This window comes from Leuconostoc sp. XM4 (assembly GCF_055698815.1).
The window spans coordinates 1,848,014-1,905,684 of sequence record NZ_CP134507.1; the positions used below are offsets into that span (position 1 = coordinate 1,848,014).

Below are 57,671 nucleotides of genomic sequence, written 5' to 3' on the forward strand. Positions count from 1 at the left end.
AATCTCCTAAGACCGTGAACTTAGCCAGTGGAAAACTAAACTTCAAGAAGGCAAGTTGGAATGGTGTATAATCTTGAATCTCATCAATAAACAAAAAGCGAATATCACGTTCACCATGCTTCCCTGTGATTAAGTCATAAAGATATAAATAAATTGTTGTATCAGCGAGGGACATTTGATGATTCTTTAAATTGCTAATCACTTGTTCAACATGTTCACGCCACTCATCATTTGAGATGCCATACGCAGATAAATCAATATATTTGTGAGCTTCACGTAGAAAATCCACAAATTGCGCATTAATATTTAAAAAGCGACTACGTCTAATTTGTTGTGCCAAAGGTTTTAAGGCACGCGTTACGATTTGTTTAGCCAAGAACTTTCTTTCAGCTTTTTCACTAGAAAACTCACGTTCTTGCTCACCCTGACCAAGTTGCGTACGTCGCGTAACAGCCGCAGCATCAACCTCTTCATTATCCCCCATGCGCACACGACCGGCACCCACTAGTTCATCATATTCCTGCTTTGACAGATTTTCAATTTCAAGATCAACCCAATCTTTACGCATTTCTGTGCCAAGACGACTGCTCAATATTCGCATCAACGTATCTCGCGTTGCTTCCAAACGTTGGCTGAGTTTGTAGTTCTCATTGTATTGATAATAAATTTCAGCAATACGCTCTTTGGGAATCAATGGTTCATCACGAAACACAATACTACGTAACTTCATTCCTCCACGATTTAAACTGTCAGCATATGCTGCGACAGCTTTGAACATCATTAAGCTACCTTTAGCAAGAGCAATTTTACTATCGGTCTTGTCAATTTCAAAGCGTTCTTGCAATGTTTCAACAGCAATTTTTGGTAAACGACGTGAAGCATATTGATAAAATGTCATCTGTACCATGTTTTGCTCGCCTAATTCGGGTAAAACTTGATCAATGTAGTCATTAAACAGTTGGTTTGGGCTAAACAAAATAACTTGTCCACTAGTTAGTTTTCCGCGGTAACGGTATAGCAAATAGGCAATACGTTGCAAAACAGCAGCTGTCTTACCTGATCCAGCTGCTCCTTGCACAAATAATAAATCGGCACTTGTATTACGAATGATTTTATTTTGTTCTTTTTGGATGGTGGTGACGATTGATTTCATCTTCGTTGACGACTCACCATTCAGCGCGTTCATCAACATTGCATCACCAATCGCCTCTTCCGTATCAAACAAGGTTACAATGATACCATCTTCAATTTGAAATTGGCGTTTCAGCGTTACATGCGCCTTTTGCGAGCCATCAGGTGTCAAATATTCAACATCCCCAATACCACCATCATAATAAATTGATGCTACTGGTGCGCGCCAATCATAGACATAATAGTTGTTCTCATTATCGCTAAAAGAGCCAAGCCCAATATAAATTGTCTCTGCTTCGCTACTTTCACTGACTGATTCACTAAAATCTATACGCGCAAAATAAGGTTTTTTAATTTGCTTTGTTAATGTTTCAAATCTTGCTTCTGCTCGTGTTTTTGAACTTTCACGTTCAGCAAGCATTTGTTGCTGCTGACGTACTGACATGGCTGTTTCGACAATACCAGAATAGGTGTCTGTTTTTAAACGTACATCTCCCCAGCTTTTTGATACATCATTAATATTCCGATTAGAACGCTTTATCTCAGCTTCGGTATCAATTAACGATTTTTTCATTTTCTTGAGGGTTTTGTTTAAATACTGCGTTTCAACTTGTTTAATTTTATCGTTCAAAATGCGTCTCACTCTCTTGATTTCAATGTAATAATTATACGCTTAGTAATTTCAAATGAACAGCAAAATGAATAATGAAAGTACGATACTATTCAAATAAAATAAAATATCGCATATAACTTCCGATAAAATAAAGTATAATTCAGTTGACAAACTAAATAATTAAGGATATGATTAACAAAAGTAGTTATCAAAGGTAATTACTTTTGTTAATCATATATTGGAGGAAGTATATGAAACCTATAAGCCACATCTTCTCAGAATTGTACGATAAAGTATTGTTGCAATACCAGCAACAGTCTGATAGCAACGAACGCTTTCCTAATCTGTCTTCAAATGATGAATATTACATTGATCTCCTATATACATTGGAAAATCCAACTGTAACTAGCTTTGCGGATAAGGCAAAAATATCCAAACCCGCTGCTACTCGAATCATTCATCGCTTTGTTGCAGAGAAATATTTAGTTAAACGACCATCAACAGTCGACAAACGGACATCATACTTAGAATTAAGTGCAGAAATGAAAATAAATTGCGAAAAAAATCGTCAATTATTTGATCAGGTTTTTCTAGATTCAATTTCTGTATTAACTCCTGAAGAACAAACAGTGTTACACAAGATTATGTTCAAGATTAACGAGAAAATATGAATCAAAAAAATATTGAACAGCGTAGTCTAGTCATTGGTTGTATATGGCTTTTTGCAATGGGGGTTGCAGCGCTTACAGCATATTTTTCAACACGACTAGAAGCATTATTTGTTGATGCATACTTTACTTTAATCACACTAACCACTGGCCTTTTATCTATTGTCATCTCAAAAATAAGTACACAAGTTAGCAAACGTTTTCCAAATGGTCTGTTCGTTTTGGAACCGCTGTATGCATTTTTTCAGTCATTATTGACAATTGTATTATTGTTGATTTCATTAATGACTGTCAGCTCAAAAGCCTATCAATACTTTGTCTATGGTCACGGGCAACTTTTAAATATTGCCCCTGTCATACCGTATGAGATTGTGATGGTTATTCTATCATTAACACTCTCATGGTTCTATCAATTACAAAACAAAAAAATCCACAATATCAGTACACTTCTATCAGCTGAAACAAAAGGAGCGATGATTGATGGTGTCATGTCAGCCGGAATTGGGGCCGCTGCATTTTTCATCCTATTCATTGATAAAAAGTCCCCATTAAGCTTTCTTTTATATACTGGAGATTCCTTTATTACAGTGATTATTGTTTTATTTATTATTAGAATCCCGTTGCGTATAATGAAAAATGCTTTGATTGAGATTAGCGGCGGCCTAACACAAGATCAAGGGATAAAATCATTCATTGAAAGAGCCATTCAAAGTCACCTAACAACCGATTTTTCAATTGATGATTGCAAAATCTATAAGGTTGGTATGTCTTTTAAAGCTTGTATATCTATTAGCAGTCGAACAGATATGGTCGATACCAAAAAATTGACAACCTATAAAAAGAACATCTTAAATGACCTCTCTCGTAAAATTTCTTTCATAAATATTATCTTTATCTATTCAAACATTGGGGAAAAAAGTTAATTTTCATTTATAAAAAGCTGCGGTTACGCAGTTTTTTGCATTCTATAAGAACCCTTTACATAACTTTGACGATATAACAATATCTATCAAATATACTAAAGTTATTAATTTGGAGGACAACATTATGCAATGGGCTGCTAGAACTACTAACGTGAAACTATCGAGTGAAAATCAAAGTACATTTGAGACCACAGACAGTGAAAAAAAAGTACTTACATTGCTACTAAGCATTGGATTCGTGACTTTATTGTTCGCTACATTTTTTGATAAAAATGTTACCTCTGCAGTAATGGACCAGAATTCTATATTTGGTAATATTTTCCAAAATTACGCTGATCAAGGCGCAGGAATTGTTTTATTCACTGCCTTTGAGATTATTGCCTGGACAATATGGCGACGCGTTCAGGGAAACATTTTGAAATATGTTATGACAGGTGGCGCTTTGATATTTGCCTTTAATCAAATGCTAGCGATATTGCAAGATATGTTGAGTTACACGTATTCCATGCTCAATAATTTATCAAAAGGAATTCCCATGGGCGTTGCAAACAATACTTCGGCAGTGGCAAACTATCCTGAACCGCTTCGTTGGAGCGCAGCCATTATCTTAACAATATTACTGTCATTTGTATTCTTTAATTGGCTTAAAGATAAAAACAACGCCGCTATTAGCTATCTACTCAATGCTGCTTTAATCGGAATTGCCGTTGTTTTCATCGCACAAACAACAATCGGCGATATGAAAGCATTGTGGGGACGCTTTCGACCCTACGAAATGACAACCATTTCCGGAAACACAATGAGTGAATTTACACCTTGGTATCATTTGAACGGTGTGAATGGTCATAACTCTTTTCCTTCTGGTCACACAATGTCCGGCTGGTTATTTTTATACTTAACTTTCTTTGTTCCTCGAGGAAATATTAGTTTGCAAAAGAAAATGACAATTTTTGGGATTGCAATGGGTATTCTTACCGGTCTTAGTCGCGTACGGATTGGTGCACATTGGCTAAGTGATGTTACTGTGTCAAGCATGTTAGTCGGTCTCATCATCTTCATGGCGAGTCGTTTATTAACAGCACATTTTGTTGAAACCAGCTCCTCGCTGAATTAAAATAATCGCTATTAAGAATCGCTATGAAAATAAATCACAGCAGTTCTTTTTATTTTCGCTCAAATAAAATTTTGTTATCCAATTGTGTACTCGTACTTAAATACCCAAGTATCATTGACTTGTCCGAATGAAGTAAAAGACGACCTAGTGACCTCATTAAAGCCATTTTTCTGATAAAAAACACTGTTGATTGCTGTATTAGTAATCAAACATAGATCTTTACCACCTCTTTTTTCAACCATATCAATAATTTGTGATATCGTTCTTGAGCCTATTTTCTGGCCTTGATATTTTGGTGAAACAACCAATGTATCTATGTACCAAAAATTTTCAAATTCTTCGGGCATGGCATCATCTGATTGAGATAGATTTTGCATGATACGTCCGGCTATTTTAGGAGAACATTTAAAAGGTAGTTGCCATCCACCAACCTTAACATACGTCCAAAAACTAATCTGGTGCTGTTGTGGTGCTTTCAAAATAAAGGAAGCAACTATCTCTGACCCTTCAACACAAACGAAACAATCTTCACGCCTAATATTTGCTAGCGTATTTAAATACAATAAAAAATATAGTGCTTGCTGTAATTGAGGCTTGTCAGTTGAGACATTAAATAGAGGATAATCATGGAAAGCATCATATGTCAATTTAGTAACATGATCCAAGTCTTCCAGCGTAGCTGTTCTAATAATCATTCTATTCTCCAATATTTTTAAAGTAAACTGTAGTTTATTATCTCATAAACCCAACAAAGTGTCGCCTTTAAAAATGAGATTATTGACAGAAACACACTTTAGCGTAATAATAGCATTAATTAAACAACGTTTATTAATTGAGGGGAATTTTAAAACTATGCAAAAAGATGAAAAAGTTGAAACCATGTTGGATCAAATGAGTGTCGCCTTTTCTGATGAGGATGTTAAAAATCAACCAGAACTACGAGAAATGATTTTCAATTACGCACAGGAGTTAACTAAAACGCAAAATACCGGCTTAGTGGCTACTAAAATGGTTAAATCTCTTGTTCAATACTATTGGATAACAAAAACTCAATTACCCGAAGCAGCAATCAAACTTCATCATCAAATCAAAAGAGATGCCACCGTGTACGACGGCATCGCGATGTCTGCCATGCTGTTACCTGTATGGTTCTAATTACTTGGGTCATTTATCGTTAGCTTAAAATACAAAAAGCTTCTATATAAATACTGACTGCTTGATCAGTTATGCATTTATACAGAGGCTTTTTTACGTTTTTAATTTTTTCATCAAAAAATAAATATTTAACCCCATTTTGTAACCAATTGTCCCCTTATTCGTTATATATATAACAGGAGAAAATAATGGAGATTAATCAATATGAAAACATAGTTCTAAATATTGCACAGGAAGTTGTTCGATTTTTAGTCAAAAAAGGCGCTAAGACACAGGATGCTGAAGATATTGCTCAAGACGTAATGGTTAAATTAATCGAAGCAAATATTGTTTTAGAAGAGAATAAACTACGGCCATGGATCTATAAAGTTGCGCTATCAAAATTTTATGACAAACATAGACGAAATAAAAGATATGATAACATCTTGCATGAACTATATACCCATACGGAAAAATCAAACACAGACTATACAAAGTTAAGTGATAATAAGTTACCTTACGAAGTACTCAATCAACTCAGTCATTATCAATTACAGCTCATTTATTTAAAATACGATGAACTGCGTAGTATTGAATTCATTGCTAAAAAACTTCATTTTAGCCAAGCTAAAATTAAAATTGATTTATTTAGAACGAGAACGCATCTCAAAAAATTATTGGAGAAATATAAAAATGAATGATAATCAAACATTTGAAAAATTAATCAAAAAAACCAAAACAAAAAATACACTCAAAGGCATACTTATTAGTTCTTTATCTACAATCATCGTGTTTCTTATCATTCTTGTCGGCGCAAATTTATTTGTATCCAATACTATGAGTAAGCAATTAAAATTACAAAATCAAAAACTAAATATCGAAAATATCGCTTTTTCACCAAATATATTCACAACTCGAGAACATACTACTGCCATCGCATGGACAAAATCAACAATAACTGAAACCCGGATTAAAAATATTGATGGCTATCATATCTACTATCCTGAAAAAACTTTACAATTTGGTCTATCTGGAACGCAGACTTTCTCCCGAGATGACGTTGATGTTTATAAAGCCAACCCTTCAATTATTGCTAAAAACACGAAAACACAAGAAAAAGAACCAATATTTTTTAGTCGTTCTGCTAAGTCAATATATAAAAATTCAAAAAAACTCACGTTATATACACCACCCACGCATGAAGCAAAAACATTATCTACAATGAAAAACACATTAGCAGAAGTGGCTTTAACATTCGATAAACCTTATTCTTATAGTGAAATAAAAAAAATGATTCCAGATAATGTCATGATTAATTATTATTGGGTAGGTTTCGGAAATAGTAATACATCAACAATAGCAAGCGCTGGCAATTATATCGGTTTGAATGCTAGCGATGATGGGAAAGGTTCTTTGCAGGAAGGTAGTACAAAAAAAAATACCTACACTGGCTACAAGGGATTGAAACAAGCGTTAACTGACTCAATATCCTTACAATTGGCGTCGCATATTTCCGAAAAAAACTATATCTCATCAATTAAATCACAACTATCTTCAAACTTAAGCACCGCGAAATTCAGTGGTGTTATTGTCACTGGTAAAACTGATAATCTGAAAAGTCTAGATGATTTGAATTTCGTTTTTGCAAGCAATGTCGGATTAACAACACCAATTGTTCCTTATGAAACCCCATTGAAATAGATTACCTTAAATAATAAAAAGCACACAATTCTTTATTAAAAATTGCGTACTTTTATTAAAAATACATTAAGTAGCTATATAATAACTAAAAAGATGTAATAAATGTCAAAGTACCAAGCACAACTCCTGCTGTATTAGGAATAATCAATATATAATCCCTCTTAGGGTCATTAGTTAATCCATAAACAACCCAAAGCAAACAAGAAAAAGCTGCTACAATAGGCTGCCATGGCTGCCCTTTGTCACCGGATAAGTTTGCTATTATCTGTGGAATATAGGCTATAAAAACCATTGTTCCAATTAACGCTCCGATAGATCCAACAAAATTATGTATTCTATTTTTCATGTATTAGTATAACTCCTTGATATATTATACCATTGATTAAAAAAAATTAGTAATTAACAATATTTTGTAATGAAACCTAACCAAAAAACATCTTTCACAATGAAAGATGTTTTTTATGATTATTGTAATAATTGTTCGTCCGATTCAATGTGCTTTACTTTACCAGTAGAGTTGCGTGGTACATCAGGGTCGAAGAATATTTTTGTTGGTTGTTCTGGTTTAGATAAAATTTGTGTAGCATAGTTTTCAATTTATGCAGGATTCCTTTATCAAGAGTAACAATTATTAGGGACACTTCCGCGACTAATCATTGCCCAACCCGCCCAATAACACATATAAATAGTCATCCTCGTCTTATGGCAATTTTAATTTATATTGTTACTACTAAAAAACAATTACAATAAATTGAATCAGCTCAATAATTCTTGCAACTGTCTCTTACTAACTATCTGTTATCTAGAAAACTACACCTAGCCCGATTAATACTCTGTAGATGGAAATTCAAAAAAATTATTTAAGTGCTTGAATAATATCAGGAATCGTACCACCAAGAATTGCTAATATCGGTATAGCTGCCCACCAATAAGCCGCTGCAAACTCCCAGAAATTCATGTGCTCGCTTCTTCTACGAATATATTTCCCCTTACGTGGATCAAATACAAATTCACTTTTATCTATTTTATCCTCGATATTGTCCTCTGTTGGTTCAATGCCTAAAACAATCGTATCAAGCGAGCAATCAAATATTTCAGCCAACTTAATTAAGTTGCTCATATCTGGGGTTGCATCTCCAGACTCCCAACGAGAAACAGCTTGACGCGATATGTACAATTTTCCAGCAACATCTTCTTGAGACATGTCCAAATTAGTGCGTAATTTTTTTAACTGTATCTCCATAATTTACTCTCCTAAGTGTATTTAATACCTTAATTATTCAACAGAATCTTGTAAAACGATAGCAATTAAATCAGTGAAAATAGCAATCTGCAACATAAAAATGCGCAAACACAGATTGCGTAAGATACATATTATAGCTCGATAACAAGCATTAAGTAGGTTGCGCTTATTTTTTCAGGACTTTTGCCCAAAAGCCTTTCGATTTCTCTTTTTGCAATTCATTTTTTAAGTTATCAATTTCTGATACAAACTCAGAAGTGTCTGAAACTTCAAGATATTGCTGTTCTTTTACGTCAATTTTATGTTGTAAGTCAAGAGATAGCGTTTGTTGCTGGTCGAGTAATTTATGAAGTTGTTTAATTTGTTCATCTTTTGTCTTGAGTTGTTCTGACAAAGTCTTGACACTTTCTGAAACAGCATCAGAATGATTATTATCAACATTTTCAGGCATTGACTCGAGATTTTTTAGTTCTTCATGTGTAAATTCACGCTGACTAGGATTGATGTTCCAAGCCTTTGCTCTCCTATAATACGTAGCTTTACTAATATCAAGTTTCTTAAGAATACTTGTTAGTGTTTTGAATTCTACTTTTTCACTCTCAGCCATTGTCTGATACCTTTCTGATAAACATTGAATACTAACAGTATACCTTTATCTTGAAAAATAGGAAACAGAAAACAAAAAAGTCACTTTAATAAAAAGCTTTAAAAAACTATCTACTTAAAAGTTCTAAACGCCGTTGTTCGAAAATGGATTAATTGAGTTGCGCGGTCCAAAATTTTTCTTGTCATACTTTAAATACTGATCCTCACTACCTATATTACTGCGATACAAAGTTGGTACTTGGCCCTTTGTAATTAATCGAGCACGTTTCACGTAGGATCCTTTATGCAACACAACAGCATAATTATATCCCTTAGGAATAGTTCCAACTTGAAACTTCAACCACTCTCCCGCACCAAAAATGTCACTATATACATAAGCATCTACTGGTTGGGGCATATCCAAGACCACTTTTTTAGTCGTGGTTTTCCCATTCGCATCTGTGCTTTGTTGTGTTCCCCTAACTTTCTTAGTGGCAACTTTTTCAGGTAGCAGTGCGTAGCCATACGTTTCTTTTAGAAAGGGATTAAACCGGTCAATTAATTGATTTTGTGTCGCCCGCCCATAAGTTAATATAGCGATAAAAAATAAAAACGCACTTGCTAAAATAGCTAGTTGCCACACAATTTTCTTGTATCTTTTTCCCGCTGTCAGTTCCTTATTAATGCTATCAATCATATCTGTCCCCTCTTCTTTTAACGTTGTATCCAAAGAAAAACCTAAGTAATCACTCAACGTAACCAACATATCCAAACTCGGATAAGTATCATTATTCTCCCAATGTGACACCGTTTGCCGCGTAACATGCAATTCTGTGGCCATTTGTTGTTGTGTTTTATTTAATGCTAATCTACATTCTTTTAATTTTTGACCGAGCTCCATGTCGCTTCCCCTTTCATAACAAACTTAAGTATACGAAATTGTCACGTAAAGATCGAGCAAGTATTCTTTAACATGTTGATATGAGGGCATTTCAATACAATGATAGATAAAAAGAATGTTCAACTCATATTGAGTTGAACACTCTTTAAATTAATTCTCGACGGTTAATTCTTCCAAAGTAACCGGTGCGTTAGTTAGTAATTTATAACCATCTTTAGTTATCAACACCGTGTCTGAATGTCGATAACCGCCTTGACCTTCAAAATAAATTGCTGGTTCCACCGATACAACCATATTTTCTTTCAAAACTGTGTCATTACCTAATGATAAAGTTGGCTCTTCATGGTTATTTAATCCGATGCCATGACCAGGTCGATGAAGAATGTTAGCCGTAAGATGCTGGTCAATAAGGTAATCTCGCACTTTTGTCTCTACTTCAGATGCCTTAACACCAGGTCGCAGCATATCGAGCATTATATTTCTAGCCGTCACCATTTGATTAAAGTGTAATTCTTCTTCTTTTGTTGGTTTCTCCATGAAGAAGGTACGTTCACATTCGGCAGCATAGCCCGCTAATCTAAACACAGCGACGTTAACATTTGGTCCATGATCAACTGTTGCCGCCATATCAGGAATACTATGGGGCATGAAACTATAAGTTGACGGCCATACACCGTTTGTTACTCTATTTGTGAGACTAAAATTATCCGCGATTTCTTTACCAACTACCTTAAACGGAAGGTTATAAAGGTCTATCACTTTGGAGTCGTTATTCACTTGGCCTAACGTTGCACGAACCACTCGACTACATACTCTTGCAGTCGTCGAAATTTTGTCAATTTCGTAAGCACTCTTTATTTCACGTAATTTTTTGATTATATCATTTGGTTGCCAATCTACTGTCGGTGCCTTTGCAGTTATTTCTAAAAGCGCATTACTTTCGATACCAATTTTATCCAACCCGTCAAACTTTTTTGTAACTACCTCGTACCAGTTTTGACCAACTTCAGACGTAACATCAAAATACGTTTGAATATCATAATCAAAATAGTCAACATCAATATGTGATTCTTCTAATTTTGGTACCAGCATTAAAGGTTTCTTATCTGGATAAATAATTAAGAAAAACGGCCGTTGCTCAGGGCTATAATCAATATTGGTCAGATACCATATGTCCTCTACATCTGTTACTGCGTATGCACTTAACTCTTTTTCTTGCAAGAATCTTTGGCAATTTTGGATGCGGTTATTTATTTCATCACTGAGTATACTCATAATTTCCTTTTTTTAAATATTAACTGTGCTTATAATTAATCTTCTTGATTTTTAATTGCTTGAACATATAGAAACCAATCATAATCAATGTAAAGGCAACAAATATGCCAAACATAACCATCACATCACTTTTAGCGGATCCACCAATCATCAACGTTTCTCGCAGTGCATTGACTGAATAAGTCATTGGCAAATATGGGTGTATGGCTTCAAAGAAACCATTTGACAATTGAATTGGATATGTTCCTGCGGAACCACCTAATTGAATAACCATCAAAATCATTGCCAGGAATGAACCAACTTTACCAAACCACAAGTTAAGGGATGTTACGACATTAATAAAGGTAAATGATACCAGAATCAGTACCCAGAAAGTTGCGACATAGTGAACTGGTTTGATGCCAATCATACTAATAGAAACAAAGTACATAATTGCTGCTTGCAAAAATGCGAATGGATAAAGCACAGACATTTTGCTTGCCCACCAACTAATAGCCTTTTTAGGATACTTTAGAGGTGTCACTAAATCAAACATCAAGTTAAAGGCAACGGCACCAACGAACAGTGCCACTGACAACATATAAGGTGCCATAGCTGTACCATTATTAGGAACTTTGTCTTTTTCCACATGCTTGGTGCTTGCTGGGGTAGCTAATTGATTGTAGGTTAACTTATTTGAGTTAATTTTATTAACTTTGTTGTTTGCTTGACCTAGCTTGTCAGCAAGCGTTGCATTCCCATCTTTAACTTTCGTCAGCCCATCGCCAAGTTTTGCTGAACCATCAGCCAACTTAGCACTACCGTCTGCTATCTTTGTGGCACCACTAGCTAATTGAGTCGACCCGCTTAACAACTTGCTGCTATTAGCAGCCAATTTATCCAGTCCTGACGTTAACTGACTACTTCCTGACGATAACTTTGACGTTGCTGAACCTAAAGCAGGCATCTTTTCATTTAGTGATGATAAGCCGCTGCTAATTTTTTGGGATCCAGCATTTAACTTATCACTGTTTTGTGACAACTTTTGGGTACCATCGCTCAGCTTAGAACTACCGCTAGCTAAGCTTTCAATACCACTAGTGAGTGAGGGTACATTCGTATTAAGTTGTTCAAGCCCCTCTTGTAGCTGTGTTGAACCACTAATTAACTGTGCTGATTTCCCGCTCAGTTGTGACAGCCCACTAGTTAATTTTGTTGCCCCAGTACTTAATTGCGCAGTTGAATCACCGACCTTATTAAGTGAGCCAACCAAACTGCTTATGCCACCATACAGCGTTTTTGTATCGTCACTAGTCCCATAACTAGTGTTTAGTGTATTCACAGCTGATTTTAACTGTGACATACTTGTGTTACTTGATTTAATTAATGTGGTTAAGTTAGTCTGTAATTCACTTAAATTTGTTGTTGCTGATTTGAGTGAATCATTAATGTCATCTGTTGGTAATAGTGCCGTTTCTAATGCACTGACTTGCGTGTCAGTTAGCTTTTGTGTTTTAGCCACAGATTCGATTTTGCTTTGCGTCCCGCTGATATAATTGCTAATCGTAGTAACGTTTGCTGCAAGACTACTCATACTACTTGTTAATTTAGTAATTTGCTCAGTATTTTGATTACTGTTGTCTAACGAGGTCTTCAACTGGTTCAAGCCTGTCTGAAAACTTTGCAGCCCTGTTTGCAATTGCGCCATTTTGTTTTTGGCATCGTCACTATTTAAAGCTTCATTCATTTGTGTCAAGCCATCGGAAACTTTTTGGCTTCCTTTATACGCTTCGTCTGTTCCGGTTGTGTATGCACTAACGCCTTTGGTCAAAGAACTCGATCCGTTAGTTAATTTATTCACCCCGGTAGCTAAATTACTACTACCACGAGCTAATTTTTGCGCACCAGTATTAAGAGCATTGGCACCAGTATTGAGTTGACTCACACCTGCTGTATATTGCTGCAAACCACTGTTTAAACTCGATGATCCTGTAGATAATTGTGAAACACCATTACTTAACGTAGGCATTTTTTCACCTAATTGTCCCAAACCAGCAGTTAACTTTGAGCTTCCTGCATCAAGTTGACTCACACCACTAAAGTATTGTGATAACCCGTCTGTCAGTGTATTCGTACCATTACTGAAAGTTAAACCACTTGAAGCAAGTGTCCGTAGATTTGTTGTGACCGTCTGATTTCCAGATTGTAATTGTTCAGTTCCATCTACTAACTTTTTGTTACCGTTAGCCGCTGTGCCCATACCATTGCCTAACGTTTTAATTTGTTTAAACAATGTCTCAGCATAGGTCTTTGTCACTTGTTTGGAAATTGTGTTTGTAATGCTTTCAGCCGCTGATTTTGAAAACTTTCCAGCGATAAAACTGTGCCCCGAGCTTGTTGTATAGTGAATTAACATCTTTTTGGGATGCGCGTCCAGTAATGTTGTCGCATTTTTAGAAAAGTTCTTTGGAATTGTCATGACCATATAGTACTTGCCATTGGACAATCCTTTTTTAGCTTCTTTTTGCGATGGAAAACTAAACTTCATCGCATCTGAATCCGCTAAATTATCTTTTAACTTAGCTCCTACTGCTAATTTATTTCCTTGGTAATGCACAGATTTGTCTTCATTGATAACTGCCACGGGCAAATCTTTAATTTTGCCATAAGGATCCCACATCGATTTCAGAAACCCAATCGCATAAATTGACGGAATCAACACAATAGCAATTAGAACAACCACCATAAATTTATTTTTCCATATTTTTTTCCATTCTATTCCGAGCATGTTACTCCCCTTTTTTAACAACGTGTTGCTTTTTTTGTAGCTATAGTTTATATTAGCATTGGTTATATATAAATCAATGTACAAGTACTAAGGGATTTGTCTAATTTTATGAGGAGAATAGTATGAATCGGCAGGAAAAAAATAAATTAACACAGCAACGAATTATGGACGCTTTCGTGAAATTAGTGAGCGAAAAAGGCTTCAATAACTTAACCGTCTCCAACATCACACGAACCGCAAAACTAAGTCGTGGCACTTTTTATATTTATTATCTTGATAAATACGATGTATTAGAAAAAATTGAGACCTATTTACTAACTAATATGGAAAAACTAATGCAAATTAATATAGATAAGACAATATCTTGGCTAGACGATGTTGATAATAATAAACTATCGGCTGAGTTAGATACCTATTCACCGTATCGTAGTTTCATTCAGTCTTTTGATTTTCTCGATAAAAACCGTTTTACGCTTAAGACACTCCTCTCTAAGAATGGTGATTCACAATTTGTTTACAAGTTACGTCATTTGATTGATGAACAAATTGACTCACATTACAAAAATATTTTTAAAGATGGTAATGAAGTTATTCCCAGTGACTATACACATGATCTATTAATTAGTTCGCTCATTAGCATTATTGGTCATTGGTTACAAAAAGATGATCCTGAATCTCCAGCTGAAATTGCCGAAATTTTGATTAGAAGTCGTATACTGGCTGCTTACCAGGTAAAATAATTTTTGTAACACAAATCAAGTCTCAGTCATTTTTCCCTAAAGTGACAATGACACCGCAATTAATAAAACAAAGAGAATATGTGACTAGCATATTCTCTTTGTTTTATCTTTATTTTTTCAAAATCAATGACACGGATTATAAGCTTAGCTCGACGAAATCGTACGTTTAATGGTTAGCAACAGTTTTTCTAGTTTTACTAAATCATTAATGGCAGTTATCGATACTCTAATAAAATAGTTGTTATTTGATTTCCAACCACCTGCTTGAAACTGCGGGCTGTACAATACATGTATTCCTAGCTTGTCCAGACGCTCTTTCACTTGTTTAATATTAATTGCAGAATCTATCTTAACCCATTGAAATGGACTCAACGGCGCCTTTGTTTCAAAGACGTTCTCAAATAAAGTTAAACTAGTTTTTATCTGCTTCATTTGGCTATCAATTATCTTTAAAACAAAGTCATGGTTAATTAAATACTTAATAATTTCAAAATCTAAGGTTGGTTCCTGTAAATTAAGATTTGTGAATGAATGCTTTATTTTCTGCTCAAACTTTTTATTAAACAATACCAGCGCTACGCGAATTCCTGGAGCAACTATTTTAGAGAAACTAGATAAGTAGATTGTATGACTCGGTGCCAAGTTAATTATGGCTTTCGTTTTTTCAACATCCAAGTATCGTAAGTAATCATCTTCGATGATTAAAAAATTATGGCTAATGCTTAGCGCTGCTAACTTTTCGCGCCGCGTAATAGACATGGCAACATTAGTGGGATTCGACCGAAAAGGCATGACATAAACACCAGCAACTACATGCGTTGTCAACATGTCTTCCAACTGATCAAGCTTCATCCCCTCGTCATCTTGTGAAATTGACAATAACTTAATATGTAACGTTTTAGCTAATTCAATAAAATTAGAATATGTGAAGTCATCCACAACTATAGTGTCTGAAGGTTTGAATAAAGCTGTTAAAATGATGGCGAGTGCGTTCTGCCCGCCATTTGTTATTAGACTGACCATATCGTCAGATACATCTATTTTTAAATATTCAAACCATTTTTGTGTTGCCCTAGCATAACTCTCATCTAAGGATGAATTTGTGAAATACCGTAGTAACTTTTTAACGGGAATATTTTTAATAGCTTCTTTCACATAAAATTCTGCTGAACTATTTTCAACTGAAGTTACATTCAAAATACCTAAATCATTTACGCCTTCTTTTCCTTGAATAGTATGATCAGAAATGCCATTAGGCGATATAAAAGTACCTCGCCCTTTTTCGGTATATAATAAGCCATTTTTCAAGCCAAAATCATAGGCATGTGTCACTGTGGTGAAGTGAATATCCAAAAAATATGACAATTCACGTTGCGAGGGTAACTGATCGTGTGGCTTAAGGACACCCGTCAGAATATCATCATATAAGGATTGATAAATACTTTTATAGAAAGGTTTCTCAAGTGGTAACTTGCTCGGTACCCATGACAATTCATAATCATTCATCCCGTTCAGCCTCCTAAATAAAATTTATCAACATCAACACCTGTAACCACTAAAATATCTGTTCATTAAAAATCAGTATACACTAATCTATGCACAATAAAAATTATATGGCATACAATTTTTTTATTGTATGCTTATTTAATTGCTGGTAGCCTTATACTTATAAATTGTCCATTGAGAGAGTGAGGTTACATTGAATGATGAATAAGTTATCAAAGAGTGTGCAAGCAATTATATTAGGCGTGATAGCGGCTTTTTTCTTCTCTCTTACATTTATATTTAATGAAGTTATTGCTAATAAAAATGGGTTTTGGCTCTGGTCTGCCTCCTTACGATATTTATGGATGCTGCCGATGCTTGCTTTGATATTCATTCCATTGGGCGGATCCTTTAGGCGAGTTAACCAATCAATACGCAAACAGCCTCTATCTTGGTGGGTCTGGAGCCACTTCTGTTTTGTTCTATTTTATGTTCCGTTATGCCTAGCTAGTACTTATCTACCTGGTTGGCTAATCGCCAGTGTTTGGCAGGTAACTATTGTTTGTGGTGTTTTAACAACGCCTTTACTAAATATCGGTAAGCCTTCAAAAAAAATTCCTTTTCCTTGGCAAAGTTTACCTTGGATGTTCATTATTCTTTTAGGTGTCTTCCTAACTATCCTCCAGTACTTGGGTGCCATTCGCATTTCTAACCAAATATACTTATCAATACTAGCGATAGTGGTTGCGGCTATTTGTTATCCACTTGGGAACCGAAAAGTTATGATGACTGCGCCAAAAGTTACCGGTCTCGAAAGAATGTGGGGCATGCTACTGTGTACCTACCCAACATGGATTTTCTTGGCGTTTGTTAGTTTCTATATTAGTGGTGCCCCTAGTGCCAAAACAATGGTGTCTACTCTTTTAGTGGCACTATTTTCTGGTATTATAGCGACCGCTATATTTTTTCATGCAACTTCCTTAGTATTCCGAGAAATCAAATCGTTATCGAAGGTTGAAGCTACTCAAGCGATGGAACTCGTTTTTTCCATCCTATTAAGTGCAATCTTTCTCCATCACCCCTTCTCACTCAGTTGGGAACTCGTAGGTGTCCTAGTAATTATAGTAGGCATACTAGGAATTAGTTTGCGTAAGTAATCTTCCCTAGTTATCAACCACAGCACTTTTTTATCAAAGCGCAATAGTAAACGATGGCGTTTTAGTTCAACATATAGCCACTATTCGAATCAAAATAGTGGACACTACCGTCCTTGAACTTGATAGAATAGCCCTTTACTTGTGTACCATCAGATTTAAAATAATAGGTATGTCCGTCAATAATCTGCTCACCTGTTAAAGGTACCCCATTGCTGTCTAAGTACTTCCAAGTGCCATCATTCATTTCTACAAAACGATTCTTAATCGTACTAGTTGCTTGCGACTGATTAGTATCAGTTATACCAAAAGGATATAATACGGCTGAAAAACTTTTTTCAGAATTTGTACCATTAATTGTAGCGGTTAGTTCTGTTGCACGTGTACTGTTAATTAAGTTACCAGCAAAACATCCGGAACCAACCCTTTGAATATTAGATGGTAATATTATATTTGTCATTTGATTATCAATGAAGGTACCATCCCCCATTGTTTTCAAAGTGTTTGGCAAATTAATACTAGTAAGCTGATTACTAGCAAACACAAAATCATTCAATGCTGTCAGACTATTATTTGGTAAGTTAACTTTTGCTATATTGTTTGACGCAAATGCGTACCAGCCAATACCTGATATATCAGCATTTAAGCTGTTTGGTAAAGTTAATGTGTTTGAAATTTGGTTATCATAGAAAGCAAAGTTACCAATCTGTTTCAGATTTGTTGCTTTGGAGAAATCTACGCCCGTAATGCCTAGTGATTTAAACGCATTAGCAGCAACCTTTGTCACATTCGTGGGAATAACAATAGTTTTACCTAGTGTGGCGACTCCTGATTTAACACCTGTCACTATTGTGGAATTATTGCGATCATAGGTAAAACTTTGTGGGTTGCTTATGCTACCAGATACTCCTTTCCCATAAGATTGATGCTTCAATGCATATTGCTTAGCAACGGCATCCGCTTGTCCAGTATTTTGTCCAAAAGTTTCATAACCATACCAGCGAACCGGATGATTACCGCTACTATCTAATACGTTATTGGGCAACACCACAACATGTGAGGCTTGATTTCCATAGAAGGCTCCGGAGCCAACACTTAAACTATTCGTATTTTTTATCGTTGTTAGATCAACCGTCTTTAAGCGATCACCGGCAAATGTCCAATCACCAATTGATGTAATTGTTGCTGGAAAGGTGACCGATGTCAGATTAGGATTTTTGGCAAAGGCACCATCGTTAATATGTGTCACACCACTAGCAAACGTGACTGAGCTGATCGCGTTGTCATAGAAAATATACCATCCTAAATTATTATCATTTAGATTAGGATACTGCACAGCTGTTAAACGATTTTTAGCAAAAGCAAAATCTCCGATAGATTTTAGGTTAGTTGCTGAACTAAAATCAACACTCGCAATGCCTTGATTATAAAAAGCAGTGCTAGCAATACTGGTAACATTATTCGGAATCACAACCTTTGCACCTGTATGTTGTGATGAATTGTCCGAAAAACCATACAAGACTCCATTTTTTATTTTGAGAGACGGCTGTGGTACACCATCAGCATGAACGATCGTGCTATTGATACACAATGCACCACCAACAATCAACATAATAAACATCATTCTGATCAAAAAATATTTGCTCCCAGTTTCTCTAACCGCGTCATCGTTATACATCATACATTGATTCCTCCTCTACCCATTCCGTACTGCAATAAAACTCCTTCACAACATGTTTTACGATAGAAAACTGACTAAGCACTGTTAAAGCTAAATACAACATCACATACTCAGAATTTTCTTATATCTGCTTTTATTATAAATCACATTATTCATCAATACATCTTTCAGCAATTGATAGGTTAATAATATATTAAATTAATATATTTTAATCTGTTGCTATATTTGGTATCATTAAAATATATTAAATACGAACGTGCAATAACTTATTCACGTTAAAAGGTGTTGACAATATGGAGTCGCATATGATTGCAAATAAAAATAACTAATCTGCATCACGTTTGAATTGTTGATGCAGATCATAAAGCTCATGACAATTTAAAGAAGAGAGATCAAAGCAGACATGTTTATAGGAAAAAAAGTAAAACTATCACACTATCATGACGGCGACGGTAAAAAATTTGCTGAATGGCAGTGGGATGATGCGTTCAATAACCCATTATCAGATGATATGATTCACCCCCATACTGCTGAGGACTGGGAAAACATATTTAGACGTTCATCTAAAAGCAAAGAAAATGTTGAATTTACTGTTAGAAAAACAGAGAATAATGAATTGGTCGGATTTGTTGCCTTGTTTGACCTCAACATACGCAATCATACTGGCGAATTAGCGATTGGTTTTCCTAAAAAGGAAGATCGTTTAAAAGGTTATGGATCTGAAACCTTGAGGTTAATCTTAGATTATGGTTTTAACAATTTGAATATGCATAAAATTAAGCTCACCGTCTATCCATTTAACACACCAGCCGTGAAAGCCTACAAAAAGAATGGATTTACCAAAGAAGGTACCTTTAAAAACGAAGTCTTCTATGATGGAAAATGGGTCGATATTGACCATTACGCCATCTTCCAAAATGACTGGTATACTTCCCAAAATGAGTATCAATGATAATCATGGATAAAAAACGCGAAATAACATAATGTTATCCCGCGTTTTTTCTATCTCATTATAAATATCGCAATTCAGCGTTAATACATCTTAACACCAAATTTTTTTGTTGTGATACAACTGCTAAACTACTTTTTTGAACAATTTTCCCTTTGCTTATCATTGTTTATCCGCGGCCTGACAACACCAACATTTAAAGCAAGCAATTACTTGCATGCTTTAAATGTTGGTGTTATGATAACTCTTGGTAACACATCAAATAGGTTTTATTCGGATACCAAATACTTAAACTTACTTACAACGAACTTTTGATTTTTGATACTTATGGAAAAGGATATACGCATGAATAGACAAGATAAGAAAAACTTGACCAGAACAAAGATTACCACAGTGTTTATAAATCTAGTCCACCAAAAAGGTTTTACTAATACAACGATATCAGATATTACTCAACAAGCTGGCCTCAGCCGTGGTACGTTCTATGTATATTTTCTTGATAAATATGATCTCTTGGAGAAAGTAGAAAATAATTTATTAAAACACATTGAAACACTTTCCACCATAACAATTAGTAAAACAGTTTCTTGGCTAGACAATCCCTCAGGTGATATACTATCTACGCCCTCCTCACCATATTTTAGTTTGATTAATATATTCAATTATCTAGGTAATAATCGCTTTTTCTTTCAAACCCTGCTATCCGAAAACGGTGATAAACAATTTATTTACAAAATGAACTGCCTTCTCGACCAATTGTTTAAAAAGCTATACACAAATACTAGTGACCATATATTGCAAGCCTTACCAAGTGACTACACAATTGAGTTATTGACCAGTAGCCTTGTCAGTATCATTGATCATTGGTTACAAAAAGCTAATCCTGAAACGCCAAGCGATGTAGCAAAAATTTTAATTCAAAGCCGATTATTTGCTGTTTATCAACCAGCATAATTAGACTTTTCTTTTCCTATACTACAGTGACTCATAAAAAGCTGAGCTCCACTTTTACTAATTCTATATTCGCTTTTGATGACATCTAATTTTCATCACAGTTGATTTTTTCTCCCAACAATGTCATTTATATTTGATCGCTTTAAAGTTATAATAGTAAGCAATGTGAGGGAAAATCATGAAAAGAGTTTTATTAATTGGCTCAGGCGGTGCTGGAAAATCAACGTTAGCACGCAAAATGAGCAAACAACTAAACATTACAGCTTTTCACTTAGATAAGTTGTTGTGGAAACCGAATTGGCAAATGACGCCAAAACCTGAACAAGCCATCATTGTTAACAATTTAGTGCGTCAAGATAGCTGGATTATTGACGGTAATTATAATGGCACACTAGATATTAGAGTTGCTGCTGCCGATACCATTGTATTCTTGGATAGAAGTCGATTTGTATGTATCTATCAAGTTTTTAAACGTCTTCTGCAGTATAGAGGTACCTCACGTCCAGATATGCAAGACGATTGCCCGGAAAAAATTGATTGGGATTTTCTCAAGTGGATTTGGCAATTTCCCAATAAACAAAAAGTTATAATCATGAACATGTTTGAAACGATAGATCAATCTAAAAATATTGTTATCTTAAAAAACAAAAAACAGATAGAAAAATTTTTGGATCAATTATAAGTTTTACAAAAAACGTACAAATATATGTAATCAAAACAAATGTTGAATCAGGTCGCTCAAATAATCCATCATACTTTAGAAAGAACGCTATCCGATGAAATCATATGAAAGCAAGGCCGCATTAAACGAGGCCATCAAAACCAATTATAAAAAGTACATTGATGAATTTACAAATATTCCAAATTCACTTAGCAATAAACGGATACAAGATGTTGATCGCACACCAAGCGAAAATATTTCATACCAGTTAGGATGGATTACCGCCTTATTGAACTGGGAAAAAGATGAAATAGCTGGTCAAGATGTCTTTGTGCCAGCAAAGGGTTATAAATGGAATAATTTAGGCGGACTCTATCAATCATTTTATGATGATTATGCTGACCTTTCTCTTGAAGAGCAGATCAACTTACTAAACAGACGTGTTATTGAACTTTGTGAACTTGTAAGTTCTTTACCAGATGACATTTTATTTGAGCCCAATAAGCGAAAGTGGGCAACTACTCCAGCCCAATGGCCAGTATGGAAATAGATTCACATCAACTCGGTAGTCCCTTTTAAAACTTTTAGAACCAAGATTCGTAAGTGGAAAAAATTAGCATTGATTAAATAAACAAAAAGCCATGATAACATATATGTTATCATGGCTTTTTTTACTATAATTTAACGTTCATTTTGATACAAATCAACCAACCGTTGCCTTAGTTGATCATCATAAGCTGTTAAATACATACCATATTTGCCACGTTTAATTAAAACATTCAAAACATTAGCAATAAAATCTTGATATTCTTTGCTTGTAAATTTGATGTCCTTGCGCTTCTTAAAAATCTCTTTATGTGAGTATTTTTCTGGCAAAATAGTCATGCTATCGGTTTTGTCATCATAGCCAAATGATGGACCAATGATCATGCCCACATAATTTAAATCAAATCCTTGTAACGTATAAATTGTGCCTACTTGTGTAATAGACGATTCACGTTTAGCCCAGTGCGTACGTTGTGGATCCCATTCATCCCAAGGTAGAGAAAAAGTGTCCATCTCAACATTATGACGCCCATCGATGCGTGGAAATCCAGAAGTTGCGACTACACGACTCAACCCAACTTCGCGATTTTTAGCTTTAACTTCCTCATATAAATCCCCTGCTGTTGAGAATACTTTAAAGTCAAAATCACTATTACGAGGAAAAGGCATCAATGGCTTTTGTGCTGTTAAGTCATCCATCCATTGTACCTGTTCTGAACTAGCAACCATACGATATTGAAAATCCATATCAAATTGTCGGTATGGATGACTACCAACGGTCTGACGTAATAAATCTTGTGACCAGTACATTTTAGATTGAAAAACTTGTGCAAAATCATAGACCACCACAACAATTTTGGCTAAGTTCATTAAATCTGTGAGCTGGTTCTCACCTCGATAGTGTGCATAAGGCTCTGGTTTTGAATATAATAAATGTGCCTCATCTACGAAAATAACATCATATTTCCAATTGTTTTTCTGGGCACGATTAATGAGTGCTGTGGGACGCAAGATATCATTTTCTTTCATGCCGGGAATATCATGGGCAAGGTCTTGATAAGCTTTAAATAATTCGGGATGATTAACAACTAACGCGGTTTTATAACGTTTATCCGTCATATATTTTGTGACTAAATTCATTAAAACAACTGATTTACCAGTGCCGGCAGCCCCTTGAATAACCGCCACAGCATGCTGATTCCCTTTAATGCTCTTGTTGATATAACTGTTTATATTTGTAATGGTTTCTTTCTGGTTATCAGATAATTGATCAATCATGAACTGATCTCTTAAAATTTTATTCATTGCGATTCACTCCTATTGTATTTATTATACAGACTTAGTAAGGAAACATCAGATTTTATTGTTATTCCCATCAGCTTCATCATGTTAACATTTATTTAAGGTTTTTCTAATAGTATTTGTGTCCTTTTACTATTTGATACTATATAAGCAAAGTAAACTGTTCCAAATACCAACGTGCAAATACTTATCCACGATAAAAGATGTATCAACGGAGTTGCATTATGACTGCAAGTAAGATGAACTAGGCTGCATATTTCTTTAATTGTTTATAGGAAACTCACTAATGCATATTAAAGAAAAGAGAAAAACATGTTTATAGGTAACAATGTAAAACTATCGCATTACCACGAAGAAGATGGGAAAAAGTTAGCTAGTTGGCAATGGGACGAAGATTTTGTAACGCCGTTAGCTAGTGATATGATTCACCCTTATACCGCGGAAGATTGGGAAAAAATATTTAGGGATGCTTCCAACAGCTACGAAAATGTTGAATTTACTATTCGAAAAGTTAGTGATGATAGTTTAGTTGGGTTTGTCGATCTATCTGATATCAGTGTACGCAATCATTCCTGCGAACTTGGCATTGGCTTCCCCAAAAAGGAAGACCGATCAAAGGGATATGGCACCGAAGCTCTATCCTTAATATTGAGTTACGGTTTTAATAATCTCAATATGCACAAAATTAAGCTCTCAGTATACCCCTTCAACATTGGCGCTGTAAAAGCCTACACTAAAGCGGGATTCGTCAAGGAAGGCACAGCCAAAAATGAAATTTTTTACAACGGCAAATGGGTTGATATAGACTATTATGCGATTTTCCAAGAAGACTGGTATGCAAGACAACAATAAAAAATAAAAGCACTCATTGAGTGCATACATAAACAAGTTAACGTGTATGACTCACGTTAACAGAATTAGGAGAATGATTATGGATGAGAATGGTAAAATTGTACCTGTTGAGATTAAAGGTTGGAACTGGGGCGCCTTCATGTATAACATATTTTGGGGAATTGGTAACAAAACTTATTTACCTTTACTATGCCTAATCCCTTTATTTAATTTCATTTGGATCTTTGTTTGTGGATTTAAAGGCAATGAATGGGCCTGGCAAAAAGGTGATTACACAGACGTCGAAACATTTAAAGCTGTCCAGGCCACATGGAATCGTGCTGGATTGGTGCAGTTTATTTTGACAATCGCCATATTAGTACTATACTTTTTACTTTTCGTGGTTCTTTTCTCATCAGTCTTAAATCAAAATAACTATTAGTAGTCTCATCCTATTTGATGTGCTTGCACAGAGAAAAATCAACAACAAATTTTAAACCCGTCAATAACTCGTTTGAAATTTATAGGAACTGAAATCAAATGATGACCACTCAAGACAATATTCTTTTAAAAACCGCAATAAAAATGAGACATGAAAAAGAATTTAAGGCGTCCAACCGTATCTTAAAAAAATTAGATGCCAAATATCCGCTTAATGCCAATATTCAATATCAATATGCTTGGAGCTTCGATATTCTTGGACAAGAAAGAGAAGCTGTCCCTCACTACTATGCAGCCATTGATAACAATGGGCTAGAATCTGTCGATTTAGAAAACGCCTACTTAGGTTTAGGTAGTACTCTACGATCAATAGGTTCTTATGATGAATCATTAGATATTTTATCAAAAGGTACGGAATTATTTCCAACAAATAATGCTTTAAAAGTTTTCAAAGGGATGACACTCTATAATTTAAAACGCTTTAAAGAATCCTCAACAATTTTACTGCAATGTCTTATTGAGACAAGTGAAGACACTGATATTAAATCATATGCTAAGGCGCTAGGTCTATACTCACAAGATCTAGACCAGACATTTTAAATAATTATCAATCATCGCAATTAAAAAAGCCTTAATGGGAACAAAGCATGAAAATAAAACTGGTAAATAGCTGCTGTTCCATTACAAATAACTTGCTGCTTTAATGCGCATATAAAATGCAAAGAAGAAAAAATATGAGCAGAAAAAATATAAAAACACGTTCCAAAAATAAAAGTTTTTATCAAAGTATTTGGATTACCACGCTAATAATAGTAATTGTCGTCATTATTGGCTTTTGGCAAGTTTATACTAGGTATTCTGGTGATTTGGTTAAAAAAGTTGATACAACCTCATCCAAAAACACTTTAAAACCGCAGTCAATTTTTAAAGTTGGTGAGACAGCAGAATATAAAGATATTCAGTTTAAAGTAAATGACTTCAGTTTCATAGATGGTTACCCCAAAATTGATAAATTAGCTGCTGGAAATCAATTTGTTGTTGTCAATATGACCATTACCAATAACAGTAATAAAAAATTTGATTATGATTCATACTTTTTTCACCTTGATGACAATGGTAAACAAACAGATACAACAGAGTCTTCTTACAACGTAACTGCTTCTTTAGACAGCGGCACTTTACGTCAAGGTGAATCAACGACGGGAAACCTTGTGGGACAAGCAAATACAAATCATCAACTAAGGTTAATTTACCAACAAGATACTAATCTTAACAAAGGAAAAATAACTTTTAAACTGAATCAAGAATAAGGTTTAAAACTGAAAGTAAGAAACAGCTCACCTTCCCCTTGCTACTCTGACTACGTATCAAGTGGACTATATTAAAACACTAATAAATATCGTCCAGCACAACGCTATAATTAGTTTTAATGCCTATGCATTAAAACTTCTTGCTTGACCTCTACTTTGACGAGAAAACAGAAAGATATAGCAAAATTTATGACTTCATGGCGTACTTCGGTATACCTGCGTCACTCGAGAGTGCTGTTTTGAAAACATATAACTTAGGTGTATTTTATGGATTTATTAACAACGTTCCCAATGGCTATGAGTGGACTAACATTTTTAATAGTAAGTAAAGATAAGAAAAGTAAAAAGTATCGTGTGGCGGGAATAATGATGTTATTGGCAAGTTTCATTAGCTTTTTGACTTACTTTGTCTATAAATAGAAATCCACCTACCATCAGTATGTGACTTAAAACGAAAAAAAACTGTTTATTTTAACAAGGGGATAAACTCTATGTGTCGCTTCCCTATTGCATAACAGCGGGGGAATAACAATATGCAAAAAGCCACTATTTTTAGAATAATTGCCACAGTAGGAATTTTAGGAACAGTCCTATATGAAATTGTGACTAATACCAACACGTTATATATAAAAATTGTCCAAGCAGTTTTTATGGTAATACTATGGACTGCTCTTGCGGTTGATAGATACCAACATAATAAATCGAAGAGAGAACTAAAAAAAGATTTATTTTTAGTAGGGGTGTTTACATTACTAAGCATTGCAATAATATCCTTTTTTAGATAATTAGCCTAGCCATATTAGCAAATACTACGTGCAGAACCACGTTAAAAGCGTAATTGGGGATTAAGGATGACAAAAAATAAACAAGAATTAAAGACGCAAATAGTAGCTTATGGTTGGCAATTATTTACACCTGAAAATACAATCGTTATGGATAATGACCAGGGTAACATAGCCATTGAGGATAGTTCTGATAATTTTAGGGGTGGACTATTTATAGTGTTAAAAGTTAGCGAAAATGAAGTTACAGTAGAATCTAGCGGCATCTTTGACCAAGGTGTCTCAATTACGTTAGACAAAAAGATTGTCATTAAACGTCGCCCTGACATTGAAATTAATGATTAAGTGACCTCTAAATAAAAAGTATTCACAGAGTACTTACATACCGCAAAATAAATTAGGAGCATTATTATAATGAAAAGAACTACACTCTGGTTAAGTATTACATTGCTGATTGCTTTACTAACAATCTATACAGTCTACCAAAATGGGCTTGACTTTAGTTTTTCTCTAACCATATCTAAAAATGCGGCTTCAGCAAATGGCTCAATGGCGTTTTTATTTACTTTGCTAACTATTTTTAGTGGCATAAAATATCTAACGTGTAGATTTACTAAATAAGCACTCACAGAGTGCTTACATACATTAAAATTAATTGGGGATGAGACATGAAAACACAACTGATAAATGGTTACTGGACAGCTACGAGTTTTACAGATAAATTAAACACTGCTTTGGCTGAACTAGAAGCGGACGGGCACGAAATCGTTGAAGTACAATATAAAACGCCCGTAGTCTTCTATTCTGCTATAGTAATTTACAAATAATGTACTCACAGAGTACGTATATACGTGCCGAACCACGTTAAAAGTATAATTGGGGATGACATATGACAAAACAACCATTTAAAATGATGAAAACTATAGGTGCGGTTGCCCTGATTGTAATGGCATTGCTGAATTATGCCAACTTTCAGTTTAACTATACAAAATACAGCGCTCTTATTGTGACATTAATGATGCTGGCTCTTGGATTTCAGAGCTACAGTGAGAAGAAAAAATTCAATTCAGATATTGCTTTTGTCACGATTGCTGGCCTAGCGACGTTATATATTTTTTTCGTTAACTAGAGCATTAAAGGGAATGAAATTATGAAACAAAGGGACGTACCTTTTCGATAAATATAAAAAAGTGGTGTAATTTCAAACAAGTTAGCTGATGACATTGACGAGATTCATATGCTCATCATTGCTAACTCCGTCAACAAAATAGAAAATAAAGAAAGAGAAAATGTAAATATGGAAAACATAAATATACACAGCAAAATGTTTCAATATAGAGCAGCGCTTTTTGTAATTGCTATTTCTTTTATTGTAGCCAATTTTACATATCCGAATAATATCTATATTCAGCGCTCAATGCCATTGTTACTAGCATTTATGCTTATTTCATACGCTGTTGAGAGATTTAGAGAGAAAAAATGGTTACCTTTTTCAGCTTACGCATTGGTTAGCCTGCTCAATATTTTTCAGGTTAGCCAAGAACTATATCGCCATTTATATATTTATAAATAATAACCAAATCTCCAAATACTAGTTGGGGGCTTTTCGCTTTATAAAACAAAAGTGATTTAATGGCATGCTTTTGACTCGCTAATTCACAGTGTCAGCAAATAAATAATAATAAGTTAAAACACGCTCTCTCATTATTTTATATATTAACTTCTAATCCAACTCCGACCTCTTCAACAGTAATAAATTGATTTATATATGCCTTAGCTTTAAAAGAAACACAGTGACTCGGATATAGTTGTGCAATATTATTATTTTGAAAATAATCAACAGTTTTTTCTAATCGTTCATCTAGGTCAAACAAATGAAAGCCACCAATGATACCAAGTATTTTATTGGTACCTGTAACTTTCTTAGCATGCTCACAAATATTGCAAATGCCGCTATGGGAACATCCTGTGATAATAAATAGCCCTTCATCTGTTTCATAAACCATCGCTGTATCATCCATTACATAATCGTCTTCCCATTTATTATTAACAAAATATTCTCCTATGGCTTCTCGCTCTTCAAAAGCAGTATACTGACCTATTTCTCCTAAGTACCAAATTTTATTTGTTAATTTAATTGGTTCCTTTTGTAAGTTCAAATCAAACTTATTTGATACCCATTCCGTACTTTTGGGAGACCCGATATCTAATTTCTCATATCGCTTTGAATTCAAAAAAAGTGGATGTGCATAAACTGACTTACCAAAAAGTCCTGATGATTTTGATAAAAAACTCATACCACGTGTATGATCATTGTGTCCGTGCGAAAAAACAATTTTAGTCATTTCACTTAGATTAATACCCTTGATTTTTGCATTCTGCAAAAATATGTCGCTGTACCCCATATCAAAAAGTATTTTTTCATCTTGATCTTCTATTAGCATAGATAAAGCGGGCTCACCGAAATAATATTCATCAATAAATGTGTTATTGTCTACCAAAATGTTTATCTTCATTGCTCTCTTCCAATCTTTTATCTTTAATACTTTACTATACAGACTAAATTATTTTTTAAAAGTGCAAATCAGTAAATTTAATATATTGTAAAAATCAGTGATATTCTTTTACTATCAATATTGACAAGTTAGTTAAACATTTATATAATAATGTTTCAAATTCAAAAATTACCTATATAAATATTTTTAATTTTATCTAAAGATTCCCATTCTAAATTGCCTAATAAAAATAGTTAGTTTATTATTAATCTATAGTTTTCTAGGGTTCCGCTATAATAATAGGTCTGGTCCAAGAGAAAACATACAATGATTACATTGTACACACGGACGGATAAAAGCCTAGGAGATATTTCTTAACGAAATATTTCCTAGGCTTTTTAATTTACTAAGGAGAATACACTATGGAATTAATACTTTTGCCAGAACAACTCTCGGTTTTTCAAATCGAATCATTGGAACAATTGGATTTATCAATGAAGCCTCTGTTTATTGGCTCTACTGCAGATGAGCTTTCTATCGTTGCTCCAACAAAGAGTGTGCCAACAAAAACAATAAACCAAGAAGATGGTTGGCGCGCATTAAAAATCAATGGTGTTTTAGATTTCAGTTTAGTTGGCATTTTATCTAAGATAGCAACTTTGTTAACCGAAATTGACGTCAGCATATTTGCAATATCAACGTACATACTGATTATATTTTAATAAAAGAAACAAATCTCTCTAATTCAATAGACTGTCTGCGTCAAAACCAATATGTAGTTTCAGAAAAATAAGTAACGCAAAATAGCTCACAATCAAAAATCAATAAAGTACTGCATTTTTACATAAAAAAAGCGTTGCACCAAGATCTTGGTGCAACGCCATGAAATGCTAAATGGAGAAGAAGGGATTCGAACCCTCGCACGCTTTAACACGTCTACACCCTTAGCAAGGGCGCCTCTTCAGCCGCTTGAGTACTTCTCCATAACAATAACTAATATACCAGAATTTAGAACGGATAGCAATACCCAAAATGCCGTCAACACTGCTTTTTGCGCTCAATAAACAGTTCATGAGCGAAGACTCATAGTAATGTCATAATTACCGTATTTCAATGCCATGGTTTTCCATGAAAGATTGCTTTAGTTGCTTTTAAAAAGCCGACAGACACTCACATAGAGTCCGTATCGGCTTTTTTAATTACATTCGGTCAAGTTTAACCGTCGCATATCTGGAAACACCTGCTCATCTATTACACGGGTGCACAGAAATTGTTAACTCTTGATTGTTATTCCGCTTCTTCTTTATAGCTTAATGCGGCAACGTTTAATTCTTTATCTCCTAGTCCCTTTGTAAAGCTAGTTTCGTGGGAAACAATAATCACGTTTCCTGGGAATTTGTCGATAGCTGCACGCAAAGCATTTTTTGTGCCTTCATCCAAGTGGTTTGTCGGTTCATCTAAAATCAAGAAATTACTTGGTTTCATTTCCATAATGGCCAACTTAACTTTGGTCTGTTCCCCACCAGAAAGCTGCTTCATTGGTTTTTGCGCATTTTCAGCGTTAATACCAGCAGCAGCTAACCGAGTACGTAAAGCTTTCGGCTCCAATTTAGGGAAACGATCTTGCATTTCTTGCAGTGGTGTTTTTTGATCATTGTCCCATTCTAAATCTTGATCAAAGTAATTCACAACTGCTGATGGTGAAAACTCTGCTTCACCACCAAGTGCTGGAATAACACCCAAAACAGATTTAATTAGTGTAGACTTACCAGCACCGTTGAAACCTTTGAAGACAACCTTTTGACCCGATGTCATCGAAAAGGTCACCGGCTCCAAAACAGGTGTTACATAACCAACAGAAAGTTCATTCACTGTTAGTGCGTTTGCAGACTGAGAGTTAACATAGGGAAAATTAAACTTAGCTTGCAATGCCTCTGACGGTGGATCAACTCGATCCATTCTTGCCAACATTTTTTCACGTGACTTGGCTTGTTTTGATGTTGACGCACGTGCCTTGTTTTTGGCAATGAATTTTTGCGCTTTCTCAATTTCACCTTGTTGCTTTTCATATTGACGTAACTGTTGCTCAGCTCGCTCGTCTTTTTGACGCATTGCCTTTTTAAATGAGCCACGGAACTTAGTAATTTTACCAAACGATAGGTCAATTATTGCATTGGTTACCTTATCCAGGAAGTCAAAATCATGCGAAATAATCATCGCTGACCCTTCAAAAGACTGTAGGAAATCTTCAAGCCATTCAATATGGGCCACATCTAGATAGTTTGTTGGTTCATCTAAGATAATAACGTCGTCATTTTCTAACAATAACTTAGCCAGAATGACTTTGGCACGTTGGCCACCAGACATTGATTCTAGTGCCCGAGTGCGCCCAATGGCTTCCAATCCCAATCCAGAAATCACGCGCTCAATTTTGGTGTCCACGTCATAAAATCCGGCAGCGTCTAGCTCTTCTTGCATGCGTCCGGCGCGTTCTAACAATTTGTCAGATAAGCTCTCTGCATATTCATTGTACAGTTCCGTAATACGGTCTTGTTTGTCATACAAATCTTGATAAGCCGTATGCAAAAAATCAACCAGCGTCATTCCCTCAGGAATTTCTGCATACTGGTCTAGATAGCCGACCTTTAAGCCTTTTTGCCATTCGATTTTACCAGAGAGAGGTAGTTCTTGACCGGTAATGATCTTGATAAGTGTTGACTTACCAGCACCATTTTGGCCAACAATGCCCATGTGTTCTCCAGCCTGTAATTCAAATGCTGCATCTTCGTATAAAGTTTTTTCTGCGTAGGCCATTGAAAGGCCTGAAATTTCTAATAATGCCATAACTATAAGTCTACCATACTTTAAAGCAACATTGAGTATGTACGAGGTATTTTTTGCGTTTCCCCCGATAAAACAGCGTCTCGTGTTTTTTCGATAACTTCTTTGGAATATTTCACTTTATCTTTTTGGTCAGTAATTTCGTAAACAGTAAGAACCGAATGAGCTAATTGATAGCCTTCTTCCACACTTCCTTGCATCATCATTAATAAACCCTTTCCAAATTTCAAACGAATTCGCTCACCAGTCCAATCTAATATAAACTGGTCAGCATCGCTCAATATTTGTTCCGATAAGGTTAACATTTCAGCTGCACCTTTAAGATCTACAAAAAGCAGTCCATTAAAGGCTGTATAAGCAATATCTACTAATCGCTTTTTTTCTGTACGTAACTGTGTATAAAATTTTGCTCGTTTGATAGCTAAACGGCTTAAAATTAACAGGTCACTTGGAGACATACCAAAATAAAACAAAGTAAAAATATCTAATTCAATTTGTCCCCACGTTTCGGCTTGCTTTAAAAAATTAACTGCTGGTCTGACGTGTTTTTTCACAATATCAATGTCATATATTTGTAAATTCTCTTCTTCGGCAAGTGCGCCCTGTATCATTAAACCAAAATCACGTATAAAGCGTGCACTGATACCGCCACGACCTTGACGCATATCATTTGTAGCTTTCAAAATCATTGCTCCTAATTGTTTCTTTTCTTGTGGTTTCCCGGATTGAACACCCATTTCACGGAGCAACATATAAATATAATTATTGTTGGTTTCTCCACCAAGAAACAAGAATTCATCATGACTAACACCCATATCTGATAATAATTTATCTAGCCGATCCGCTGAAATACGAGTATGCCCTTTTTCAAATTTTCCAATCAGTGATCGAGATATGCTAGGCTGTTCTAAGTCAACTATTTTTAAACCCTTATCTTCTCGTAAACGTTTAAAAGTCGCACCATAATTCATTTTCATTACCCTCATTATTTAAAAAATAGAATATATTCTCTTTTTGTTGTCAAACTGACTTTACCATGTATGCTATATTTATTCAATTTATCATTAAAAAAAGGAGTTCTTATATGCGCGTTGCCAAAAATAATACAGCATTTCGAGTAATGATTACATCACAGTTCGTTAATAACTTAGGAAGCAGCTTTTTCAATATTGTTTTTTTAGTTTATGCTGCAACACTGCCAAACAAAACACTTAGTGTTACATTAGTTGCATTTACAGAAATACTACCAACACTATTCTCCATTATTGTTGGAAACTTTGCTGATAAAACGAAGCATCACCTTCGGTCTTGGCGTATTGCTCGCCTCTCTCAATCAATAATTTTTTTGATTATTACTGTGATATTGATTTTCTTTGACGGTCAATTTTGGAGTTTTTTGATACTGTTATTATTAGTCTTTGTTTCTTCGGTAGTCGGATCTTATAGTAATTTACTAATGAAACCAGTTTCTAGATTTATTTTAAGCGATTCTGATCTGCAAGAAGCAATGAGCTTGGAGCAAACTGTCAGTGTTGCCGTCAACTTAATTGGTGGTTTTTCCGGCGTCGCTTTACTTGGCATTTTGCATCAAAATTACGCTGGATTTAGTCTTATCAATGCTGGGATGTTTGTTATTGCTTGGTCCATTATGGCGCTTAATCATCGTCAATTTTTGGAAGCCGAACAACATATTGAAGCAGAAACAAAGCCAAATACCAATACATCAATTTTTTCAGATTTAAAATCAACTTTTATTTATGTTTACAAGGATCATTTGTTTTTTCAAATTTTACTACTCGCTACCGCCATTAATTTTGTCGGCACCTCTTTTAATGGTGTTTTCAACCTGACCTTATTACATAACAAATCGTTATTAATTGGTAACTTTGGGACGACCGTAGCTATTTTTGGTGCAATAAGTTCAATTGGCCTATTAACTGGATCTTTGATTACCAATGATTTTTTCAAGAAACTAACAACAAAACAATTAATTGGCATTTCTGGTATTGGTATTGTGTTAATTGCTGCTGTACCCCTTTTTTATCCAAATGGTGTTTTATGGATGCTAATCATTTTTTTATTTTCATACATTGAAGCTAAAATCAATCCAAAATTAGGGGCAATCTTAATGAAACGAATCGATCATAATCGCTTGGCTGGTGTTTCTGGTCTAATTAATACATTCGTTATGTCGGCCACGCCACTTGGTCAAATTATTTTTCTCGGCACCGCAAACATCTATTCACCAAATATTTCTTGGTTCTTCATGGTATTTGTCGCATCACTGATTACCATTTATACAATCTTAACTCGCCAACAAGATATGGAACTGGTTGAAAAAACCAGAGAATCCGCTATACTATAATTATTATGAAACCACGTAAACTAAACATCAAAACTATTCCAGCTGCTGACATCAACCGTGCTTATCGCTTTTGGCGTGATGTATTTGATTTGCCGCAATCTGGTCACCAAAGTGGTCGGCACCTTGTAATTGATGGCGAAGATATTGTGTTTGTCACCGGAAAACCAACTGACCGCCTAGAAATGCTCGTTCGTGATCACCAAGCCGATTTGGTAAAACACTTACGAAACAATTTCATCCCAATTATTGGCGAGCCAGAAAAAAGATTCGGAAACAAAATTGCCTTATCAATACATGATTCCGAGGATAATTTAATTGTTTTAGAAGCCAATGCTTAAGATCAAAATAAAAAGCGTAAACAGCTATTATAGTTGTTTACGCTTTTTTACTATTAAAGTGTTGTAAAATCAATGACCTTACGACCAGTAATTGAACCAGCTTTCATTTCATCAATAATTTCATTCATATCTTGGAAGGCAACTGTCTCAACAATTGGCTTAACTTTTCCTTCAGCACCAAATTGGAAAGCTTCCTTTAGGTCTGCACGTGTTCCAACTAATGAACCGCGAACTTCAATACCATCAAGGACTGTTTTAGCAATATTCAAAGCCATATCACCTTGTGGCAAAGCAACGGCTACAAGCTTGCCCATTGGACGAAGTACATTCACAGCCTGGGAGAATGCAGCATCGTTAACAGCTGTCACTTGGGCATTGTGAACGCCGCCAGTTAATTCATTCACCTTAGCCACAACATCTTCCTTCTTACGATTAACTAGTACTTCCGCTCCATTAGCTTTTGCGGCTGCTAATTTATCATCGTTTCCATCAATAACTGCAACGTGAGCACCGAAAACACTGTGTGCATATTGAACAGCCAAATTACCTAGACCACCAGCACCGTGAACTGACACCCACTCACCAGGCTTAGTTTCACCGACTTTCAAGGCTTTATACATTGTAACACCAGCACAAGTAATTGATGTCGCTTCAACAGGGTCTAAACCTTCTGGTACTTTAACCGCATACTTAGCATTTACAACAACTTGTTGTGACATTGCGCCATCAATTGTGTAACCAGAATTACGCACCTTACGGCAGAACGTTTCGTTTCCTGAGACACAGTAATCACAAACGCCACAAGCGTCATAGAACCAGGCAATTGAAACACGGTCACCGACTTTAAGGTAATCGCTAGCACCTTCACCTAATTTAGACACGCGTCCAACACCTTCATGTCCAATAACTCGACCAAAATTACCGTTACGTTCACCGATCTTGTTAGGGTCACCGAAATCGCCGTTTGCACAGTGCAAATCAGTGTGACAAAGGCCAACGTATTCAACATCAACCAATGCATCTCCAAATGCTAACGCACGTGGCTGCCAATCCTCGATCAAATCAACATAACCATCATTTACGTTACGAACAACTGCTGCTTTCATTTTTAACCTCTTTCTTGTATGTGAACTTATTTACAATTAATTTTACCGCTTTTTGTCATATTTGTAAAGTATTATTTACTACGCATCTCCTTCCATTAGTGACTCGTTTCACATAAATACCCAAAAGAAAAAGAACATTATCATTAAATGTTCCTTTTAATTTTATTGAATTATTGGTCAGTATTTAATTTTTTAAATCCAGGAATTGTTAACATAAAAATTAAACTAATGACGTACATTAACGATAAACTCAGCATCACGGCTGCCACACTATAATTGTCCATAATCCAACCAATCACAACTGATGAAAAGGCACCAATAGCACGGCCAGATCCCATCAAGGTATTGGCTGCAGTTGCTCGAATTTCCGAAGGATACAATTGACTAATAACTGCGCCAAATCCACCATACATGCCGTTAGAGAAAAATCCAACTAATGCACCTAAAATTGTTAATGTCCACATATTATATGCAAATGTAAAGACATAAATCATAAGCGCTGAAGCTACTAAGAATATAGCAAACGCGCGTCGGGGACCTATGGTGTCTAGAATCGTACCAAAAGTAAGCATACCAACCGCCATACCAATAATAATAGGTATCATACCAAGATTGACGTATCCTGCTGTAATTGTTTCTGTGATACCCAATTGCTTCCGCATAATTGTTGGCAACCAGTTCATCAAACCGTAATAGCCCGACGTTTGAATAGTCAACATCACAATTAACACAAAAGAAGTATAAGCGCGTTTGGGGGTATTGGCAATCGTTTTAAAACTAAATTTCTTTTTACCAGTCTTGTAGTCAGCTTGCAGTTGCTCAAATTCAGGTGTTTCTTTTAAGTGTCGTCTCACAATGTATACAACGATTAGTGGCAAAAATCCTAACATGAACAAACCACGCCAACCAAAGGAAGGCATAATTAATGTTGCTAAAATTGCCGCGAGTATGGCACCCACTTGTCCGCCAATTGCAGTAATAGAGCTCATACGGCCTACACGACTAGCTCTAAAGCTCTCAGCAATCAATGCCATACTTACACCATACTCACCACCAGTTCCCATCCCCAGAAGGAAACGAGCTGCATAAATCGTGTGCGTGTTATCCAAAAATGCCAAGATAACTGTCGCAAAGGTCACGAGCATAATAGTATAAGACAATACTTTAACACGCCCGATACGGTCAGCTAAAATACCAAACAAGAGACTTCCTAATAGTGCTCCCCAGTTTGACATTGCTGCAATAATTCCACCCTGTGCACCAGTAATGTGTAGCTCGGCAATCATAGGCGCCAATGCGAAAGATAGGAACGTTGCGTCCATATGATCCAAAGTAAACCCTAGGGTTGTTGATCCAAGAACCACCTTTTGTTCGCTGGTCATTTGAGCACCAGTCTCTACCTGATCTTGCTGCATTACGTTTTCGGACTGACTAATTGTCATATATTGTTTTCCTCCAAAATGTCTGCTCACTGGCAAACGTTATTTTGTCCGTTAATTATTAAACCATATATACAGTAATTAATCAATCAAACGTTTAACAATTTTTAAATTATTGTACAAAAAAAGCGCTCTCGCGCTATTTTTAAAATTACTTTTCTGAAATTGAAGCGATTCCAGGCAATTCCTTACCTTCAAGGTATTCAAGTGAAGCACCACCACCAGTTGAAATGTGGGTCAACTTGTCGGCAACACCCAATTGTTGTACCGCAGCAGTTGAATCACCACCACCAACGATTGTTGTACCACCATTTTCAGTCACTTTAACCAATTCTTCACCAATTGCCAAAGTACCCTTTGCAAAATTAGACATTTCGAACACACCCATAGGTCCGTTCCAAACAACAGTCTTTGCATCAGACAATGTGTCTTGCAACAACTTAACAGACTTAGGACCAATATCTAGACCCATGTAGCCGTCAGGGATACCAGCTTCAGCATCAACAACTTCAGTCTTTGCATCATTTGAAAATGCGTCAGCAGCAATTGAATCAATTGGCAAAACCAACTTGTCGCCAGCTTCTGCCATCAATTCCTTAGCCAATTCAACTTTATCAGCTTCAAACAATGAATTACCAATCTTGTTACCCTTAGCAGCATCGAATGTATAGGCCATTCCACCACCAACGATAACCTTATCAGCCTTGTTCAATAATGACTTTACGATTTCAATTTTATCAGAAACCTTTGCACCACCAATAATAGCAACGAAAGGACGAACTGGGTTCGCAACAGCATCACCCAAGAACTTGATTTCTTTTTCCATCAAGAAGCCAGCAGCTGCTTGTGAAACATTTGAAGCAATACCTACGTTTGAAGCGTGGGCACGGTGAGCTGTACCAAAGGCATCGTTGATGAACAAATCATCACCCAATGATGCCCAATACTTGCCCAATTCAGGATTGTTCTTTGATTCATTTTTGACCACTTCGCCATCAACAACGTCTTCAAAACGTGTGTTTTCAACCATCAAAACTTCACCATCTTGCAAAGCGTTGATTGCTGATTCTAATTCTTCACCGCGAGTTTGTGGCACGAACTTAACGTCCTTACCCAATAATTCACCCAAGCGTGCGGCAACTGGTGCTAATGACAATTCTTTCTTATCGTCTTCAGACTTAATACGTCCCAAATGAGAGAACAAAATTGCGCGACCATTGTTTTCTAAAACATACTTGATTGTTGGCAAAGCTGCCACAATACGGTTATCGTTTCCGATAACGCCTGCCTTGATAGGCACGTTGAAATCAACGCGCATCAATACTTTCTTACCTGAAAGTTCCAAATCTGAAACAGTCAATTTAGCCATGATAGCCTCCAAATTTTTATAGTTACAAGTCTATTATAAAACAAAATTTTGTCTTTGTGTTGTTCGCGTGTGAGAAACTGCACGATTAATTTCGACGGTGAACCTTTTTCATAGGCAATCCCGTCATCCGTAACTTCAAATAATTTTTTTGGTCCACCAAAATCCGTGTTATTTCATGTTGATTATCTTTTAAAATAACGGTTAATTGACTCCAAATATCTCTTTTTTCGTTTGATAATTCGTCAAGAATTGTTAACGTTGTTCGCTTAGGTACGTAGCTCATTTCTCTTTGCAACTGCGTAACATTATAATCATTTCCAGCATATTTACTTAACGTGTTCATGATATATTTTTCAGCACTAGCATATTTTTGACCAGCAACATAAACAAAATTGCGTTTACCTTCAAAATAATAATCACTGACCACCACTTCAGGATGACCAAAATAAAAATCGGATTCTAATAACTTTCCTTCGCTAAAATATTGTTTTGCAAATAAACGTCCGTCCCGTAAATAAATATCTTTATAGTCTATTTTACCATCTGAATCCTGCCAAACAACTGCCTGCACGATTCGTTTAGAATCACCAAACCAACGTACAGTTGCTAGCTGTTGCCCACGACTAACGATACTTTTAGTCCAGTCTTTGTTAATAATCAATTGCGCCTCGTTGGGCACTGGTAATTCACCCCACCAGATGCCTTTGGTTTCATCAATCTCACTTAAATAAGACTGCGCATATATATCAAACACCCTATGAGGATTTAGACCAAGTTTTTTAATGAGATGCGCTGCATCTTCATGTGGTGTAGCCAACCACAATTCATCACTATTACCGGACTTTACTTGCTCTATTTGCCAAGCAACTCCCTTTAAATTGGTTTCTGTGAGGGAATTGATAATCTCTATCTTCATATTAGCACCTCACATATCTTTTGCCACTGATCAGCGATGTTATTTGTCTGATATTCCTGTGCCTTTTTGTGAGCACCAACAGATAAGTGATCATAATTATCGAAAATACGTCGCATCGCATCAGCAAGACTGGAAATATTAGCACACTCTTGCGCTTTGTCTCTGTCAAAATCAGCTAGACACCCATTCACTCCCTCACACACAAGCTCTTGGGCACCATATAAGTTAGCATAGGTGGCTATCGGTAAAGCGTCCCCAATGGCTTCAATATACGTTAATCCGAACCCCTCAGAATAAGAGGCTGATACAAATGCATCATATTTTTGAAAATCATGAATAATGTCTTGGCTCAAACCTTTTAAATGCACACTAAATTGCAAGTCTAATTCCGCTATTGCTCTTTGTATATTTTCTTTTTCGTTTCCTGAACCGTAGATGGCTAACGTGACATCCATCCCCTCATCGCGTAATTTTTTAATCGCTTTTATGATTTGTAGTATATTTTTTTCTGGATGTAAGCGTGAGGCGGTGACGAAATTAGCTGTACCGCCGTGCCAGCGACGTGGATTTTCTAATTTAGCTACCCCACCGACCGGTACTGCACAAATTTTATCTGCGCCTCGCATATTCATTTGAGTAAGTTGTTTTTTTATCATCTCAGCTTGTAATTCTGTAGCTGTTACGACTAAGTCCATATCATCCAGATGATCAAACATATATTGATAATAATTGTTCCATAAAGGGTGCCCACCTTGATAGGTTACTAGGTGTTCAGCATGAATCATATCCACAATTTTCAAGGGTAATCCAATACGCTTTAATCGTACTAATGATTCTTCACACGCTGTCCCACGATCTAAAAAATAAATATTTTTTTGAAAAATATGTTGCATTTCTATAAAAAAGAAATCAATTAATGCTTCTTTTGTTAAAAAAACATAATTTTTACCACGAAAATTACGTAGATGAATATTTGTAGCAATTTTTCCACGTGAACCACTATCTCGATAGTGCCACATTATTTCATGGATACCATTTTTTAAAATAACACGATCATCGTCAATCAAGAATAATTTTTTCGCTTCAGAATAACTTTTAGAACGAAAAATGGTCTCAGTATATTGCCCCGTCGTTTGATGCACGATAGTGCGCTGCGTGTTCGTTAAGTCCCACAGAGAGTTAGTGGAATATTCATTAATTTCCGTTAAACCAGTTTTGGCGTATCGATCTGGATCATCACTTAACAACAAATCATATAATCCGATAACTTCATTTTCTGGTAGGGACCACAATTGCATATGATGGTGTAATTGTGGCAATAAGTCAGTGAAGATAAACTTAAATTCAATCTTTTTTTCACGAAAACAGTGCGCACGATAAAACTGTGCGTGTTCAACGCCACTATTACTTTCTCCAATTGCCTTATTCACAAAAAAGTTCATAATTATCGCCTCACATTTTATCTGTTATGGATAATTATATACAAAAAAAGGAACTCTCCCAAGTTCCTTTTTATATTAGTTGCCCCTGCTGGATTCGAACCAGCGCATGTCGGTACCAAAAACCGATGCCTTACCACTTGGCGAAGGGGCAATAGCTAATTTATTTTGCCGTTAGCTTTTATCGGCAATGGGAGCGGTAGGATTCGAACCTACGAACCCGAAGGAACGGAGTTACAGTCCGTCGCGTTTAGCCAGACTTCGCTACACTCCCATATCTCAAACAACTATATTATAATACCAGAAAATCAGGCCGTTGACAATACCTTTTCATAATTTTTTTAAACATTCTTCTTCATAGAATCACGAACCAACCCAAAAATTGTCCACAGAGCTACAATAACAATTAACTTGTTTAATAAATCGACATTCATACTAGTAAAGAACTTAGCCGCAACAATCACACCTAGAACACCACCTATAGCCACTCCAGCAAACCCTCGCCATGATACCCGATTCATTTTGATTACATTTAAAGCTGTCGTAGGCATAATCAATGCTGCATCTAACATCATTACAGGGAAAGCAACAGCGGGATTAACACCCATCAAAGAGAAGAATATTAATTCTGGCGCATAATTACCCAAACCCATAGTCATCAATACACCAATACCAAAGTTGAAAACAATTCCCAAAATCAACCACCAGCCATGTAACCCATGCACACCCATTGAATTATTACTTCCTGGGGTAGTAATCATACGTACTACCATGATAATAACAGCAATTAATAACGCTACAGCCATCACACGTTGTACCGTAGGTGCGTGCCATTTTTTTGTGACATGGGTCCCGACGTAAGCCCCAATCACTGCAGCTGTTGTCATAGGTAATAACGTTGTCAATTCAACTTTAACAGCCGTAATAAAAAATAAAGCTTGAAACATTACTGGTATCGCATGAACCGCGTTCAAGGTTCCCGGTAATTTGCGATCATCATCTATATAATGTGTCATCCGGAATGCCGCGGTTGTTGTTGCAAATGAACCAATACCCAGTGTATCTCCAAAATCTGTTATAAATCCAATCAACATGCCTAAACCAAATCGCTTAAAAATGGGTTGTCTATGGAGCAGATAAGATCTGATAACAACTATAATCATTGCTATCATCACAACAACAAGTAGTATTTGTATACTATACAGTATGAAATTTTCAGGAAACATATTTCTCTCACTTCAAAATTAATCTTTTTTATTGTATCAAAAAAAAGCGCCTATTTTGCGCTTTTTAACTGTAACATATATTTAAAAATAAATTCACCAAATTTGTACACGTTCATGGGGATCAAGCCACATGTTATCTCCTTGCTTCACGTTAAATGTCGCAAAGAAGTCATCAAAATTTTTCACTTGTATATTGACCCGTAATTTAGCAGGACCGTGAGGATCTGATGCGGCTAGTAACTTCATATATTCTGGTCGTGCTTTCATTCGCCAAATGGCAGCCCAATTTTCAAAGAATTCAGTTGCAGAGAAGTCATCATCACGTTTAGCTGCTTCTAGTGCGGCTGCTAAACCACCTAAGTCTGCTACGTTTTCGGAAACAGTTAGGTGACCATTGACTTTTGCACCGTATGAGTCTAAACCATCAAATTGCGCAACAATTTGTTCCGTCCTTACTTTGAATGACTCATAGTCCTTGTCTGTCCACCAGTTATTCAGACTACCAAATTCATCAAATGAAGCACCATTGGTATCAAATGCATGAGAAATTTCATGAGCAATCACTGCGCCAATGCCACCATAATTGGCCGAAGATGATTGTGCCAAGCTATAAAATGGTTCTTGTAAAATAGCCGCCGGAAAAACAATCTGATTTTGCTGTGGATCATAATACGCGTTAACCAAATGAGCCGGCATGTGCCATTCGCTACGATCGACTGGTTGATGCCACTTGCTCCAAGCATAAGCAATTTCTATCTTTCGAAATTTCAAAGCTGTTTCAAACAACGTTGCATCGCTAGAAACTACTTTTTTCTTCAAGCGTTCTGGTAACTTTTCTGGATAGCCAATGTGTGGCACAATGGTATTTAACTTAGTAACTGCCTTCTTGCGCGTTTCTGTGTTTAGCCACTGTACCGACTGCAACCGATTCTTATAAACATCAATCATTGAAGCAACTTTTTCTTCAACATCAGCTTTGGCTTCAGGAGAAAATTTCTCTGATGCATAATATAAGCCAATTGCTTGGTTAAACGGGCGTGATGCAAGATAAAAGGCTGATTTTTCTTGACTCATCGCTTCAGGAAGACCACTTAATGCTCGTTGATAGACTCCTCCCAAGATGCGAATTTCGTCCGATAGATATGGTGTAAATTGATTAACCAATGCCACAAGCAGGTATGCTTTTAATAATGGCCATGCTTCTTCTGAATAAAATTGATCAGCCGCTTGCCAAAAACGTTCTTCTGGAACCACAACCATATCCGGTATCTGACCAACCAATTCATTTAAAATATCGTTTAAGGGTAACGCCGGTGATAATTGGACAAACTTTTCCCACTCATATGGGTGGTATAGCTTTGCATACTCGTGCCCCTCTTCTTGACTCAATACCACGGTCGCAACCCGTGCATCAAATGCAAGATATTTGTCAATCAAATCATTAGTTTCACTTTCTGAAAAGCCAAATTTTGGCAACAAATCCTCTTGTTCTTCACGAAACTTAGCAAGTAACACCTTTGCCTGTGGATGATCTTTAGCATAGTATGTTGTGTCTGGCAAAAGAATATCCAGACCACCCGCCCACAAAACGTTGGTACGTGCGTCCTTGAAATCAGGTTCCACACCAAACGGAAACGCATTCGGTAATCCCGTTTTTTCTAAATCAGCGATGTGTGAAGCAAAGTCAGCAAAAGACGAAAAGGATTGGTATTGCTTCAAAAATGGTCGTATTGGAGACGAACCAAGCTCGTCACGTGTTGCAAAATCAGATGCCAATCGATGATATTTCACAAAGTTATTCAAAATATCGTCATCAGGTAAATCTTGACCTTTTTGCCAGCCAGATGTCGTTTTTAGTAACCACTGCTCAATATCATCGGCTAAATCACTAAACCCACCAGTGCGAGGTTTATCAGATGGAATTACCGCCTTTTTTTCCCATTCTCCATTTATTGCCTCATAAAAATCATCTTGGATTCGAACCATTAAATCACTCCTTCTCATTTAATACACTCAATTTGTTAACAAACATTATATACTAGTTTCATTAAAATATAAAAATCGAACAATATTGCATGTTCGATTTTTATATTACTTCTGTTGTACTTTATAAGTTGCGGCTTCTTCTTCAGTTGCCAAAACAAAGTGCCCTGGATTAACTTCCAACATTGTACGTTCTTTGCCGTCTGTTTCAACACTAGAATCGTAATCAATATGTTGGCGATTATTCTCAACTTCCGGATCAGGTACCGGAATAGCTGATAATAGACTTTTCGTGTATGGATGCAAGGGGTGATTATATACGGCGTCTGCCGTTCCAATCTCAAGCAGCTTTCCCCAATGCATGACACCAATACGATCTGAAATATATTTTACCATCGACAAATCGTGAGCGATGAACAAGTAAGTTAATGAATGTTTCTTTTGTAATTCTTTCATCAAATTAACAACCTGCGCTTGAATCGAAACATCCAACGCCGATATCGGTTCATCAGCAATAATGAACTTAGGATCGACCGCAAGTGCACGCGCAATTCCAATACGCTGACGCTGTCCACCGGAGAATTCATGTGGATAACGAGAAGCATGATCTTTGTTTAAACCAACTAAGTCCAACAACTCTTGGACCTTAGCATTACGCTCTTCTTTGGACTTCGCTAAATGGTTCACGTCGATACCTTCAGCAATGATGTCACGTACTTTCATACGTCCATTCAAACTAGCTTGAGGATCTTGGAAAATCATTTGTGAATCCTTACGAAATTCAGAAAGATGCTTTCCTTTTAACTTAGTGACATCTTCCCCATCAAATGTAATTGAACCAGCCGTTGGTTCATATAATTTTAAAATTGTACGACCAATTGTTGTTTTACCAGATCCAGATTCACCAACAAGGCCAAATACTTCACCTTCATAAATATCAAAACTGACATGGTCAATAGCACGAACTTCATTCGATTTACCTTTGTTAAAATACAACTGTAAATCTTTCAACTCAACCAATTTCTTTGGTGTTTCTTCGGTCATGATTAAGCCTCCTGCCCTTGTAATTCTTGCCAATGGGCCCAACGATTCAAAATTTTTCTTGGTGGGGTAACCTTAGGCGCACGTTCATCCAACAACCAAGTGGCCGCATAGTGTGTCTCACTAACTTTGAAAAATGGTGGTTCCTCACGACTATCAATTGCTAATGCGTATTGATTACGTGCCGCAAAGGCATCCCCAACAGGAGGTTCCAACAAATCAGGTGGTGTTCCTGGAATGGCTTGCAGCGATCCTTCTTCAGTATCTGTTGTTGGCATTGAATTCAACAATCCCCATGTATATGGATGTTGTGGATTGAAGAAAATTTCATCAACAGTGCCATACTCAACAATTTTACCAGCATACATAACAGCCACTCGATTGGCCATGCCAGCAACAACACCTAAATCATGAGTGATGAAAATAATGGATGAATTTGATTCTTTCTGTAGTTCTTTCATCAAGTTCAAAATTTGCGCTTGAATGGTTACATCTAAGGCAGTTGTTGGTTCATCTGCGATCAATATTTCAGGATCAGCTGCCAAAGCAATTGCAATAACCGCACGTTGTCTCATTCCACCTGACCATTGGTGTGGATAGTCATTGATGTGTTCTTCGGCATCAGGAATACCAACACCTTTCATCAATTCTAGCGCACGAGCCAGAGCCTCTTTTTCTTTCATGCCACGATGCTTAACCAATGGTTCAGCAATTTGATGACCAATTTTCATTGTTGGATCCAAACTTGTCATTGGATCCTGAAAAATCATAGCAATTTCGTTACCACGAACGTGTTGCCACTCTTCTTCTTTCAACTCTAATAAGTTTTTGTCCTTAAATATCAATCGACTATTATCAGGAATGATGGCATTCTTAGCATTTAGTCCCATTAAAGTTTTTGTTGTTACTGATTTTCCTGATCCAGACTCACCAACAATTGCTAATGTTTCACCTTCATTTAAATCAAATGAAACATCACGAATCGCCTGCACGGTACCAGCATAAGTATTGAAGTTGACGTGTAAATTTTCAACTTTTAAAATTGGATTACTCATTATACATGTACCTCTTAATCTTCACTCGCACGTGGGTCGAAAGCATCACGCAGTCCGTCACCTAATAGAATGAACGCCAACGAAATTAACACCAACATACCGGAAGGAATCAAAACTTGATAAGGATAGAATTGCAACATACTTTGTGCATCAGAAATCAGTGATCCCAATGATGCTGTTGGTGGTTTAACACCCAAGTTAATCGCTGATAATATTGCTTCAAACATAATGGCACTTGGCACTGTCATCATAATTTGAACAATAATTGTACCAGCCATATTTGGTATCAAATGTTTGATAGCAATTTTTGTTGAACTCTCACCCAATGATTTTGCGGCTAATATATAGTCACGTTCTTTCAAAGAAAGTGTCATATTACGAACTTGACGAGCCATACTCAACCAACCAGTAATGGCAATCGCGATTATAATCGATGTAACACCATTACCAAGTAACAAACCAAACATTGTAACAACAATTAGGTTTGGAACAGATGAGAGAATTTCAATGATTCGTTGCATGACAACATCGACCCAACCGCCTTTCCATCCAGAAATGACGCCATAGGTCACACCAATAACTAAATCAATGACTGTTGCCGAGATTGCAACTAATAGAGAAATGCGCATACCGACAATAACACGTTTTCCTAGTGAACGGCCAATGTTATCAGTACCAAACAAAAAGTTTTGCTTCACATTATTATCACTATATGAATCGGTCGCTTCTGTTGATCCTGGTGATTTTATTTTACCGTTCCAGCCAGGAATTGGTAGTCCAGACTTTGGTGGTAAATTTTTATATTTACCGACATTGTCAGAATCAAACGAGTTTGCGTCACTTTGCTTCACAAAAACATTCGATATAATGGCAAATCCAAGGATAAATACCAAAAACCACATTGATACAACCGCTAATTTATTTAATTTCAGACGACGCCAAGCATCCTGCCAAAATGACAGTGCTGGCTTGGAAATATGTTCGTTGGCATCAGAGCTTTGTGCGCCAACGATGACAAAATCTTCAGTATTTGCAGCCATCATGAGCCTCCTTATTGCAAACGAACACGTGGATCAACAATTGCCGTCAAAATGTCCGTAATCAGAATCATTACCATCAACATCACAGCATAAACAATTGTTGTACCCATGATAACTGGAAAATCTTTTGTAGGAATAGATGAGACGAATTGTTGCCCAATACCTGGAATTGAGAAAATATTTTCGATCAGTGTTGATCCGGTTAACAAACCAGCAGCCATCGGTCCAACTAATGTCAAAACTGGAATCATTGAATTACGATAAGCATGTTTATTGACAATTTCTTTTTCACTAAGACCTTTAGCACGTGCCAACTGTACATAGTCTGATCCTAAAGCCTCAATCATTTCTGAACGGACAAAGCGCGTCACAACGGCGGCCGGTGTAACAGCTAATGCTAAGGTTGGCAAAACGGACTGAGAAAATGAATCCCCCCAACCAGACACTGGAAATAGCGGCCACTTAAATCCAAATAAATATAGGAAAATAATTCCTAAAATAAAACTTGGAACCGAAATTCCTAGTGTTGATACCACACCTAATGTGCCATCAATTTTATTATTTTTATTTCGAGCTGATACTGCACCCATTAGCAGACCAGCAACAACACCGATAACCAGTGCTTGGGCACCCAGCTGGGCTGAGATTGGTAACCGTTGTCCGATTAACATGCTGACACTTTGATTTTGATATTGGAAGGATGTTCCAAAATCACCACGAAAGGCATTTACTAAATAATTCAGGTATTGTTGCCATAAAGGCAAATCCAATCCGTATGCTTTGTTTAATTGGGCAATCATTTGCGGCGTTAATTTAGGATTATTGAACGGTGTTCCTGGCATAACTTGCATCAGGAAAAACGTAGCAGTAATCACCAAGAATAACGTGAAAATCAGAAGCGCCAATCGCTTTAAAATATATTTCACCATAGTCTTGTCTTCCTAATAAATAAGAATTGACATACGTCAATTCTCATTTTGATTAAATGTAGTTTAATTCTATCATAAATTTCTTACTTACGGTAAGCGTATTTTAGATCGATATTTAGTCCTGTTGTGTTAATAATTACACCCTTAACATTTGGACGAGCCAATGAATAGCCTGAACGGAAGTAAAGTGGATTAAAGTTAGCTTGCTTATACAAAGCTGATTCAGCTTCCTTATAGTCCGCATCACGAGCAGAATCATTCAAAGCATTTGTAGTTTCTGCTCTGTTAACTGCCTTTGTGTACGCAGCATTCTTGAACTGACCGTTGTTATATGAAGAACCATCTTTGAACAGATCATAGAAAGTTGAGCCTTCAGGATAATCGCCGCCCCAAAGTGAAACAACCGCATCAAAGTTTTGCGTTTCTGAATCAGATAAACGTTGCTTGAATGGCACAAACTTTTCTTCAACCTTCAAGCCTGGCAAAGCCTTTTGTAATGAGCCTTGCAAGTAATCCAAAGTAGTTTTTGCACTGGCGCTGTCAGCATCAGAAGTAATTGTCAATGTCATGCTTGATTCACCGACTTCTTTCAAACCTTCAGCAAACAATTTAGCCGCTTCTTTAGTGTCATACTTGTAACCAGGAGCAACGTACTTTGCCAAATCTTCGCCAGAAGCCGTCTTAGCTAATCCTTGAGGTGCTAAACCAGTTGCTGCAGTTGATAGGCCAGAAGTTACTTGTTCTACTAGTTCTTTACGGTTTGTTGCCAAGTTCAAAGCTTGACGAATTTTTGTATTTGCTAGGAACTTATTTTTACCAGTTTGATTATACTCAATATAGGCTGTTGTTGCTTCAGGAGCCTTTACCTTATCTTTATTGTTCTTGTTAGCAGCATATAATTCTGGTGTTGAAATTGACGCACGGTCAAGCTTACCTTGCTTATATAATTGAACAGCTGTCTCTGTCTTCTTAACAACGGAATAGTCAATTTCCTTTGTCTTAACGCTCTTTGCATCCCAATAATTATCGTTTTTAACAAGTTTGAAATTATTATTAGTTCCATTCCAACCTTCAAACTTATAAGGACCAGAATACAGTTGCTTAGCTGAAGTTGTACCATATTTTTTACCTTGTTTTTCAACAAAGCTTTGCTTCTGTGGCATAAAGTTAGCAAAAGTCAGTAAATACTTAAACTGCGGAATTGGTCGTTCTAATTTAAATGTAATCACATTCCCTTTAGAAGTTACACCCAACTCGCTAACCTTTGTCTTGCCTGCAACAATATCATCCGCGTTCTTAACACCGGATGTCAAGTAAGCATATTGCGAAGCTGTTTTAGGGTTAACGATACGTTGCCATGAATAAACGAAATCTTTAGCAGTTAGTTTTGATCCATCTGACCACTTCAATCCACTGCGCAATGTAGCAGTATAAGTCAATCCATCTTTCGATACCTTAACTGACTTAGCTAATTCTGGAACAGCCTTACCCTTAGCATTAACACGGAGCAGGTTAGATCCGGTGTTACCAATAACTGTTCCTGAGTAAGTATCCGTATTTTTTGAAATATCTAAAGTTTGAATTTCTGTCGGAAAAGAAAACTTGAGTGTATCACTTGATGATCCGTTCGAACCACCCCAGAGACCGGCAGCACGCGTTCCAGCGCCAGCAACAACCACAACGGCTGCACCGATCGCCCATTTTTTCCATGTATCCATGAAGATATATCCTCCCGATATACTTAATATGTTGATGTTTTTTAGTTTACCATGTTAATTTCTCATTTGCAACTCATTTATATTAGATTTTAATATTTTGTTGCATTTCGTTAAAATGTCAGGAATACTAACAAAATTATACTATTAATAAGTTTTTTTGTGCTAAAAAACACCTCATTCGTCACAAAATTTTTAATCATTGCAACAGCAAAACTATAACATGCTTAGAATAAAAATAAAAAAAGCATCGTTTTCTTACTTCACAAAAGAAATATATTAAACGCTTCACATTTCGTGTGAAACCCATTTCTTTTAAAGAAAACCATGCTTTTATTAAAAATTATAAGTTGTACTTAGGCTAAGCGACGATCAAACCACTTGGCAATTAACGATAGGCCATAATTCAACAAGAAGTATACTAACGTAATTGCAATCAGAACCGGAATGATATAAGTAGAGTTTTGTGCATAAATAATCTGACCACGATAAGTCATCTCGGCTAAGACAATACCCATAGCAAGACTTGTGTCCTTAACCAATGATATCAACTGTGAAATGATTGGTGGAATCATTTTCTTATATGCTTGGGGCAGGACAATGTAGATCATTGTCTGGATATTTGTTAGTCCATTAGCACGTGCACCTTCAAACTGTCCTTCATCAATTGATTCTAGTCCGCCACGCACAATTTCAGCGAGCATGGAAGATTCAAAAGTACTCATCGCAACAACAGTTGCCCAAAAGATAGGTAAATGAATGCCTAGCTTTGGTAAAGCAAAATAAACGAAGAAAATAATTAATAGTAACGGTAAATTACGAATAATATTATTAATTGTACCGACAAACTTAGAAAAATATGGGATACGTTCAAATTGAACAATTCCAATGATTGATCCAGCAATAAAACTTAGAATAACCGAGATAATTGATACACCAACTGTAATGCCTAATCCACCCAACAAATATTGGACGTTTTGCGGTGTAAAGGCGTCAAAAATTCCTAATGTAACCATATTGTCCTCCTTATGCTGCGTGCTTTAGTTTGCGTTCGAGATTTTGCATGTAGTAGCTCAATGGCAGTGTAATTACCAAATAGAAAAGTGCCACAATGATATACGTGCTAAAAGTGTCAAACGTAGTAGCTGCAACCATATTTCCTTGATACATCAAATCCAATCCACCAACAAAGGCTAGAATTGATGAATTTTTAACCAAATTAATGAATTGGTTTCCAAGTGATGGTAGTGCTATTTTAAAGGCTTGGGGCAGTACAATGTACCGCATACTTTGATTAAACGATAATCCATTAGCACGCGCCCCTTCCATTTGTCCATTATCAACGGAAAGGATACCGGCACGAACAGTTTCAGCAATAAAAGCTGATGTATATAATGATAATGCGATGGTTCCAGCTGCAAACCCGTTCATTGGGATAACCTTAGCAACAACTAGGAAGAAAAAGAAGGTGATAATCAATAATGGAATGTTACGAAATACTTGCACATATACATTACCAATTTTTTGCGCCCATTTTTGTGGCAAAATTTGTAAAATAGCAAAGAACGTGCCCAAAATCATAGAAATGATTAGCGCAATAATACTTGATAGTAAAGTATATCCGAATCCTTGCAAGAACGTTGGGAAATTATTTTGTAATAACGTCATTATTTCGCCTCCAATTCATGCCAATCAAGTCCTGGCACATCGCTGAACCACTTCTTAATTAATTTATTATAGGTACCATTTTTCTTAATTGTTGCAAGCGCTTTGTTCGTCTCTCTAACCATTGGCCCTTGATTATTATCAAAAGCAATACCATAAGGTCCGTGGGTAAAAGTACCGCCCACAATTTGATAATCGGGGTTTTCTGTAGCAAATCCATACAAAATCGCATTATCAGTTGACATTGCCTGACCTTGGCCGGCCTTAAGGGCTTGCATACCTGTGGCATAATCCTGAACAGCTAGCAACTTGGCCTTTGGTGCAAATTTCTTTGTCTCTTCGGCAGCCGTAGTCCCAACAACAACGATGATTTTATACTTTGAATCGTTCATATCTTTAATTGACTTAATGCCTGAGTCTTTTTTAACCAGAATTGATTGTCCGGCATCAAAATATTGATTCGTAAAGTCAATAATTTTTTCACGTTCAGGTGTGATTGTCATTGTTGATACCGTACCATCAATATTAGTATTCTTCAATAATTGTATTTTTGAAGATGAAGACACTGGTACAAATTCCGCAGACATTGGAACACCGGTTTGCTTTGATATCTGAACTGTTAACGCTTTAGCAATATCAACGTCGAACCCTTTAGAAACACCAGTCTTTGTGTCCATTAAACCAAATAATTTGGTGTCAGATTTCACACCCCAAATAATTCGCCCTAGTTTTTCAACACGTTGTAATGTATCTTGATGCTCTTCATTTTTCTTAGCAGCAGTAGTTGCCCACAATAAACCGAGGACAATAACAGCAGCTAAAACGATTGTGGCAATGATACCAAACTGTCTTTTTTTAGCTTTTTCCATAGTAACAGAGCGTTAATGGCTTTTATTTTCAAATATTTCATATCATAAGATACTGAAACTTCCAAAAACGCGTTTCCTCCAAATCTAAATTTTATTTGTGATCAACTTGGCTCAAGAACTGTTGAGCACGTGGTTCTCTAGGATTATTAAAGAATTCTTCGGTTGTACTATCTTCAAGAATTTCACCGTCAGCCATAAAGATAACACGATCAGCCACAGCCTTAGCAAAACTCATTTCATGGGTAACAACAAGCATTGTCATAGATGAGTCCTTAGCAATATCACGCATAACGTCCAACACATCCCCAACCATTTCAGGATCCAAAGCTGATGTTGGTTCATCGAACAACAAGGCTTTAGGTTGCATCGCTAGTGAACGAGCAATAGCTGCACGTTGCTTTTGACCACCTGATAATTCAGACGGCATATTAGCTGCCTTATCTGCCAAACCAACTTTATCCAACAAAGCCATTGCTGTAGACTTATTTTCGTCTTCACTACGCTTCAAAACTAGACGTGGTGCAAGCATCACGTTTTCCAATGTTGATTTATTATTGTACAAATTAAAGTGCTGAAAAACCATGCCAACGTTTTTTCGGATACGATTGATATCGGTTTTGGGATCATGTAAATCAAATCCATTGACCAGAAGCTTACCTTCTTGTATTTCTTCTAGTCCATTAATTGCACGAATCAAAGTTGACTTTCCAGACCCTGAAGGACCGATAAGAACAACAGTCTCACCTTCATCAATTTTTAAATTAATGTTCTTCAAAGCATGAAACTTCCCATAATATTTCTCGACGTTTTTAAATTCAATCATTGACATGACTTAATTCTCCTTTTTCTGAGCGTGTACACCGCAGTGCACACGGTAGCAAAAACTAGCCTAACATAAAATCTAAAACTAGTCTCTTCTAATTATCATTTTACGCATACTTAGTCTGTTTAGTCAAAGCTGTATGTGAGGTTTTATAACAAGAAGTTATAGCCATTCACTTTGATATTTGACTTATACCGCTATCCCACTTTGTGCGCCTTGCAATCGATAAAGGTCATAATACCTTCCACGTGCTGCAAGCAGTTCATCATGGGTTCCACGTTCAACGACCTCTCCTTGATCCAGCACCAAAATTAAATTAGCATCTTTAATAGTAGAAAGTCTGTGGGCAATTGCGATCGTGGTTCGATCTTGACGCATTTTAACCAGTGAGTTCTGAATTTTTGCTTCTGTTTCCGTGTCCACGTTCGCAGTAGCTTCATCCAATATTAATATTTTAGGATTAGCTACAATTGTGCGTGCGAAACTGATCAGTTGTTTCTCACCAGCAGAAAAACTGCTTCCTCCTTCTTGTACTTTAGCTTGATACCCGCCGTCCAAATTTTCTATGAAATCGTCGGCACCCACAAATTCAGCTGCTAATTTAATTTGTTCATCCGTAAGACTGTCATTGTACATACGAATGTTAAACGCAATATCGCCATAGAACATGAATGGGTCCTGTAACACTAGTCCCATTTTGCTGCGTAATTTGTCCATCGCAATATCACGAATATCCTGACCATCAATCAAAATTTCACCTGATTGAAAATCATAAAAACGCATTAATGTATTAATGGTAGAACTTTTTCCAGAACCAGTATGTCCTACCAAGGCAACCGTATCACCCGGGTTTGCAGTAAATGTTAAATCTTTTAGGATTGGATGACGACCATCATAGCTAAAATTAACATGCTTAAATTCAATTTTTCCATCAGTGATGTCTCCCTTAGCATTCGGGTTTTGCGCCGGAGCATAAGTATCGTTACCGAGGATGCCAAGGATGCGATATCCTGATACTAAACCTTCTTGGAAAGGACTGAACAAATTCATAATACTTTCCAAGGGGCCAAAAATATTGTTTAAATAAGTAGTAAATGCATAAATAGCACCTGCTGAGACAACTGTTTGTATGGAAAGTTCACCAAAATACCATAAAACTAAAACCGTCGCACCACCTAACAACATGTCAATCATAGGTTCTAATAACAGTGCGTCAGCCTTAATCATTTTAAAACGGGCATTAAAGTACTCACCATTAATTTTGCCGAATTCTTTTTTAAAGCGATCCTCTTGATAAAATTCTTGAATGATATCAATTCCGGTGACACTTTCAGCAATTTTAGCATTCAATGCCGACAAACGTTCGCGCATATGGCGAAATAGTCGTGATGAAAAGCGTTGATAAATGATAATACTAGCCACAATGAATGGTACAACAATCATCATAAGGAGGGTTGCATGCACATCAATTGTCCACATGCCAATATAGGCACCAATCATACTCATCACAGCAAAGGTAAGTTGCATAAAGAATCGCCAAAAATCTGTCAACGATGCCGTATCATTATTAACCCTTGTTACCAGTGAACCCGCAGGCATTTCATCGAAAAATTTCATACCCAATGTGTGTAACTTTTGAAATACGCGTAATCGCATATCTTCTAAAGCATATTCACCAGCCACAGTGAAATAGTAGGCATTCAAAGCATCTGTCACAGCTTGCAACACGCGAATAACTGCCACAAAAACAGCAAAACTAATCGTAATTCTCAGCGGAACACTGCTTGTTTGATGCAAATAAGTCGTCATATAGTAAGCAATGACTCGTGGTGCAGCAGCTTGTAATAGCGCAAAAGCCGCGCCAATTACAAGTGCCACGATAAACATTGACCGAAACGGTTTTGCCATTTTAATCAACGTCCAAATAACATGTAGTTGTTCTCTAACAGGAATATTTTTTGCCCAAACAGAATTATTTTTTTCTGTCATCATCCTCCCCCTTTCCCTCTAAGTTTTGTTGAAACGTTGTTGCTAATTGTTGTTGCTCATACATTTGGGCATACCATCCTTGTTGCGCAATCAGTTCTTCATGTCGACCACGTTCAGCAATTTCACCGTGGTCAAAGACTACAATTTCATTAGCATTCATCACGGAACTAATTCTGTGAGCAACAATGATCGTTGTTTTCTCTTGCCGGGTAGTTTTTAAAGTATGCAATATTTGTTTTTCCGTCCGTGCGTCGACGGCCGACAAAGCATCATCTAAAATTAAAATTTCTGGATCGATAATTAAGGCACGAGCTATAGCCAATCGCTGCTTCTGACCGCCCGATAAACTTACACCATGTTCGCCAACTTGTGTATCGTATCCCTCCGGAAAGTTCAGGATATCTTCATGTAAGGCCGCCATTTTAGCAGCACTTTCCACTTCCTCTTGTGATTTATTGACATCAGCAAACCGGATATTATCTCTCACTGTTGTTGAAAACAAAAAATTTTCCTGCGCAACATAGCCAATCGCTCTGTGATACACACTTAATTTATAATCTTTAATGTTTTTTCCAGCAAAACTAATTTGACCAGTATAACCATCAAACTGGCGCAGCAACAGCTTGATTAAGGTTGTTTTACCAGCACCAACACGCCCAACAATACCGACAGTTTCGCCAGCACGAATATTCAATGAAATATCTTTCAAAACTTCCGATTGATCATCTGGATATTTAAACTGATCAATCCGAATAGCAACATCACCATGTGATATGCTATCATATCCCTGCTCATCTTCAACAATTGATGATTTTTCAGATAAAATTTCTTGGACACGCATATATGAAGCATTACCACGTTCCAATACGTTAAACAACTGCCCTAAACCAAACATCGGCCATACAAGTAACCCTAAATAAGTTGAAAATGAGACAAGCTGCCCGATTGAAATTGAATCATTCAATACCAACGACCCACCATAAGTAATCATCACAACATAACTAATTGTCATCACCAGCGTAGCCATTGGTCCAAACAAGGAGTCAATGGCGGCTACCTTTTTATTGATTTGAATCGTCTTTTGTATTTCCTCATCAAAAGCATCAACATCTTGTTTTTCTTGCCCCAATGTTTTAATAGCTTTAATTCCAGCTATCGATTCTTGAGACTTGTTTGATAATCGTGAAAAGGCTTCTTGAGATGATGTGAATGCACGTCGCATTTTAGGTGATAAATACCAAACCCCGGCCGCCAATAATGGTAAAGGTAAAACACCAATCAACGTCAAACGCCAATCAACCACAAGGGTCATTGAAATAACCGTAAAAATAATAATAACAATCGAATCAACTAGCATCAGTACGCCACCAGATGCCACTCTCTGCACTGCTGACAAATCGTTCGTCGCATGTGCCATTAAATCTCCCGTACGTCGACGCTGATAAAATGTAGTATCCATTTTCAAATAGTGATCAAACAATTGTTGCCGCAATGTTTTTTCTAATAGTGCCGAACCTTGAAAAATATGTGTAATCCACGTATAACGAAATATGTACATCAACACAGAAAAAAGCAAAATACCACCAGCATAGAAAAATAGCTGATGCATCGTCATTTGTCGGGATACTATCACATCAGTGAAACGACCGATTAACGCTGGGGACACCATTTGTGATACTTCTGTCAGAAACAAAAAAGTGAGCCCCAACATATATAGTCGTTTGTGCTCTTTAAAGAACCACATTAATTTGCCAAAAATAGTCATAAGATTCTCCCAGACTGTATAAATCTCCATAATTCATTAAATCTATCTAAATAATATACCATATTTAAAAAGATTTTTTATATTTTATTCATATAAAATTAATTAAAATTACCATCGCACTGCTAACAAACCACACAGTACCATATATAATGTGCTGTTTTGGATTTAAGTTCATCACGCCAGCAAATTCTCTCAAAAACGCTATACCACGGTACGGAAACTGCGTGTACCCTCCTCGGCCTTGCGCATTAACTCCTTGTTTTTTCGCGAGTAAAACACCACGAAAAACATGATACTCGCTTGTATAAAATGTGAATGAACTGTTAGTTAATTTAGCACAATTCCTCAAATTTTCATATGTATTTCTAGAAT

The 57,671-nt window shown here is 36.3% G+C and carries 55 protein-coding genes, 3 tRNA genes, 2 pseudogenes and 1 riboswitch (2 of these 61 running past the window's edge); of the genes and pseudogenes, 24 read left to right on the forward strand and 36 right to left on the reverse strand.

Annotated features, from left to right (window positions below; all coding sequences use genetic code 11):
* Positions 1-1,762, reverse strand: the 5' portion of a protein-coding gene (gene helD, locus RHP64_RS09340; RefSeq protein WP_025268511.1) for an RNA polymerase recycling motor HelD. It extends 602 nt beyond the left edge of the window; the window shows 1,762 of its 2,364 coding nt (coding positions 1-1,762); its start codon is at positions 1,760-1,762; the stop codon falls past the left edge of the window.
* A gap of 233 nt (positions 1,763-1,995) precedes the next feature.
* On the opposite strand from helD, the gene RHP64_RS09345 reads away from it, so the two are divergent.
* The 3 genes from RHP64_RS09345 (at position 1,996) to RHP64_RS09355 (ending at position 4,449) form a co-directional block, all read left to right on the forward strand.
* Positions 1,996-2,415, forward strand: a complete 420-nt coding sequence (locus RHP64_RS09345; RefSeq protein ID WP_011680442.1) for a MarR family winged helix-turn-helix transcriptional regulator — start codon at positions 1,996-1,998, stop codon at positions 2,413-2,415.
* On the forward strand, positions 2,412-3,335 hold the full coding sequence (locus RHP64_RS09350) for a cation transporter (RefSeq protein ID WP_014325146.1): 924 nt from the start codon (positions 2,412-2,414) through the stop codon (positions 3,333-3,335). The genes RHP64_RS09345 and RHP64_RS09350 overlap by 4 nt, the downstream gene beginning before the upstream one ends.
* A gap of 124 nt (positions 3,336-3,459) precedes the next feature.
* Positions 3,460-4,449, forward strand: coding sequence for a phosphatase PAP2 family protein (locus RHP64_RS09355; protein ID WP_025268513.1), 990 nt, complete (start codon positions 3,460-3,462; stop codon positions 4,447-4,449).
* A gap of 74 nt (positions 4,450-4,523) precedes the next feature.
* On the opposite strand, the gene RHP64_RS09360 is transcribed toward RHP64_RS09355, so the two are convergent.
* Positions 4,524-5,144, reverse strand: coding sequence for a GNAT family N-acetyltransferase (locus RHP64_RS09360; RefSeq protein WP_025268514.1), 621 nt, complete (start codon positions 5,142-5,144; stop codon positions 4,524-4,526).
* Between the two features lie 157 nt (positions 5,145-5,301).
* On the opposite strand from RHP64_RS09360, the gene RHP64_RS09365 reads away from it, so the two are divergent.
* The 3 genes from RHP64_RS09365 (at position 5,302) to RHP64_RS09375 (ending at position 7,284) form a co-directional block, all read left to right on the forward strand.
* Complete coding sequence (locus RHP64_RS09365) at positions 5,302-5,604, forward strand: bacteriocin immunity protein (RefSeq protein WP_025268515.1); 303 nt, start codon at positions 5,302-5,304, stop codon at positions 5,602-5,604.
* Positions 5,605-5,792: 188 nt separating this feature from the next.
* Positions 5,793-6,284: an RNA polymerase sigma factor gene (locus RHP64_RS09370; protein WP_025268516.1), complete on the forward strand. Its 492-nt coding sequence runs from the start codon at positions 5,793-5,795 to the stop codon at positions 6,282-6,284.
* Positions 6,277-7,284, forward strand: coding sequence for an anti sigma factor C-terminal domain-containing protein (locus RHP64_RS09375; protein ID WP_025268517.1), 1,008 nt, complete (start codon positions 6,277-6,279; stop codon positions 7,282-7,284). Before RHP64_RS09370 ends, RHP64_RS09375 begins: the two co-directional genes overlap by 8 nt.
* 85 nt (positions 7,285-7,369) lie before the next feature.
* Here the strand turns inward: RHP64_RS09375 and RHP64_RS09380 are convergent, their stop codons facing one another.
* The 6 genes from RHP64_RS09380 to RHP64_RS09405 all read right to left on the reverse strand — a co-directional run bounded on the left by RHP64_RS09380 (position 7,370) and on the right by RHP64_RS09405 (position 14,055).
* Complete coding sequence (locus RHP64_RS09380; RefSeq protein WP_014325152.1) at positions 7,370-7,630, reverse strand: SemiSWEET family transporter; 261 nt, start codon at positions 7,628-7,630, stop codon at positions 7,370-7,372.
* Between the two features lie 510 nt (positions 7,631-8,140).
* Positions 8,141-8,527, reverse strand: coding sequence for a helix-turn-helix domain-containing protein (locus tag RHP64_RS09385; protein ID WP_025268518.1), 387 nt, complete (start codon positions 8,525-8,527; stop codon positions 8,141-8,143).
* Between the two features lie 166 nt (positions 8,528-8,693).
* On the reverse strand, positions 8,694-9,134 hold the full coding sequence (locus RHP64_RS09390) for a hypothetical protein (RefSeq protein ID WP_014325154.1): 441 nt from the start codon (positions 9,132-9,134) through the stop codon (positions 8,694-8,696).
* A gap of 123 nt (positions 9,135-9,257) precedes the next feature.
* Positions 9,258-10,013 carry a helix-turn-helix transcriptional regulator gene (locus tag RHP64_RS09395; RefSeq protein WP_014325155.1) on the reverse strand — a complete coding sequence of 252 codons (756 nt, stop codon included), beginning with the start codon at positions 10,011-10,013 and terminating at the stop codon, positions 9,258-9,260.
* A gap of 150 nt (positions 10,014-10,163) precedes the next feature.
* Complete coding sequence (locus tag RHP64_RS09400; protein WP_014325156.1) at positions 10,164-11,288, reverse strand: M24 family metallopeptidase; 1,125 nt, start codon at positions 11,286-11,288, stop codon at positions 10,164-10,166.
* Between the two features lie 19 nt (positions 11,289-11,307).
* The gene (locus RHP64_RS09405) at positions 11,308-14,055 is read right to left on the reverse strand and encodes a YhgE/Pip domain-containing protein (RefSeq protein ID WP_025268519.1); all 2,748 of its coding nucleotides are present in this window, start codon (positions 14,053-14,055) and stop codon (positions 11,308-11,310) included.
* A gap of 122 nt (positions 14,056-14,177) precedes the next feature.
* Here RHP64_RS09405 and RHP64_RS09410 point away from each other — a divergent pair, with 122 nt between their 5' ends.
* The gene (locus RHP64_RS09410; RefSeq protein ID WP_010292026.1) at positions 14,178-14,795 is read left to right on the forward strand and encodes a TetR/AcrR family transcriptional regulator; all 618 of its coding nucleotides are present in this window, start codon (positions 14,178-14,180) and stop codon (positions 14,793-14,795) included.
* A gap of 144 nt (positions 14,796-14,939) precedes the next feature.
* On the opposite strand, the gene RHP64_RS09415 is transcribed toward RHP64_RS09410, so the two are convergent.
* Positions 14,940-16,301: an aminotransferase-like domain-containing protein gene (locus RHP64_RS09415; RefSeq protein WP_025268520.1), complete on the reverse strand. Its 1,362-nt coding sequence runs from the start codon at positions 16,299-16,301 to the stop codon at positions 14,940-14,942.
* Positions 16,302-16,498: 197 nt separating this feature from the next.
* On the opposite strand from RHP64_RS09415, the gene RHP64_RS09420 reads away from it, so the two are divergent.
* Positions 16,499-17,437, forward strand: coding sequence for a multidrug resistance efflux transporter family protein (locus tag RHP64_RS09420; protein ID WP_011680450.1), 939 nt, complete (start codon positions 16,499-16,501; stop codon positions 17,435-17,437).
* Between the two features lie 61 nt (positions 17,438-17,498).
* On the opposite strand, the gene RHP64_RS09425 is transcribed toward RHP64_RS09420, so the two are convergent.
* Positions 17,499-19,115: a leucine-rich repeat protein gene (locus RHP64_RS09425; protein WP_061515098.1), complete on the reverse strand. Its 1,617-nt coding sequence runs from the start codon at positions 19,113-19,115 to the stop codon at positions 17,499-17,501.
* 403 nt (positions 19,116-19,518) lie between these two features.
* Between RHP64_RS09425 and RHP64_RS09430 the strand changes: the two genes are divergently transcribed.
* The 4 genes and pseudogenes from RHP64_RS09430 (at position 19,519) to RHP64_RS09445 (ending at position 22,310) form a co-directional block, all read left to right on the forward strand.
* The gene (locus RHP64_RS09430) at positions 19,519-20,067 is read left to right on the forward strand and encodes a GNAT family N-acetyltransferase (protein WP_014325160.1); all 549 of its coding nucleotides are present in this window, start codon (positions 19,519-19,521) and stop codon (positions 20,065-20,067) included.
* Positions 20,068-20,409: 342 nt separating this feature from the next.
* Positions 20,410-21,018, forward strand: coding sequence for a TetR/AcrR family transcriptional regulator (locus tag RHP64_RS09435; protein ID WP_014325161.1), 609 nt, complete (start codon positions 20,410-20,412; stop codon positions 21,016-21,018).
* Between the two features lie 178 nt (positions 21,019-21,196).
* A complete protein-coding gene (locus RHP64_RS09440; RefSeq protein ID WP_011680454.1) occupies positions 21,197-21,700 on the forward strand; it encodes a DNA topology modulation protein in 504 nt (167 codons plus the stop codon).
* A gap of 94 nt (positions 21,701-21,794) precedes the next feature.
* Positions 21,795-22,310 (forward strand): annotated as a pseudogene (locus RHP64_RS09445) (ClbS/DfsB family four-helix bundle protein).
* A gap of 50 nt (positions 22,311-22,360) precedes the next feature.
* Here the strand turns inward: RHP64_RS09445 and RHP64_RS09450 are convergent.
* Entirely contained in the window at positions 22,361-23,530 is a 1,170-nt protein-coding gene (locus RHP64_RS09450; protein ID WP_150288636.1) for a DUF2075 domain-containing protein, read from the reverse strand.
* A gap of 309 nt (positions 23,531-23,839) precedes the next feature.
* On the opposite strand from RHP64_RS09450, the gene RHP64_RS09455 reads away from it, so the two are divergent.
* The 9 genes from RHP64_RS09455 to RHP64_RS09495 all read left to right on the forward strand — a co-directional run bounded on the left by RHP64_RS09455 (position 23,840) and on the right by RHP64_RS09495 (position 28,464).
* On the forward strand, positions 23,840-24,379 hold the full coding sequence (locus RHP64_RS09455; RefSeq protein WP_011680456.1) for a GNAT family N-acetyltransferase: 540 nt from the start codon (positions 23,840-23,842) through the stop codon (positions 24,377-24,379).
* 79 nt (positions 24,380-24,458) lie between these two features.
* Positions 24,459-24,800: a hypothetical protein gene (locus tag RHP64_RS09460; RefSeq protein WP_011680457.1), complete on the forward strand. Its 342-nt coding sequence runs from the start codon at positions 24,459-24,461 to the stop codon at positions 24,798-24,800.
* 98 nt (positions 24,801-24,898) lie between these two features.
* Positions 24,899-25,399, forward strand: coding sequence for a tetratricopeptide repeat protein (locus RHP64_RS09465; RefSeq protein ID WP_196756237.1), 501 nt, complete (start codon positions 24,899-24,901; stop codon positions 25,397-25,399).
* A 134-nt stretch (positions 25,400-25,533) separates the two neighbouring features.
* Entirely contained in the window at positions 25,534-26,109 is a 576-nt protein-coding gene (locus tag RHP64_RS09470; protein ID WP_025268526.1) for a DUF4352 domain-containing protein, read from the forward strand.
* A 533-nt stretch (positions 26,110-26,642) separates the two neighbouring features.
* Positions 26,643-26,894 (forward strand): hypothetical protein, encoded by a 252-nt coding sequence (locus RHP64_RS09475; protein ID WP_014325167.1) that lies wholly within the window; start codon positions 26,643-26,645, stop codon positions 26,892-26,894.
* A 66-nt stretch (positions 26,895-26,960) separates the two neighbouring features.
* A complete protein-coding gene (locus tag RHP64_RS09480; protein WP_025268527.1) occupies positions 26,961-27,236 on the forward strand; it encodes a hypothetical protein in 276 nt (91 codons plus the stop codon).
* A gap of 323 nt (positions 27,237-27,559) precedes the next feature.
* The gene (locus RHP64_RS09485; RefSeq protein WP_164907661.1) at positions 27,560-27,718 is read left to right on the forward strand and encodes a hypothetical protein; all 159 of its coding nucleotides are present in this window, start codon (positions 27,560-27,562) and stop codon (positions 27,716-27,718) included.
* A 62-nt stretch (positions 27,719-27,780) separates the two neighbouring features.
* Positions 27,781-28,020 (forward strand): hypothetical protein, encoded by a 240-nt coding sequence (locus RHP64_RS09490; RefSeq protein ID WP_011680462.1) that lies wholly within the window; start codon positions 27,781-27,783, stop codon positions 28,018-28,020.
* A 108-nt stretch (positions 28,021-28,128) separates the two neighbouring features.
* Entirely contained in the window at positions 28,129-28,464 is a 336-nt protein-coding gene (locus RHP64_RS09495; protein ID WP_025268528.1) for a hypothetical protein, read from the forward strand.
* 136 nt (positions 28,465-28,600) lie between these two features.
* Here RHP64_RS09495 and RHP64_RS09500 read toward each other — a convergent pair whose 3' ends face one another.
* The gene (locus tag RHP64_RS09500) at positions 28,601-29,407 is read right to left on the reverse strand and encodes an MBL fold metallo-hydrolase (RefSeq protein WP_025268529.1); all 807 of its coding nucleotides are present in this window, start codon (positions 29,405-29,407) and stop codon (positions 28,601-28,603) included.
* 248 nt (positions 29,408-29,655) lie between these two features.
* Positions 29,656-29,755, forward strand: a riboswitch (guanidine-I (ykkC/yxkD leader).
* 53 nt (positions 29,756-29,808) lie between these two features.
* On the opposite strand from RHP64_RS09500, the pseudogene RHP64_RS09505 reads away from it, so the two are divergent.
* Positions 29,809-30,179 (forward strand): annotated as a pseudogene (locus tag RHP64_RS09505) (ACT domain-containing protein).
* 102 nt (positions 30,180-30,281) lie between these two features.
* Here RHP64_RS09505 and RHP64_RS09510 read toward each other — a convergent pair.
* From RHP64_RS09510 to RHP64_RS09520, 3 genes are all read right to left on the reverse strand, one after another.
* A tRNA-Ser gene (locus RHP64_RS09510) sits at positions 30,282-30,369 on the reverse strand.
* A gap of 304 nt (positions 30,370-30,673) precedes the next feature.
* Complete coding sequence (locus tag RHP64_RS09515) at positions 30,674-32,230, reverse strand: ABC-F family ATP-binding cassette domain-containing protein (RefSeq protein WP_011680464.1); 1,557 nt, start codon at positions 32,228-32,230, stop codon at positions 30,674-30,676.
* A 20-nt stretch (positions 32,231-32,250) separates the two neighbouring features.
* Positions 32,251-33,204, reverse strand: a complete 954-nt coding sequence (locus RHP64_RS09520) for a helix-turn-helix domain-containing protein (RefSeq protein ID WP_223825237.1) — start codon at positions 33,202-33,204, stop codon at positions 32,251-32,253.
* A gap of 107 nt (positions 33,205-33,311) precedes the next feature.
* Here RHP64_RS09520 and RHP64_RS09525 point away from each other — a divergent pair, with 107 nt between their 5' ends.
* Positions 33,312-34,592 carry an MFS transporter gene (locus tag RHP64_RS09525; protein ID WP_025268531.1) on the forward strand — a complete coding sequence of 427 codons (1,281 nt, stop codon included), beginning with the start codon at positions 33,312-33,314 and terminating at the stop codon, positions 34,590-34,592.
* Positions 34,593-34,597: 5 nt separating this feature from the next.
* Positions 34,598-34,930 (forward strand): lactoylglutathione lyase, encoded by a 333-nt coding sequence (locus tag RHP64_RS09530; RefSeq protein ID WP_002815665.1) that lies wholly within the window; start codon positions 34,598-34,600, stop codon positions 34,928-34,930.
* Positions 34,931-34,983: 53 nt separating this feature from the next.
* Here RHP64_RS09530 and adhP read toward each other — a convergent pair whose 3' ends face one another.
* The 21 genes from adhP to RHP64_RS09635 all read right to left on the reverse strand — a co-directional run.
* The gene (adhP, locus tag RHP64_RS09535; RefSeq protein ID WP_011680466.1) at positions 34,984-36,036 is read right to left on the reverse strand and encodes an alcohol dehydrogenase AdhP; all 1,053 of its coding nucleotides are present in this window, start codon (positions 36,034-36,036) and stop codon (positions 34,984-34,986) included.
* Positions 36,037-36,206: 170 nt separating this feature from the next.
* Entirely contained in the window at positions 36,207-37,478 is a 1,272-nt protein-coding gene (locus RHP64_RS09540) for an MFS transporter (protein WP_050884446.1), read from the reverse strand.
* Between the two features lie 148 nt (positions 37,479-37,626).
* On the reverse strand, positions 37,627-38,844 hold the full coding sequence (locus RHP64_RS09545; RefSeq protein WP_002815670.1) for a phosphoglycerate kinase: 1,218 nt from the start codon (positions 38,842-38,844) through the stop codon (positions 37,627-37,629).
* Positions 38,845-38,929: 85 nt separating this feature from the next.
* Positions 38,930-39,760 carry a glycosyl transferase gene (locus RHP64_RS09550; protein ID WP_025268533.1) on the reverse strand — a complete coding sequence of 277 codons (831 nt, stop codon included), beginning with the start codon at positions 39,758-39,760 and terminating at the stop codon, positions 38,930-38,932.
* Positions 39,757-41,202, reverse strand: a complete 1,446-nt coding sequence (locus RHP64_RS09555; protein WP_025268534.1) for a glycosyltransferase — start codon at positions 41,200-41,202, stop codon at positions 39,757-39,759. The genes RHP64_RS09550 and RHP64_RS09555 overlap by 4 nt, the downstream gene beginning before the upstream one ends.
* A 79-nt stretch (positions 41,203-41,281) precedes the next feature.
* Positions 41,282-41,353, reverse strand: a tRNA-Gln gene (locus RHP64_RS09560).
* A 37-nt stretch (positions 41,354-41,390) separates the two neighbouring features.
* Positions 41,391-41,473 (reverse strand) — tRNA-Tyr (locus tag RHP64_RS09565).
* Between the two features lie 67 nt (positions 41,474-41,540).
* Positions 41,541-42,425 (reverse strand): sulfite exporter TauE/SafE family protein, encoded by an 885-nt coding sequence (locus tag RHP64_RS09570; RefSeq protein WP_061515099.1) that lies wholly within the window; start codon positions 42,423-42,425, stop codon positions 41,541-41,543.
* A gap of 93 nt (positions 42,426-42,518) precedes the next feature.
* Positions 42,519-44,411, reverse strand: coding sequence for a M13-type metalloendopeptidase (locus RHP64_RS09575; RefSeq protein ID WP_025268536.1), 1,893 nt, complete (start codon positions 44,409-44,411; stop codon positions 42,519-42,521).
* Between the two features lie 105 nt (positions 44,412-44,516).
* On the reverse strand, positions 44,517-45,452 hold the full coding sequence (locus tag RHP64_RS09580) for an ABC transporter ATP-binding protein (protein ID WP_025268537.1): 936 nt from the start codon (positions 45,450-45,452) through the stop codon (positions 44,517-44,519).
* Positions 45,453-45,454: 2 nt separating this feature from the next.
* Complete coding sequence (locus tag RHP64_RS09585) at positions 45,455-46,504, reverse strand: ABC transporter ATP-binding protein (RefSeq protein ID WP_025268538.1); 1,050 nt, start codon at positions 46,502-46,504, stop codon at positions 45,455-45,457.
* Between the two features lie 14 nt (positions 46,505-46,518).
* On the reverse strand, positions 46,519-47,544 hold the full coding sequence (locus tag RHP64_RS09590) for an ABC transporter permease (protein WP_011680475.1): 1,026 nt from the start codon (positions 47,542-47,544) through the stop codon (positions 46,519-46,521).
* An 11-nt stretch (positions 47,545-47,555) separates the two neighbouring features.
* Positions 47,556-48,473 (reverse strand): ABC transporter permease, encoded by a 918-nt coding sequence (locus tag RHP64_RS09595; RefSeq protein WP_011680476.1) that lies wholly within the window; start codon positions 48,471-48,473, stop codon positions 47,556-47,558.
* An 83-nt stretch (positions 48,474-48,556) separates the two neighbouring features.
* Positions 48,557-50,191, reverse strand: coding sequence for a peptide ABC transporter substrate-binding protein (locus RHP64_RS09600; protein WP_025268539.1), 1,635 nt, complete (start codon positions 50,189-50,191; stop codon positions 48,557-48,559).
* A 353-nt stretch (positions 50,192-50,544) separates the two neighbouring features.
* Positions 50,545-51,204, reverse strand: a complete 660-nt coding sequence (locus RHP64_RS09605) for an amino acid ABC transporter permease (RefSeq protein WP_011680478.1) — start codon at positions 51,202-51,204, stop codon at positions 50,545-50,547.
* Positions 51,205-51,214: 10 nt separating this feature from the next.
* Positions 51,215-51,856: an amino acid ABC transporter permease gene (locus tag RHP64_RS09610; protein ID WP_010288921.1), complete on the reverse strand. Its 642-nt coding sequence runs from the start codon at positions 51,854-51,856 to the stop codon at positions 51,215-51,217.
* Positions 51,856-52,722, reverse strand: coding sequence for a transporter substrate-binding domain-containing protein (locus RHP64_RS09615; protein ID WP_011680479.1), 867 nt, complete (start codon positions 52,720-52,722; stop codon positions 51,856-51,858). The genes RHP64_RS09610 and RHP64_RS09615 overlap by 1 nt, the downstream gene beginning before the upstream one ends.
* A gap of 91 nt (positions 52,723-52,813) precedes the next feature.
* Complete coding sequence (locus RHP64_RS09620) at positions 52,814-53,551, reverse strand: amino acid ABC transporter ATP-binding protein (protein WP_002815685.1); 738 nt, start codon at positions 53,549-53,551, stop codon at positions 52,814-52,816.
* A 183-nt stretch (positions 53,552-53,734) separates the two neighbouring features.
* Positions 53,735-55,534 (reverse strand): ABC transporter ATP-binding protein, encoded by a 1,800-nt coding sequence (locus RHP64_RS09625; RefSeq protein ID WP_011680480.1) that lies wholly within the window; start codon positions 55,532-55,534, stop codon positions 53,735-53,737.
* Positions 55,518-57,299, reverse strand: coding sequence for an ABC transporter ATP-binding protein (locus RHP64_RS09630; protein ID WP_025268540.1), 1,782 nt, complete (start codon positions 57,297-57,299; stop codon positions 55,518-55,520). Before RHP64_RS09630 ends, RHP64_RS09625 begins: the two co-directional genes overlap by 17 nt.
* 88 nt (positions 57,300-57,387) lie before the next feature.
* A protein-coding gene (locus RHP64_RS09635) for a YdcF family protein (protein WP_025268541.1) crosses the window boundary here: on the reverse strand, positions 57,388-57,671 show its 3' end. 724 nt of this gene lie beyond the right edge of the window; the window shows 284 of its 1,008 coding nt (coding positions 725-1,008); its start codon lies off the right edge, out of view; its stop codon occupies positions 57,388-57,390.

Excerpts from the sequence above, each read along its gene's own strand:
- RHP64_RS09415 (WP_025268520.1), bottom strand. The coding sequence starts at position 16,301 with ATGAATGATTATGAATTGTCATGGGTACCGAGCAAGTTACCACTTGAG.
- RHP64_RS09500 (WP_025268529.1), bottom strand. The coding sequence starts at position 29,407 with ATGAAGATAAACATTTTGGTAGACAATAACACATTTATTGATGAATAT.
- RHP64_RS09600 (WP_025268539.1), bottom strand. The coding sequence starts at position 50,191 with ATGGATACATGGAAAAAATGGGCGATCGGTGCAGCCGTTGTGGTTGTT.
- RHP64_RS09625 (WP_011680480.1), bottom strand. The coding sequence starts at position 55,534 with ATGACAGAAAAAAATAATTCTGTTTGGGCAAAAAATATTCCTGTTAGA.
- RHP64_RS09370 (WP_025268516.1), top strand. The coding sequence starts at position 5,793 with ATGGAGATTAATCAATATGAAAACATAGTTCTAAATATTGCACAGGAA.
- RHP64_RS09465 (WP_196756237.1), top strand. The coding sequence starts at position 24,899 with ATGATGACCACTCAAGACAATATTCTTTTAAAAACCGCAATAAAAATG.
- RHP64_RS09410 (WP_010292026.1), top strand. The coding sequence starts at position 14,178 with ATGAATCGGCAGGAAAAAAATAAATTAACACAGCAACGAATTATGGAC.
- RHP64_RS09385 (WP_025268518.1), bottom strand. The coding sequence starts at position 8,527 with ATGGAGATACAGTTAAAAAAATTACGCACTAATTTGGACATGTCTCAA.
- RHP64_RS09545 (WP_002815670.1), bottom strand. The coding sequence starts at position 38,844 with ATGGCTAAATTGACTGTTTCAGATTTGGAACTTTCAGGTAAGAAAGTA.
- RHP64_RS09540 (WP_050884446.1), bottom strand. The coding sequence starts at position 37,478 with ATGACAATTAGTCAGTCCGAAAACGTAATGCAGCAAGATCAGGTAGAG.
- RHP64_RS09395 (WP_014325155.1), bottom strand. The coding sequence starts at position 10,013 with ATGGAGCTCGGTCAAAAATTAAAAGAATGTAGATTAGCATTAAATAAA.
- RHP64_RS09615 (WP_011680479.1), bottom strand. The coding sequence starts at position 52,722 with ATGGAAAAAGCTAAAAAAAGACAGTTTGGTATCATTGCCACAATCGTT.
- RHP64_RS09485 (WP_164907661.1), top strand. The coding sequence starts at position 27,560 with ATGAAAACACAACTGATAAATGGTTACTGGACAGCTACGAGTTTTACA.
- RHP64_RS09375 (WP_025268517.1), top strand. The coding sequence starts at position 6,277 with ATGAATGATAATCAAACATTTGAAAAATTAATCAAAAAAACCAAAACA.
- RHP64_RS09345 (WP_011680442.1), top strand. The coding sequence starts at position 1,996 with ATGAAACCTATAAGCCACATCTTCTCAGAATTGTACGATAAAGTATTG.
- RHP64_RS09555 (WP_025268534.1), bottom strand. The coding sequence starts at position 41,202 with ATGAACTTTTTTGTGAATAAGGCAATTGGAGAAAGTAATAGTGGCGTT.
- RHP64_RS09390 (WP_014325154.1), bottom strand. The coding sequence starts at position 9,134 with ATGGCTGAGAGTGAAAAAGTAGAATTCAAAACACTAACAAGTATTCTT.
- RHP64_RS09435 (WP_014325161.1), top strand. The coding sequence starts at position 20,410 with ATGAATAGACAAGATAAGAAAAACTTGACCAGAACAAAGATTACCACA.
- RHP64_RS09530 (WP_002815665.1), top strand. The coding sequence starts at position 34,598 with ATGAAACCACGTAAACTAAACATCAAAACTATTCCAGCTGCTGACATC.
- RHP64_RS09490 (WP_011680462.1), top strand. The coding sequence starts at position 27,781 with ATGACAAAACAACCATTTAAAATGATGAAAACTATAGGTGCGGTTGCC.
- RHP64_RS09570 (WP_061515099.1), bottom strand. The coding sequence starts at position 42,425 with ATGTTTCCTGAAAATTTCATACTGTATAGTATACAAATACTACTTGTT.
- adhP (WP_011680466.1), bottom strand. The coding sequence starts at position 36,036 with ATGAAAGCAGCAGTTGTTCGTAACGTAAATGATGGTTATGTTGATTTG.
- RHP64_RS09515 (WP_011680464.1), bottom strand. The coding sequence starts at position 32,230 with ATGGCATTATTAGAAATTTCAGGCCTTTCAATGGCCTACGCAGAAAAA.
- RHP64_RS09470 (WP_025268526.1), top strand. The coding sequence starts at position 25,534 with ATGAGCAGAAAAAATATAAAAACACGTTCCAAAAATAAAAGTTTTTAT.
- RHP64_RS09425 (WP_061515098.1), bottom strand. The coding sequence starts at position 19,115 with ATGATGTATAACGATGACGCGGTTAGAGAAACTGGGAGCAAATATTTT.
- RHP64_RS09365 (WP_025268515.1), top strand. The coding sequence starts at position 5,302 with ATGCAAAAAGATGAAAAAGTTGAAACCATGTTGGATCAAATGAGTGTC.
- RHP64_RS09380 (WP_014325152.1), bottom strand. The coding sequence starts at position 7,630 with ATGAAAAATAGAATACATAATTTTGTTGGATCTATCGGAGCGTTAATT.
- RHP64_RS09630 (WP_025268540.1), bottom strand. The coding sequence starts at position 57,299 with ATGACTATTTTTGGCAAATTAATGTGGTTCTTTAAAGAGCACAAACGA.
- RHP64_RS09420 (WP_011680450.1), top strand. The coding sequence starts at position 16,499 with ATGATGAATAAGTTATCAAAGAGTGTGCAAGCAATTATATTAGGCGTG.
- RHP64_RS09460 (WP_011680457.1), top strand. The coding sequence starts at position 24,459 with ATGGATGAGAATGGTAAAATTGTACCTGTTGAGATTAAAGGTTGGAAC.
- RHP64_RS09590 (WP_011680475.1), bottom strand. The coding sequence starts at position 47,544 with ATGGCTGCAAATACTGAAGATTTTGTCATCGTTGGCGCACAAAGCTCT.
- RHP64_RS09405 (WP_025268519.1), bottom strand. The coding sequence starts at position 14,055 with ATGCTCGGAATAGAATGGAAAAAAATATGGAAAAATAAATTTATGGTG.
- RHP64_RS09350 (WP_014325146.1), top strand. The coding sequence starts at position 2,412 with ATGAATCAAAAAAATATTGAACAGCGTAGTCTAGTCATTGGTTGTATA.
- RHP64_RS09455 (WP_011680456.1), top strand. The coding sequence starts at position 23,840 with ATGTTTATAGGTAACAATGTAAAACTATCGCATTACCACGAAGAAGAT.
- RHP64_RS09595 (WP_011680476.1), bottom strand. The coding sequence starts at position 48,473 with ATGGTGAAATATATTTTAAAGCGATTGGCGCTTCTGATTTTCACGTTA.
- RHP64_RS09605 (WP_011680478.1), bottom strand. The coding sequence starts at position 51,204 with ATGGTTACATTAGGAATTTTTGACGCCTTTACACCGCAAAACGTCCAA.
- RHP64_RS09610 (WP_010288921.1), bottom strand. The coding sequence starts at position 51,856 with ATGACGTTATTACAAAATAATTTCCCAACGTTCTTGCAAGGATTCGGA.
- RHP64_RS09430 (WP_014325160.1), top strand. The coding sequence starts at position 19,519 with ATGTTTATAGGAAAAAAAGTAAAACTATCACACTATCATGACGGCGAC.
- RHP64_RS09575 (WP_025268536.1), bottom strand. The coding sequence starts at position 44,411 with ATGGTTCGAATCCAAGATGATTTTTATGAGGCAATAAATGGAGAATGG.
- RHP64_RS09475 (WP_014325167.1), top strand. The coding sequence starts at position 26,643 with ATGCAAAAAGCCACTATTTTTAGAATAATTGCCACAGTAGGAATTTTA.
- RHP64_RS09550 (WP_025268533.1), bottom strand. The coding sequence starts at position 39,760 with ATGAAGATAGAGATTATCAATTCCCTCACAGAAACCAATTTAAAGGGA.
- RHP64_RS09360 (WP_025268514.1), bottom strand. The coding sequence starts at position 5,144 with ATGATTATTAGAACAGCTACGCTGGAAGACTTGGATCATGTTACTAAA.
- RHP64_RS09620 (WP_002815685.1), bottom strand. The coding sequence starts at position 53,551 with ATGTCAATGATTGAATTTAAAAACGTCGAGAAATATTATGGGAAGTTT.
- RHP64_RS09520 (WP_223825237.1), bottom strand. The coding sequence starts at position 33,204 with ATGAAAATGAATTATGGTGCGACTTTTAAACGTTTACGAGAAGATAAG.
- RHP64_RS09580 (WP_025268537.1), bottom strand. The coding sequence starts at position 45,452 with ATGACCGAAGAAACACCAAAGAAATTGGTTGAGTTGAAAGATTTACAG.
- RHP64_RS09355 (WP_025268513.1), top strand. The coding sequence starts at position 3,460 with ATGCAATGGGCTGCTAGAACTACTAACGTGAAACTATCGAGTGAAAAT.
- RHP64_RS09495 (WP_025268528.1), top strand. The coding sequence starts at position 28,129 with ATGCTCATCATTGCTAACTCCGTCAACAAAATAGAAAATAAAGAAAGA.
- RHP64_RS09450 (WP_150288636.1), bottom strand. The coding sequence starts at position 23,530 with ATGAATAAAATTTTAAGAGATCAGTTCATGATTGATCAATTATCTGAT.
- RHP64_RS09480 (WP_025268527.1), top strand. The coding sequence starts at position 26,961 with ATGACAAAAAATAAACAAGAATTAAAGACGCAAATAGTAGCTTATGGT.
- RHP64_RS09400 (WP_014325156.1), bottom strand. The coding sequence starts at position 11,288 with ATGAGTATACTCAGTGATGAAATAAATAACCGCATCCAAAATTGCCAA.
- RHP64_RS09440 (WP_011680454.1), top strand. The coding sequence starts at position 21,197 with ATGAAAAGAGTTTTATTAATTGGCTCAGGCGGTGCTGGAAAATCAACG.
- RHP64_RS09525 (WP_025268531.1), top strand. The coding sequence starts at position 33,312 with ATGCGCGTTGCCAAAAATAATACAGCATTTCGAGTAATGATTACATCA.
- RHP64_RS09585 (WP_025268538.1), bottom strand. The coding sequence starts at position 46,504 with ATGAGTAATCCAATTTTAAAAGTTGAAAATTTACACGTCAACTTCAAT.